Consider the following 57,671-nt stretch of genomic DNA (forward strand, 5'->3'; position numbering starts at 1 on the left):
TTCATAAACAGGCAAGCTTAAGGCACTGGCGTCTTGTAGTAATTGAGGGGAGACTTTGCCGCCGCCGACTGCCATAAACTTTAACGATGGCACAGCAGCATTGGCGCTGGATTTGGTTGCTCCCTTGTCTGCCATGTGCTCACAAATGGCTTTTAGCATTTGCGGTAATAAAATAACGCTGGCGATATGGTATGTTTGTACCGTTGTCATCAAGCGCTTGGCATCAAAAGCTTGATTGGATAACAAACCGAATTGATCAATGTGCCCTGTCATCAAAGTACGGCCCATGTATAGGCTCACGTAGACGCCTGCCACATTTTCTAATAAAGTGGCAAAAGGCAACACGCTCAAATGACTAAAATTGCTTGTGGTATCGGTCACTTCTAGCACGTTATTAGTGTTATCTGTCAAGGTGTCAGCGAGCGCGCCCGATAACGACTCGACAATACGCATCAATGTCTCTTGACCCAAACACACGCCTTTTGGCATACCCGTACTGCCTGAAGTGTAAGTCACTTTGCAAAAGTCGCTAGTGGTAGAGAAATTTTGAGCGGTGAAGGTATGGTCAGTGATGGTGCCAGCAAGTTGATAAAAACGGCCTGTGATATGAGTCGCCTGCTCAGACTTGATGGTTTTTGTCTCTGGTGTATCAGCAATTATCCAATTATCCGTCTTGTCTATGGTTGGCAGTTGTAAACCAGCGCCAACGTATACCATCTCTATCTGCGCATCTTGTAGTAAGTGCGCAATTTGCGCGGCACTAAAAAATAAGGGGATGGGCACAACGACCGCGCCGACGGTACTCAATGCCAAATCGAGTATGATCCAATCTATATCGTTATGCGCATATAAGGCGACACGCTTGCCTTGCCATGTTTCTAATGTTTGATGAAGCGCGGATAGCGTGCGTTGTAGCTGGCCATAGGTCAGACTGGTCGTGTTATAGTCAGCTATCGTTTGTATCGCCACCTGCTTGGGAGTTTGGCGGGCATGCTGACATATCGCCGTATAAATGGGGGGCATAGTATTCTCACTGTCTTGTGGTGGTGCAGTGTTATTGGTTGGCTAATGCATGCGTATTAAACGGCTATCTTATTTAGCGTCAAACGCGTGGTAGCATTCATCTCTAACGTTTCGGTATAGCGATAATGTGGGGCGCATACCCGCTTAGCATCGGCCACATTGATAGCAACTACTAAAGGATTGTGCTGATAGTAATGGCCCCATGATGATACTTGCTCAGGGTCTTCTAGCGCTTCTGCAGTGGCCTTGGCAATGACATGACTGCGAATGCCCATATGTGCCAGTATATGCCTTACCGCATCGGTGCCAGTACACACGACCCAGTCTGCTTTGGTTTGGTATTTATGAGTCGTAGGATTCAGGGTAGGGGTAGATAAATAAAACACCAAAAATGCTATCATCAGCCGCGCGCTACCAGCACAGCCTGATGCCAAATTGCCAATCTCAAAAATACGCTGACGACTGACAGGCTCGCCTGCCACTTTGCTGATTTCGTTTTGTATCGGAGCATTTAAATACTGCTCTAAAAATATCTTATCTTCACAGATGGGCTTTAGACCGATAGCAACGCTCGTACCTCTAAACGCAGGCAATGCATTACTATTATCAGCAGATAACCAATCACCATAAGACGGCATATCGGCAAAACCTGAAAACAAGATGGGCATAAAGTAGCTTAACCGTGCATGATGGATGTACTCATATATGCGTTTGATAAATGCTTGGGCATCTTGGTTTTGGGCATATGAAGTAGGCGATGTCGCTATTGGCATTTGCGTACTGGCACGAATATAGAGGGAGGAGGGTATGCCTTGCACTTCCAATATTGACATTGGCTTAACCGCTTCAATATAAAAGGTCGTATTTAGAACATTCTGTAAGGTATGAGTGCTATCAATAGATAATGACATCAGCTGTCTCCAAATGTTTAAAAGCTTTTAGCACGATTAACATCATGAAAGCATCATAAAGGAGCAACCTTAACTGAACCTTAAGATAGTATCGTCTTTAACAGGCGATATAGTTAGTTAGCAGTCGATATAGTTAGAAACGAGTATTTAGCCCAGTATTTAACCTCTAACATTCATGTGCAGTAATCACGGACATGATTCGCCCTAAAGCCGTAAACCGACTCAACTGCTGACTTATCATCCTCAAAAACTGCATGTATCAGTCCTTATACTATAGAAAATAGTCCAGTATAAATTCAAAAAAATGATATTTACAATAGGTGTCAATGGTTTTTAGCCAACAATAAGTTGCCATTATAATAACTTTGACTGTGATTATATTTTGAGTTTTTTGGTGTTTATTTATCAGTCAAACAAGAATTTAGGTGCTGCAAACGCCGTCAACATCGAGAGTGAAATCGGTGTGAATCTCATCGCGCCTAATAATATTTACCTACTCCCTAATAAAAACCATATCAGTGTGTTTGAGCCTACTGGTTCTTATTGATATGCTATTTAGTTTTTATTCAATTGTGGAAGACAACTATGACTTTACCGCGCCATCGATTGTATTCTTTTCGTCGCTGTCCTTATGCTATGCGCGCTCGTCTCGGTCTAATGTTCGCCGAGTTACCACTAGAGCTACGAGAAATAACGTTAAAGAATAAGCCAGATCAGATGCTAGCGATTAGTCCAAAAGGCACGGTGCCAGTTTTACAGTTAGCGGATGGGACCGTCATTGAAGAGAGTGCAGAGATCATGATGTGGGCGCTTGAGCAAAACGATCCTCAAGGACTGCTAGATGAAAAGATTTCATCTGAGGCTAATGCACTGATAGCACAAAACGACAATGAGTTTAAGCAGTGGCTCGATCGCTACAAATATGCCGATCGTCACCCTGAGATGACTCAAATAGAATATCGACAAAAAGGTGAAATTTTTCTGCAGTATTTAGAAGCGTTATTGACTAAGAATACATATCTACTAGACAATAGCGTGACCGTTGCTGACATCGGTATCATGCCGTTTGTTCGTCAATTTGCACATGTTGATCGTGAGGTGTTTTATGGTTTGCCATACCCTAAATTGCAGCAGTGGTTACAAGATTGGCTTGCGCATCCGTTATTTTTGCAAGTTATGACTAAGTTTGAACCATGGCAAGAAGGCGATGAGGTGGTGATTTTTCCTTGTTAATATCTGGTATTTGAAGTTATTTATATGATCACATGAGTGGTGAGTGGTGAGTGGTAGGTAAAGTATAGATTTGAAAGAACGTAGGAGAATACACATTTTATACTTGTAGTGGTCAAATATTTTTAGACAGTACTTAAGAGGTTTTTGTTGAAATAAAGTCTCTTTTTCTCGCTCGGTGTTAAATACTCATTAAAGCTGTGTGGTCTTACACTTTGATAATAGCCCCAAATATAATCATTTACTGCCTGCCGAGCCTCATCAATATTGTCATAGCCGTTTTTTGGCATCCACTCTGTCTTAAAGCTTCTAAAGAACCTCTCTGTAGGTGCATTGTCCCAACAGTTGCCTCGTCGGCTCATACTATGCGACATACCATTGCACTTGGCTACGCATTTAGCATACTCTTCACTGGTATAATGACTGCCTTGATCTGAATGAAACAGCACGCCTTTAGGCTCAAGTCTTATGTGATATGCCATTTTTAGTGCAGATGTGGTCAGCTGGGTATTCGGGCTATCTGACAAGGCAAAACCAACAATACGTCGAGCATATAAATCCATAACGATGGCTAAATAACACCATCCGGCTTTGATACGAATATAAGTAACATCACCTGTCCACACTTGGTTTGGTGCAGTGGGCGCAAACTGACGGTCTAGTATGTTTCCATAAGCTTTATGGAATTCTTCACAACGCCTGTACTTATGTGATTTTATCTGTCGACTAATCAACCCCATTTGTGCCATCAGTTTACCTGCTCTGTAGCGTGTGAGTTTAATGTCATGTTGATGCGTGACGATAGCAGATACCGTCCTTGCACCAGCCGAGCCATTTGACTGCTCAAATACTTCTCTGATTAAGGCTTTGAGCCTTATAAGTTCAATGTCTATAGACCTAGATTTAGTACTGTTGTAATAGCTGCTTCTAACAACCCCAATGCGTCATAGGAGCAACTACCAAACGGTTTTTGATGACGATGCCATTATTAAGGGTAAAAGGTTGAAATAAAGGGTGGTATTTTGATTTCATAAGAAAATTCTCCTAACAGTATATTGGGTAACTTGAGCTTATGTATCAGCTATCTTAAAATTTAATTAATTTGCCATTGGTTAAAATCTTCTAGCGTGGCTTGTAAAATTGCCTCTTTATCACAAATGGCTGTGCCTTCTGCTCGAATCAAGGTGCGTTTTTTAAAGCCCATTTTTGCAAACATCATATCCAAATAACGGTAAGCAAATTCCATTTGTTGGCATTCTTTATCCAATGAGAACATCGACCCACTAATTTGTAGAAACAACACGGCTCTATTATCGGTCAATAAGGGTTCAATTTTACCTGCCTCGCTGTACTGGAAAGTCTCTCGTGGCACCAACACCATATCCATATAATCTTTGAGTCGAGCAGGGATATTGTAGTTATACATCGGATAGATAATAACGATTTTTTGATGCGCTTTAAACTGCTGTAACATCGATTGCCGAGTGTCGGCGATAGCTTGCTCCGCCACACTCAAAGCCTCCCCTGCTTTTTGTTTATAAATGACCGTTAGGGTTGCCTCATCCAAGGTAGGTAAATCCATGTCATTTAATGGCAAATAGGTTGTGCTTTCAGCAAATTGCTGTTTGATTTGTTGTAGTAACTGAGCCGAAAATGACTCAGTATGGGCATTGATTGTGGTATCAATGACAAGCGTTTTCATGGTTTTATACCCCATTTTTATTGGTTTAATTTGGCTAACACATTTTCTGCTAAGTCTTGCAACGTTTCTTTGACAGGGCGTTTGGTAGGCTTTAAATTAATGGTGACATGAGATAAGCCTTGTTCTTTCTGCTCTTGCCAAAATTCCAGCAAACTATGTGACCCGCCTCGTAGATAAATATTGCGAGATAATTGAGCAGGCTCATTCGGATTCTCACTAAGTTCGACAAAATTGGCATAACCAAAAGGATGCCAAGCGTCATCTTGATTTAAATCCGCCAAGGTTTGCACGATATTTTTGGTATCTTTTGGGTTTACCCCATGCCAAATCCACGCATCGGCAGTATTAGCAAGCCAATCTAGTTCCTGTCTGGCACGACCAATAGCAACCATCGGTAAGCGTTGTTCAAGGGTAGGGATAAAGCCAATATTGCCTGTTAAATCCCCATAATGTTGCCCTTTAAACTGCGGAAATTTTTGGGTGGTTAAGGCACGAATCATGTCCCAACTTTCTCGAAAACGCTCGGCACGATTGTCAAAGTTTTGCTGAAACACAGGGTATTCCACAGGTCTATCGCCACTCGACATCCCCAAAATAAAGCGATTATTGCTTAATACTGCTGTACTTGCTGAGGCTTTGGCGATATGAATGGGACTCCGCAAAGGTGCAACGATGCCTGCTGAACCTATCGCAATTCGTTGGGTTTTCGCAGTCAAATAGCCCATGGCAACCATGGGGTCAAATGCTTGTCCAACATCGCCAAAACTTGGGTCATAAAATGGCACATCTCGCAACCATAGTGCAGAAAATCCAAGCTGTTTCCCCAAAGTCTTCTAAGCTCGGAATCGGACTATTGGGATAGCCTTTAAACGGGGCAATCAATCCCAAGGTGAGTTTATCCGCTTGAAACACCTCACTAAATGCAGGGTGATTGGCAAGATGAGGGGGTAGTTGTTTTTGTTGCGGGGTTATATTTTCATTCGTCTCAGCGGTGTGAAATAATTGGCTATTGTCTTGTCCAAGAACAGAGAGGTTTGGTACAGCAGTTTGTGAGCTTGTGGTCATGGGAGTCACTCCGTTAAATTAAGCATTAAAAAATATAGCCCTAGTATAATGCTTTTATTTTTAATGATAATTGGGGTAAAATTAGAAACAGTTTTGCTTTTTTTGCAAAAATATGTTTATTCAAAAATACACTTAACTGCTAACAAACCCATGACCATCAATTACTTCTATGCCCTCACTATTTTTCACCATGTGGCGAATACTAATAGCTTTACTGCCACGGCAAGTCAGCTTGGGCTGGCGGTGTCGTCTGTCACTCGGCAAATTGATAACTTAGAACAATCCTTGCAAGTTAAGCTATTGAATCGCTCAACCAGACATTTGGATTTGACCCATGCAGGGATGCGTTATTTACAACAGACCGAGCCGATATTAGCTGAATTACAACAGGTAAATGAAGCGATTAAAGAGGAGCAAATTGAGCCACAAGGGCGATTGTGCCTTACTTTTCCCAGTGCCTATGGGATTGAAAAAATCGCCCCATTGCTTGCCGAATTTGCCCATTTATACCCAAAAATTGAATTGGAGCTATTTGCCAGTGATGAATTTGTAGATTTATTTAATGAGAAATATGATGTAGGGGTGCGGTTAGGGCGTGTGGAGGATGACCGCTTGGTAGCAAAATTTATTGCCTCTCAGCAACGGCTGTTATGTGCCAGTCCCGATTATCTACGATTGCATGGAACACCACAAATACCGTCACAATTAGCCGAGCATAATTGTTTGCCGTTTATGTATCAAGGCTATGCGTCAAAGTGGTATTTCCATCAAACGGGTAAAACGCAAAGTTTGCGGGTGACAGGGAATTTGATGGGTAATAATATAGAAATGCTGAAACAAGCCACGCTTGATGGACAAGGGATTAGCCATTTACCTAATTGGCTGATTGAGAAAGCGTTGCAGTCTGGGGCGTTGGTACAGGTGTTGTCTGATTGGCAAGTGACCCCGTCTTTGGCGACAGATGACGGGATTTATTTGGTGTATCCGCCCACTAGCCGTAATGTGGTAAAAATTGGCGTGTTGGTGAATTTTTTAGCACAGCGTTTGATAGGTTAAACTGTAGATGGTGATATTGTGAAAAGCAGTAGAATATTATGCGTATCTAATTTAGGAAAGGCTTTCTTCATCATACTATTCTGATTTAAGTAACTGAACAAATTTAAATTATAAAAAACCGTTCGTGGTGAGCTTGTCGAACCATAACGGTTTTCCTACTCTTCAACAGGCTCAGGGTGAACGGAAAACCATATATAATTTTGTTTCATTACTTACTAGAATAATAGCTTAATACTTTTGTTTGTGCGGTGTGTAGTGGTCATATCTTCTCTCCAGTCTTGGTGATAGTATAACCTCTTATCTACTGTCCTATTTCATTATGCCACTACAATGACACCTGCTGAGTACAGGCAGGTGGCTTAATTATTCTACGATGATGTTGTGTTAAGAATGGGGTATTTACAATGAGGTAATTCCGCTTATGGAACATTTAGCAGGCCTAACAAGACCATAAGTTGACCTCCCTGCGCTACACTTCAGCCGGTAAATTATGGCAGCGTTGATATCACTACCACTTGTCAAGTTGAATACACTGATGACTATCTAACTTTTAAGCCATAATTACTTTAGTTTGAATTAAAGTGAGTTAATGCATAGACTGAAGCAAGTAATGTCTTCAGTCTATGTTCGTAGTTCGATTACACTTATTCTATCGGAGACGGCTTGCCATGTGGGCTTGAGCGCAGATATTGTTTAGGCGCTTTGACGGTTGCGCCAAGCTCGGCCGCCGCATGCCAAGGCCAGTGCGGGTCATAAAGCATACCGCGTGCTAATGCAACCGCATCCGCTTGCTGCTCAGCAATGATGCTTTGCGCTTGCTCGGCTTCGGTGATTAAGCCCACTGCGATGACGGGTATATTGACGGCTTCTTTTATCGCGGTTGCAAAAGGCACTTGAAAGTTCGCTTCCACAGGAATTTGCTGGTCTGGGCTAAGTCCTGCGGTACTCACATGGATATAATCACAGCCTAATGCCTCTAATGCTTTAGCCAGCTCGATCGTTTGGGCAAGGTCCCAGCCGCCTTGGGCCCAATCGGTTGCAGACACACGCACACCCACTGGCTTTTTACTTGAAAACTCAGCTCGAACCGCTGTAAACACGTCAAGTAACAAGCGCATTCTGTTTTCAAGACTGCCGCCGTATTGATCATCACGCTTGTTAGAAAGCGGCGATAAAAACTGATGCAATAGATAGCCGTGCGCACCATGAAGCTCAATCAGGTCAAGACCCAGCGCATCGGCACGTCTTGCCGCATCGACAAAATCGCTGATGAGCGAATCAATGTTTTTTTGGTCCATGGCTGTGGGTACAGTAGAGTTTTCGTCATACGCAAGCGCTGATGGTGCCACCGTTTGCCACCCATTTACCTCATCAGGGGCAATCGAACCGCCGCCGTCCCATGGCTTTTCGGTTGACGCTTTACGTCCAGCATGGGCCAGTTGTAGGCCTATTGGCATAGGACTGTACTGTCTGATTGCTGTTAGCGTTTTATCTAGTGCAGCTTGAGTCCTGTCATCCCATAAACCTAAATCAGCATAGCTGATACGTCCTTGTGGATTGACCGCTGTTGCTTCTAAAATAAGTAGTCCTGCGCCGCTCAAACTCATTTGGCCCAAATGGATCATATGCCAATCACTTGCCGCTCCATCGTTGGCAGAGTATTGGCACATGGGTGCGATGATAATACGGTTATCTAATGTGAGTTGCCCAAGTTTCAAAGGCGAAAAAAGCTGGCTCATGGTGAATCCTCAAAAAACGTCTAAAGGCACTGAAAATAAAAAGACACGTAACATAAAATGTCAAAACGATATGAGTGACTTATATGACTATCGCTTGAATAGTTGGTGGAGATGAATCGTTATTTTCATGGGGCACATTTAAGCGATGCTAGCTAATATATAGATTACTCTCGATCATGTTTTTCATATGCAGCAGGCGAGGGGCAATGTCTTCTTCTAGTTTGGTACGACTAAGGATAAAACTTGGTGCGCCGCAGTTAAAAGTGAGCAAGCCTTCCGTTGGGTGCATCAGCGCAATGGCTACCGCGTTGACATCCTTTTGCCATTCACTAATTGAAAAACAATAACCGTAGTCTTCATAGTCTTGAAAGGCTTTATCTAATCCTCGTCTAATCTTTAGCCAATCATCTTTATACTTACTACGAATCGCATTAAGAATAAACTCTTGCTCAGCAGGTGGCATACTTGCCAAGCAGGCTCTCCCCATCGAACTTAAATGAATAGGCAAATAAGAGCCGACATTGCGTTGCATGGTCGTGGTCCCTTGGCCTTGCACAACGTTGAGATACACCATCATCAGTCGATCACGAGTAGCCATGGCAACGGCGCTATTGGCATAGTCTGCCAGCTCTTCCATATAAGGAGTCGCAAGGTTATTGATAGAGATATTAGTCATCATGGTATAACCAAAGCTTAGTACCCCTGTCGAAAGCTGGTACTTACTACTATTGGTCGATTGTTTTAAATATCCCAATTTGACCAACGTATAGGTCAGACGAGTAATGGTGCCTTTAGGAAGGCCTGTCAGTTGACTTAGGTCTTGGTTGCCTAGATAAGGTCGCTGCGGGGTAAAACAACGCAGCAGCTCTAACCCTCGAGCCAACGCTGTGACAAACTGTCGGTCATTTTTATCTCTCATCTCTGCAATGGGTTCTAACAATTCAATATGCATCTCGTTGTTAGCGTCTTCATCGGTAAGGGTATCATTAGTCATATGTCGTCTATTATCCCCAATCAAATTCATACAAGCGTTATAAAATCACAAAACTTTATTATTCATAGCATTCTGTGAGCTAATATCAGCTCACAGTTACCCACTGTCTCTTTAATTATATTATATCAATTTACTTTCACATTCTCATTCTCATTCTCAGCATAGCATAACGAGAAACTATTGTTTCGCTATGCGGTATGAACGGTAGCAATAGTCGTTATAAGAGGTATGGTTAGGCTTGTTGTGGATCATATTGCTTTTCTTTAATAAACAAAGTAGGGATAAGACCACATAAGAAATATGCACCTGCCATAAGTAATAAACCTGCGCCGATAGAGTTATGCATGGCCATATAACCAATGGCAACAGGAGCAATTACAGAGCCAAGCCGTCCAATATTAAATGCACCACCGATAGCAGTACCTCGGATAGCAGTAGGGAAACTTTCGGTTAGATAGGTGGCATTAATGGCATAGGGGATACCATATAAGAAACCAAAGGTGATCATTAACCAACCGATATTTTCTGGAGTATGCATATACACTAGAATAGGAATAAACAATGCAGTGCCCATCGTACCAAAGGCAAATACTATCTTACGTCCGATTTTATCAGCCATAAATCCAGCCACAACTTTGGCAAACATCATAGTCAGGTACGTTCCCGCCATATACAGTGCCATTTCTTTGAACTTGATACCCAATTCAGTTTCTAGATAAGAAGGTAGCCAGTTACTGACACCAAAATAGCCGAATAACAAAAGTCCCGAGCTCATTGACCATAGGATAAACATGATACGGTGTTTTGGATTTTCCATTATCGCTTTGTATGGGTTCTCTGCTTTTTTGAGAGTATCTAGTGCGCCGCTCAGTTTTAATGCACGAGCGTCTTTCCAAGACTGGGGTTCAGGGACTAAAAAGTACATAGATACTGCCAAAAGTATCGGCAAAAACGTCAGTAGATATAGTGTGCGCCAACCATAGCTAGGGATAATCCAAGCGGATACACTGGTGATAACCAATGAGCCTAAAGTAAATCCAGTCATTAATGCAGCAAGGACGGTGGTTCGATGCTTGGTAGGTACCATCTCTGACATAAGTGTATTGGTAGCGATATAAAGACTACCAAGTCCCAAGCAGGCAATAACCCGTAGCGTGACAAACTGCTCATAGCTCTGCACCAATCCACTAAAACCAGACAATATAGAGAACATGCCAGTCGCAAGGACGATGACACGTACTCGGCCAAAGCGATCGCAAGCCCAACCACCAAAGAACCCACCGATTGCCATCCCAAATAACGACCAACTGCCTAGAGCGCCAGCTTGTACGTTGGTCAGTGCAAACTCTAGTTTTAGGCTGGATAAGGTAAAGGCAAGAATACCGATATCAGCCCCATCACATAGTAAAACTAAAAAACAAAAAACAAAGGCCAGTTTCCAAGGTTGTTTTTGGGTGGAGCTCATACTTGGATCTGCAGTTATAGCGACACTTTTCACAATTTATATCCTTAACGTTGTGAGAATGAAAAACTAATTTGATGCGTAGTGGTAAAAATAGAGGGGAACGGTATCAGCATCCTAGCAAATACCGCCGTGCATTCTGGTGGATAAAAAAGTGGTAGGGATTACTCGCTGGCTTCTTTAATCATATTGCGGGCAATGATGACTTGCTGAATTTGTGTGGTACCTTCATACAAACGATATAGACGTACATCACGATAAAAACGCTCAATACCGTAGTCTGCGATATAACCGGCACCGCCATGGATTTGTACCGCTCTATCAGCAACACGGCCACACATCTCAGTGGCAAACATTTTAGCGCATGAGGATTCAGTAACGACGTCTTTGCCTTCGTCACGCAGACGTGCAGCGTCTAGCACCATGGATTTGGCGGCATAGATTTCTGCTTTTGAGTCAGCGAGCATGCCTTGAATCAGCTGAAAACTGGCAATCGGTTGACCAAATTGCTTACGCTCGACAGCATAGTTCAGTGCATCGTTCAGCATGCGAGTGGCGGCTCCAGTACTGGCTGCTGCAATATGCAAGCGCCCTTTATCAAGAACTTTCATGGCCGTTTTAAAGCCAACACCCTCAACACCGCCGATGAGAGCGTCCGCTGGTACGACGCAATTATCAAAGATCACATCACAGGTATGCGCGCCTTTTTGACCCATTTTTTTATCAATTTTGCCCAGAGTAATACCAGGCGTGTCGCTTTCGACAATAAATGCTGAAATACCGCCAGAGCGTTTGTTTTGTGGGTCAGTACGTGCCATGACAGTGAATACACCAGCCTGCGGGGCGTTGGTGATATAGCGCTTGGTACCATTGATGATATAAGTATCACCATCCTTAATAGCCGTCGTTTTCAATGAGGCGGCATCTGATCCTGACTCCGGCTCGGTCAAACAGAATGAACCGATGATTTCACCACTGGCCAACCGAGGTAGGTACTTCTGCTTTTGTGCTTCAGTGCCATCAATCACTAGGCCAGATGAGCCAATACCATTATTTGTCCCTATTAATGAGCGAAACGCAGGGGAGGTACGTCCTAACTCAAATGCCAGCGTGACCTCTTCTTCCATAGTGACACCAAGTCCGCCGTACTCTTCAGGTATGGTCAATCCGAAGAGCCCTAATTCTCGCATTTGCTCAATGATCTCTTCTGGAAGGCGGTCATTTTCGGCAACCCAATGTTCCATAGGGATAAGTTGATCATTAACGAAGTTACGAATAGTCTGAGTGATGTGGTCGAGGGTCTCTTTATCTCTAATCATATGAATCTTCCTTGTTTGATTGATGCCTGATATCAATATCGGCACTGTGACAGTACTAAATAATGTGACGTCCTTGGATAAACAGCATAATCGATGAATTATTAAATTACAATAGTTTTGGTTTAAAAAACCGCATTGCGGTATTTATATAATTTAATACAACCTTTTATCCCGATTTTATTCTAAATTATCTATTTTTTCTACTTCACAAACCAAAATAAACAGTATATATTGATATTAAATACCGCATAGCGATATTTAATATTTAAAATAAATGCTTTGCTAGAGTGTTTGTACTTTATACAAAAATGATGTTTAAGGAGTCGATCATGGAAGAGCCGCTCATTATTTGTGAGAAAAAAGGAGAGGGCGTGAGTGTCGTTAGACTTAATCGCCCCAAAGTGCGCAATGCACTAAACAGTGAGCTACGCCAACAAATGGCAGACCTGTTCATTCAATTAAATGATGACTCACAAACCAAAGCGATCGTCCTTACTGGTGGTGACAAGGTGTTTGCCGCTGGTGCGGATATCAACGATTTTTTGACTACTAGCACAGTGGATATGTACTTGCGTCATAGTGAACGCTATTGGAATGCCATCACTAACTGCCGAAAGCCTATTATTGCTGCCGTCAATGGTTACGCTCTGGGCGGTGGCTGTGAGTTGGCCATGCATGCTGACATCATCATCGCAGGTAAGTCTGCCAAATTTGGTCAACCCGAAATCAAGATAGGACTCATGCCAGGTGCTGGCGGAACGCAGCGTTTGTTTCGCGCGATTGGCAAACATAAGGCCATGAAAATGGTACTAACGGGCGATATGATCAGCGCTGATGAGGCGGACACAATGGGGCTGGTATCTGAAGTCGTTGAAGATGAGGCTACTATCACACGCGCCATTGAGATTGCTGAGCAGCTATCACATTACTCTCCCATTGCCTTAGCGCAAATCAAAGAAGTGGCAAATCTAGGTGTTGATATGCCCTTAGAAGGTGCATTGGCTTTAGAGCGTAAGGCTTTCCAGATTTTGTTCAATACTCACGACCAAAAAGAAGGCGCTAAAGCCTTCTTAGAAAAGCGTCCTGCGGAGTACAAAGGGCATTAATCCCTAGCCGCGTTAATTCATAAGCACGTGAATTCATAGGCACGTGAATTCAGAGCCACATTGTGATTGCTTTTGAAGCAAGTTATCACCTTTGAACCAAAATTTCATAGCACACTATGTAGAGAGTTATTATGACTGTGAACACAATTGCCATTATCGGCACTGGTATTATGGGCATGGGTATTGCTCAAATTGCTGCTCAAGCTGGCATCCAAGTACTCTTGTATGACGCTAAGTCAGGCGCTGCTGAACAAGGACGACAATCCTTGCAAAGTACCCTAGAAAAACTAACTGCTAAAGGTAAGTTTACCGATGCGCAGTTACAGGATACTTTAAGTAATTTGACGGTACTACAGGAGCTTAACCAAATTGCGACTGCTGAGATAGTGGTTGAAGCCATTATCGAAAATCTAGACATCAAAAAACAGCTTTTTGCCCAGTTAGAAGGTGTGGTCACTGCCGATACTATTTTGGCGACCAATACCTCATCCTTATCAGTGACCGCAATTGCTGCTGACTGTGATCATCCGGAGCGCGTGGCAGGATTTCACTTCTTTAATCCAGTCCCCTTAATGAAAATTGTAGAGGTCATTCCAGGTCTGTCTACTCAGCAATCAGTGATTGACGTTCTCTCCGATTTGGCCAAACGTATGGGTCATCTAGGTGTGGTAGCAAAAGACACACCGGGTTTTATCGTCAATCATGGCGGTAGAGCGTACGGCACAGAAGCGTTAAAAATATTGGGTGAAGGGGTAACCACGTTTGAGAATATTGACCAAATTTTGCGTGAAGGCGCAGGATTTCGCATGGGGCCGTTTGAGCTATTAGACCTCACTGGTATCGATGTATCGCACCCCGTGATGGAGTCGATTTACAACCAGTTCTATCACGAAGCGCGTTATCGCCCGCATCCATTGACCCGTCAAATGCTAGTAGGTAAAAAGCTTGGTCGTAAGGTTGGTGCAGGGTTCTATCACTATGAAAACGGTCAGAAGTTGTCAGCAGCTACTGCTCAAGATCGGTCGTCCGAAGCACTCATATCTGATGCCGTTATTACCTCAGTTTGGGTTGGCGCTGATCTGGCAGAAGACAAAACTCAACTGGTCGATTACCTAAAGTCTCAGGGTGTCGCGATCGATGACAACGACAAGCCAAACCCTGATAGTTTGGTGCTGCTCGCACCCTATGGCGAAGATACGACCAATGCTGCCATTCGTTATCAAGTTAATCCTAAGCAAGCCGTTGCCATTGATATGCTCACTGGACTAGCAAAGCATCGTACTTTGATGCCAAGTCTCGTCACGCAGGAAACATTTATCGCACAAGCTTATGCATTATTCAGTAAGGGCTTGGATGACAGTGAAGCAACCACGCAATCCGCTGTCGGTGCCACGCTAATTACAGAAAGCATCGGCTTTGTGGCACAACGTGTGGTCGCTATGGTGATTAACCTTGGTTGTGACATTGCTATGCAAGGGATTGCTTCACCTGAGGACATCGATAATGCTGTCAAGCTTGGGTTAGGTTATCCATATGGTCCTATCTCTTGGGGCGACCATCTTGGGGCCTCGCGTGTGCTGCTTATTTTAGGGCGCATCTACGGGCTGACAGGTGACCCACGTTATCGTCCAAGCTCTTGGCTGCAACGCCGTGCCAAGCTTGACATGTCATTGTTTACTCAGCAAAACACTTACTAATTTGAACGACAAGATATGGTTATTAAACCATAAAACCATTATTTAGAGTTAAAAAATACGACAAGGAAACGTTATGTTAGATGCTTATATTTATGACGGATTAAGAAGTCCATTTGGTCGCTATGTTGGCGCATTAGCAACCGTACGTGCTGATGATTTGGTTGCTACCGTGATGAAAGCATTGGTCGAAAAACACCAACTATCTGCTGATATCTTTGATGAAGTGTTGCTAGGTAGTGCCAACCAAGCAGGCGAGGACTCTCGCAATATCGCGCGTAACGCGGCTCTATTAGCAGGGTTGGATGTAACAACTCCAGGTCAGACAGTAAACCGTCTATGTGCATCAGGTCTGTCTACTGTTGTCGATGCTGCTCGCAGTATTACGTGCAATGAAGGGGATATTATTTTAGCAGGTGGGGTCGAGTCGATGACGCGTGCGCCGTTTGTATTTGCCAAGACAGAACAGCCTTTTAGCCGTGACTTTAAAGTTTTTGATACCACCATTGGTAGCCGTTTTCCCAACCCAAAAATTATTGAGCAGTTCGGCAGTGATACCATGCCGCAGACGGGCGATAATGTCGCGCAGAAGTATGGTATTACGCGCGAGGAAGCCGATAAATTTGCAGCCGCATCGCAAGCCAAGTACCAAGCCGCCAAGCAAGCAGGGTTTTTTGACGATGAGATAACACCTATTACTGTATCCCAAGGTAAGAAATTGCCTGCAAAAGTAGTCATAGATGATGAGCATCCGCGTGCCAGCTCTAATATTGAAGCACTACAAAAACTCAAACCGTTGAATCAAGATGGAGTCGTCACCGCAGGTAATGCGTCTGGCATCAATGATGGTGCTGCCGCGCTCATCATTGGTTCAAAGCAAGCAGAGAAAAAGCTAGGCTTTAAACCGATTGCCAAGATCTTATCATCAGGTGCAATGGGTGTTGAACCCAATATCATGGGCGTGGGTCCTGTTGAAGCGATTAAGCTAGCACTAAAGCGTGCGGATCTGACCCTTGAGGACATGTCTGTCATTGAGATCAATGAAGCTTTTGCCTCACAGGTACTGGGTTGTCTAAAAGGGTTAGATATTGATTTTGATGATAAGCGTGTCAATCCCAATGGTGGGGCCATCGCTGTCGGTCATCCGCTTGGCGCATCAGGTGCCAGAATCGCCTTGAGTACTGCTCGAGAGCTACAGCGTACGGGCGGCAAATATGCCGTGGTCAGCTTGTGTATTGGTATTGGGCAAGGGCTTGCCATGGTGATAGAACGCGTTTGAGACTCAAAAGCATGCTCGCCCCATTATTGATTATAGTTGATTCAGTTTAGAAGAGAGACAAGGCAACCGATCGCAGATGTAACTGTGATACTTCAAGTGAGGGTAACGCTGTCACTCTTTTATAGAGAATTGACTATATCAAGGACAATTTATTATCAAGGAAGATACCATGACAACCATACTCAACGAACACGATAATTACCATCAAGCCGAAGACGCGTATGGTTTCCCATTAATTATCAAACAGCTACTAAACCGCGCCAAGATTGCTTCCACTAACCAAACCATTAGCTATGCCGACAAAGTCACTTATACCTATGCTGAGTTTTTTAAACGTATCAATCGCTTGGCCAATGTATTAAAAAATATGGGCTTGCAGGCAGGTGATGTGGTCGCGGTCATGGACTGGGATAGTCATCGTTACCTTGAGGCCTACTTTGCAGTACCAATGTCGGGCATGATTTTGCAAACCGTTAATGTGCGCCTGTCTGAAGAAAAAGTGCTATATACCGTCAATCATGCTGCGCCAAAAGCCTTATTGTTGAATGCTGAATTTGCGCCGATGATTAAAGATTATCGTGACGATGCGCCTTCTATCGAGCATGTAATGTGGGCTGATGATGAAGATGACAATAAAGCAGAAAGTGATAAAGCTGAGCTGCCAGACTATGTCGATGGCGAATATGAGGCGCTATTAGCAGCTGCTAGTGACGAGTTTGACTTCCCAGATTTTGATGAAAACACTATTGCTACGACATTCTACACCAGTGGCACGACAGGCGATCCAAAAGGGGTTTTCTTTACTCATCGCCAGATCGTACTACAGACGATGGCAAGCACTTTGGCGTCAGCCCTCAATGCCGAAGGTCAAGGTGCGCGCTACAACGATGTCTATATGCCAATGACGCCTTTGTTTCATGTACATGCGTGGTGCTGGCCATATGGCGCAACCATGATAGGGCTCAAGCAAGTATATCCCGGGAGATATCTGGCACCAAAATTGGTCGACTTGATCGAGCAGCATAAAGTCACGCTATCACATGGTGTCCCTGCAATACTACAGATGCTTCTCAAAGAAATGGCAGAACGTGGCCGAAAATTTGAGGATCTTAAACTGTTACTAGGTGGCTCAAAGCTCAATGAGGGCTTAGCCAAAGCGGCAATCGAATGTGGCATAGAATTTATGTCAGGGTTTGGTATGTCAGAATCATGCCCTGTACTGTCTCGAGCAGTATTCGATGACAAAACAGAGTCGATGACGCTAGAGGATAACCTTAACTATCGTTGTCTGTCAGGTTCACCCATTATGTTAGTGTCGATGGAAATTTGGGATGAAAATGGTAAACCACAACCCATGGATGGCAAATCGACAGGTGAGCTTGTGATACGCGCGCCGTGGTTGACCCAAAGCTATTTTAAAAATCCTGACGCAGGTAATGAGTTATGGAAAGGCGGCTGGATGCATACGCAAGACATCGCCTGTATGACTGCTGATGGCACGCTAAGCATTACAGACAGACTCAAAGATGTCATTAAATCCGGCGGCGAATGGGTATCCTCGCTTGAGGTCGAAACCATTTTGTCCTTTCATCCTAGCGTCGCTGATATCGCGGTGATTGGTGTGCCAGATGAGCGTTGGGGTGAGCGTCCCTTGGCGTTGATCGTGCTAAAACCAGACCATGTCGACACAAAAATGGAAGATATTTTGGCATTGGGTCATCAAGCAGTAGAGAGAGGCCATTTGCCAAAATACGGTGTACCAAGTGAAGTGAGGTTTTTGCCAGACATGCCAAAAACCAGCGTCGGTAAACTCGATAAAAAACGCATGCGTTCGATGTACTCAGAAAATCTCATCTAGTCAAACAATCCGGTCACCATCAAATCGACTCTGACAAAAGTGAAAACTTGCATAAACCCTAGTGCTTGACTAAATGCTAGGGATAGGGAGGTGTGTGAGTCACGAGCACCCTGAGTCACATTCATCCTCTATATAACAAAACCTGTCTAATAAAAAGAGAGAAACTATGGAAGCTGCGCCTACGTTCCCAGAAATACAAGAGATTGTCACAAGCGATGAAAATCACCCATTGCATGACTTTACAGTTATCTACCCTCAGCAAGTGGAATGGGGTGATATGGACTCCTTTGGTCATGTCAATAATGTGGTTTATTACGAATATGCTCAAAATGCTCGTATCTACTACAACAGGCGGCTTGGTTTATTTAACGAACAAACGTCTTCGGTGATGGCAGCCTCATCATGTCGTTACCTCAAATCGGTTGCCTATCCCGATGAGTTATGGATTGGCGTCAAGGTCAAAAAAATCGGTAATTCAAGTCTGATTCATGAATATACCTATTACAGTACGGTGCAGAAAACAGTCGTTGCAATCGGTGAGTCGGTGTTGGTATACCTCGATAAATTGAGTGGGCAAAAAAAGCCTATCAGTGAGTCGAAAAAAGAGGCGATTGCTGCGTTAGAGAATATTGACCAAGAAGCGTAACACCCAATATATCGGTCAAATTATGATTGGGGTTTTTAATTGAACAGTAGTTATTAAGTAGCAGTTGGTTTTCATCTAAAAGGATTATTTATTTTTATGGATTAAAGAAAACGTAGTAGCAATTGGGATTGATAAGGATATCAACATAAAACAGGGAAGAAATGAATGATGCTTTATATAAAAAGGCTATCTGTAGGTTTTGCTATGGTTGTAACATGCGTATCTGCACAAGCAATAGATCTTGTGACAACAGGTGACACGACTTTGAGTATCGGTGGTTACATCAAAGCAGAAGGTGCTTTTAACTTTCCTGATGAAGGCGAGTCGGAATTTAAGGGTAATTTACGCCAGTCTCGTATCAATGTGAAAACGACTAAGTCGGTAGATGATAAAAAACTCACGGGGTTTATCGAAGGTGATTTTTATGGCGATTACGCCAAGGGCGGCTCAAATCTGCGTTTGCGTCATGCTTATGTTCAGGTTGATGATTTGACAGTGGGTAAGACTTGGAACGGTCAATTTTTGGCAGTGGCACCTCTGTCTACGGAGCAGCTTGATTTTTGGGGCACTGGTTTGGGCACGGCCTCTGGTGGTGGTTCTTATATTCGTCCAGATTTGACGTTGCACTATACTTATAAGGGGCTACGTTTTACGGCGCAAGACCCTGTTTACGATAATGCGAGCTTACCTGATATGGTGGTAAGCTACAAAGATAAGATATCTAACTTTGACTATAACGTGGCTGTCACGGCTCGTGATGCTGAGAACGGAGATGGTTCAGATGTGGGTATCGGTGTTTCTTTAGCTGGCAAGCTAACATTGGGTAAAGATTCGCTCCATGCCAGTATATATAATGGTAAAGGCATGGGTGCCTATTCTGCCATCTGTGTTGGAGGACCGCTAATTATGAATGGCGGCGTAGACTGTGATGCCGAGGATGGGAAGCTGATCTCGCAAACTGGCTATAGCGTAGGATATAAGCATCAGTTTACCCAAAAGCTGCGTGGCAACTTGCGTTATGGTGAAGTAAATGTAAACGATGCGGCAGACACTTCTGCTAATGTAAAAAGCGCAAACCTTATCTATGAGTATCTACCAGATCTAGATTTGGGTATTGAGTGGAGAAATCAGGACGTAACGACATTCCCATGGATGCCAGCAGGTCAGCAAATTGAAATAATGGCAAAATATGATTTTTGAGTTGAAGTGTTGAGAGGAGTAAGCGATACGATGGCGCATCTTCATAGTTATAGTGGGGATGTATTATCTTGATTAATGATTTTTTATTGATACTTATCATGTTATTCAGGTATTAGAATATATACTAGGAGCTTTTTTATAAATATAACTGACGTTGCAATTGTAAGAATCGAAACGCCAGTTATATTAGTTTATAAAAAGATAAGGTACTATGTGTTTTCTACGGTAACAGAAATACGATTTTTAAAGTCAATATTACTTTTACGCTGCTGAAGTATCTAATCTTGTTGGTTGCAGTTTGCTTTCTTTGCTGTCGACCGCTGCGCTCAGATTTACTAAGAAGATAGCGATGGCTGCGATAATACCTGGTATAGCGATAAATAAGAAGTTCATCTGATGGGTCAGCTCTAAGGTGAGAAGCGCACCAGTTAGGATTGGACCTACGATAGCACCAATACGTCCAATCCCTGACGCCCAACCCATAGCAGTCGTACGTACAGCGGTAGGATAATATTGAGCCACAAAAGTATAGAGCAGAATTTGTGAGCCGATGGTTGTAGCACCTGCAATCGCAATGAGCGTATATAGTACAATCTGAGGACTGTTGTAGCCAAGCAAAATTAATGCTATTGCCCCAGCGACAAACATAATAGTTAGTACAGGTTTTAAATGGAATTTATCAGCTAGGACACCACCGCCAATAGCCCCAATCATCCCACCAATATTAAGTGCAAATAGAAATAACATACTAGCACCTAATGAGTAACCGGCTTGAATCATTAGCTTTGGTAACCAGCTTGCTAAAGCGTAAACCATCAGCAAACACATAAAAAATGCTACCCAAAACATAATAGTAGTGAATCCACGTCTGTTCAGAAATAACGCTTTAATTGGTGCATCATCACCTTTGGTGGGTTCGTCTAGTACTAACGTAGTAGAGGGTGTAACTTTTTCTTGAGGAGCCAATTTTTGAACGATATTTTTAGCTTCGTCTTCTCGCTTTTCTTTGACCAAATACATCAAGGATTCAGGTAGCATCTTCCAGATAATTGGCAATAGCAAAGTAGGGATGCCCGCAATATAAAACATAATTTCCCAGCCAAAATCTAGCACCAAAAAAGATCCTAATAATGCTGACGTCATACCACCAATTGCATAACCGCTGAACATAATAGCGACTAAAGTACTGCGCATACGTTTCGGTGCGTATTCAGATGTTAGTGCCACGCAGATTGGCATCACGCCGCCAATACCTAGACCTGCAATGAAGCGCAAAGCCGCAAACTGCATAGGCCCGCTAGCGAAAGCACCAAAAAAAGTAAAGCTACTGAATAGAGCGACACAAATCATAATTGTTTTTTTACGACCGATTTTGTCAGATAAAGTGCCAAAAATCATGGCACCAAACATCATACCGAATAGTGCTGCGCTAGCAAGAAAACCTGCTTGTACCGAAGTCAATGACCACTCCTCCATAAGTAATGGCAGGGCCACGCCGTAAATAATGAGGTCGTAGCCGTCAAAGATAATAATCAGTAAGCACCAAAACAGGACTTTCCAATGAAAAGGTGAAAATTTGGCTTCATCAATAACTTTATTGATGTTTAAGGTTTGAGATTCCATTCATATTCTCCGTTGATGATATCCTTATACGTGCTTTACAAGTTAGGGTTTTACAGGTGCTAAGTCAAAAACCATCTAAGTATAAATTTATACCTAAAAGGTATATTTTTCTATATAACATTCTATTGAAACAATGTTGACTTTTATCTTTATTAGAGTATTCGGTACTCTTATAAAGTATTAGATACGAAGAATGATGCTTGCAGTGAGTGTGTGTAAGACAACTAACGCCAAGAAGTTTCATTAATTTCTATTATGAAAATACTGAATACGCAGAAAATCATCCATATACTAAAAAAATATATAGATGATTAAAAATATAAGATAAATAGATAAAATTAGCCTAATTAATCAACGCTAATGAATGTGTTTTTTAAAAGCATTTATTGGCGTTATTGCAGGTAATATTTAATATACTCATTAAGTGCTTCAGGTTGTTCAATATTTGAGATATGCGAGGCATTGATAGTGGCGAGCTTAGCACTAGGAATATGATCGACTATATATTGACCATCGGCAACCGTTGTCACTGGATCCTCGATACCTGCAACTACTGTGACTGGTACACGAATATTTTGTAACTGCTCGCGAGTATCAGCGACAGATAGTGCATCGCAGCAGCTGGCATAACCCTCGCTACTGCCAGCTGCGAGAGCGTCAGATAGTGCTTTAACTACATCAGGATGATTATCGATAAAACTTGCTGTGAACCAACGCGGAGCGGCTGTAGCGGCAATAGGATCTAGACCTTGCTCACGTACCAAGTGCGCGCGATCTACCCATGCTGCCTCATTGCCAATCTTCGCGGCGGTATTGCATAGCATTAAATGATCAAAGCGCTCAGGATGATGAATAGCTAACCATTGACCAGTCATACCACCCATAGAAATGCCACAAAAAAATGCTTTATCTATGTTCAGATAATCAAGCAAATCAATGACGTCTTGCCCAAGCTGATCGAAACTATAAGGACCTCTTGGTGCAGAAGAATTACCATGGCCACGAGTGTCATAGCAGATGATAAAATAATCGTTTTGCAAAGCATCGATTTGTGGCTGCCACATATGATAGCTGGTACCTAAAGAGTTAGAGAATATCAGAGCAGGGTTACTGCTATCACCAAAAGTGGCATAGTTTAGCGTTATATCTTTATTGTCAAATTCAGGCATGATGAACGTCCTTGTTTGTGATTGTCATGTGAGTAAGGTATTGGTTTTTGCCTATCAATGAGTGCATCTATTTTTTGAGCTATCTATATATTCTCAACACGCTTAACTCTCAACACGCTCAATAATCATCGCGATACCTTGTCCAACTCCGATACACATTGAGCAGATAGCATAACGCTTACCTGTTTTTTCCAGTTGATTAAGGGCGGTTAAGATCAAACGTCCACCTGAGGCGCCGAGTGGATGACCAAGGGCAATCGCACCGCCGTTAGGATTGACGCGCTCGCTATCATCAGCTAACCCTAAGTCACGTGTGCAAGCTAGAGCTTGCGCGGCAAAGGCTTCGTTTAATTCAATGACATCCATCTCATCGAGAGACAGGCCGGTTTGCTTAAGCAGCTTTTTCATTGCGGGTGCTGGGGCGAAACCCATAATACGTGGCTCAACGCCTACCGTAGTTGAGGCCACAATACGTGCCCGTGGCTTTAGATTAAATTCTCTAACCGCTTGCTCTGACGCTACTAGGAAGGCTGCTGCACCATCATTAATTCCAGAGGCATTACCAGCAGTCACCGTACCATCTGCGGTGACGATAGGACGCAGTTTAGTCAACTTCTCAAGGGTGGTGTCAGCACGAGGATGCTCATCAGTATCGACGGTGACAGGCTCGCCTTTACGCTGCGGAATGACGACAGGGGTCATCTCATCTTTAAAAAATCCTGACTTTTGCGCCGCTGCGGTACGTTGTTGGCTACGTAGCGCAAATGCATCTTGGTCAGCTCGATTGACATTGAATTGCTCTGCGACATTTTCAGCGGTTTGCGGCATAGTCTCTGTGCCATATAGCTCATCAAGCTTTGGATTGATAAAGCGCCAGCCCATAGTAGTATCTTCCAGCTTTTGACTACGACCAAATGCCTGACCTGATTTGCCCATCACAAATGGCGCACGGCTCATGCTCTCAACACCACCTGCGATAATTAAATTGGCTTCACCAGCTTTAATCGCACGCGCCGCTATCGCTAACGCATCCATCGACGAGCCGCACAAGCGGTTAACAGTTGTCGCAGGCACTTGATAAGGTAGGCCGGCTAGCAATGACGACATACGTCCGACGTTGCGATTGTCTTCGCCGCTTTGGTTGGCACAGCCATAGATGACGTCATCTACTTGTACCCAGTCGACATTAGCATTACGTTCTATTAACGCATTGATAGGGATAGCGCCTAGGTCGTCTGCACGTACGGGTGCTAGACCGCCGCCGTAGCGTCCAAAAGGGGTGCGAATGGCGTCAATGATATAAGCGTTTGTTAAGTTATCCATTGTAGATATTATCCTTTTTATTATTTTACTGTAGTAGCGTCAGTCAGTGTGGCACCCGTCAAGGCCTGTAAGTCTTCGAAGCTAATGCCATCGACCATTTCGGTGACTACTAAGCCTTTATCGGTGACATTAATGACACATAAATCAGTATAAATGCGATCAACGCAGTTTTTGCCAGTCACAGGATAAGTAAGCTCGCTGACGATTTTAGGGTCGCCCGTCTTGGTGGTATGATTGGTCATGACAAAGACTTTTTTGGCACCGACGGCTAAGTCCATTGCGCCGCCAACGGCAGGTATTGCATCCTCTGCACCGGTACTCCAGTTGGCTAAGTCGCCATTGGCTGCCACTTGAAACGCGCCCAATACGCAAATGTCGATATGACCACCACGCATCATCGCAAAAGAGTCGCCATGATGGAAGAAGCTACCGCCATCGAGCATGGTGACGTATTCTTTGCCGGCATTAATCAGCTCGGGATCCTCTTCACCTTTAGCAGGTGGTGGCCCAAAAGCTAGTAAGCCATTTTCTGAATGTAAAAATACATCTTTATCATCCGGTAGGTATTGGGCAATTTTGGTCGGTAGTCCGATGCCTAAATTGACATAAGCACCATCTGGAATATCTTGTGCAGCGCGCTCGGCAATTTGATCGCGGGTCAAAACGGTGTAGGAAGTATGGCTCATGATGACGATCCTTATAATTGGCAGTATTAAGCGGTGGCTGTCGTTGCTGTGCTAGCATATTCATCACTAGCAGGTTCAGTACTAGTAGGCTGGATTTGCACCACATGCTGCACAAAGATACCCGGTGTAATAACATACTCAGGATCAAGTTCACCAAGATCCACCGTTTCAGAGACTTGGGCGATAGTTACTTCAGCTGCCATTGCCATGATTGGACCAAAGTTGCGTGCAGACTTGCGGTACACCAAGTTGCCCCAGCGATCGCCTTTATTGGCTTTAATTAAGGCAAAATCAGCCTTTATCGGATATTCAAGAACATAGTCTTTACCATCGATATGACGAGTCTCTTTACCTTCTGCGAGTAAAGTGCCAAAGCCTGTTGGCGTATATACTGCGCCGAGTCCCATACCTGCTGCTTGAATACGACAAGCCAAATTACCTTGTGGTACTAGCTCCAGTTCAATCTTGCCAGCATGATAAAGCTCATCAAATACCCAAGAGTCTGATTGACGGGGAAAAGAGCAAATTATCTTACGTACAGCACCTGTTTGTAAGAGTTTGGCAAGGCCATGGTCGCCGTTACCGGCATTATTATTAATGATGACCAAATCTTTTACGCCCAAATTAATAAGCCCGTCAATGAGTTCAGCGGGTTGACCTGCCGTGCCAAAGCCACCAATCATAATGGTGGCGCCATCTTTGATTTGACTAAGTACGTCAGTGATACCTTTATCAGCTTTGTTAATCATGTTTATATCCTATAAAAAGTCATATGAGGTAGTGTCTTTAAAATTAATAAGTGGTACATGGGTTAGACTCATTGCTCTGACACTACTTAAATTTTTTGTAAGAGACTTGCTTTTAATTGGCTTCATTATTAGAGGTCGTTAATGAGATAGATGATGTTGGTAGTAGGCGTTTTTTGGTCAGAATATAGTGAGCAATCATGCCAATAAGAATGCCCCAAAACACAGAGCTTAATCCCAAAAAGCTCATACCCGATGCTGTCGCCAAAAAGGTAATTAACGCTGCATCTCTTTGCTCATCATTTTTCATAGCAATGGTGATATTGGCAGAAATGGCACCGATTAACGCAAGGCCGGCCAGTGCCGCGACAAGCTCTTTTGGAAGCAAGCTAAATACCATCACGATACTGCCAGCAAATAAACCGCCAAATAAATAGAAGATGCCATTAGCGACACCTGCGATATAGCGCTTTTCCTTAAGTTCATGCGCATCTTTGCCAGTACAAAGCGCGGCTGTGATAGCGGCAAGTACGATAGTGATACCACCAACACATGCAACTGCTAAAGAGGCGAGGCTTGTAACACTCACAATAGGCTTGGCTGGCGTGTCATAGCCACTTAGATTTAAAATAGCCATGCCGGGTAAGAATTGACCAGTTAAGCTCACAAGGATGAGTGGTATAGCGAGGTTAAACGTTGAGTTCCACGACCATTCAGGTGCAATAAAATTAGGTATGGTAACGGCTAAATCGAAATGGACAGGGTTCATTTTGCCAAGTAAGACGCTTAAGATAACACCGCATATCAACACCCAGATCATCGTATAGCGCGGCGAAAAGCGTTTGGCTAATAAATAGCAACCGAGCATGCTAAAGACGATAAATGGCATGCTATCAGTGGCTTTAAATAATTCTAAGCCGAACTGAAATAGGATGCCTGCCATCATGCCAGCGGCAATACCGTTAGGAATCCATTTTAATATTTTGTCGAAGTAACCTGTCGCTCCAATAATAAATATGACAATCGCTGAGATGATATAACCGGCAACAGCTTCATTAATACTCATCTGTGGAAATAGGGTAACCAGTAAAGCGGTACCAGGTGCGGACCATGCTGTAATAACCGGTGTTTTATATTTAATAGATAAATAAATACCAGGAATGGCAGCACCAATGGAGACACCCCAAATCCAAGACGCCATCATGGCATCCGATACTTGTGCGGCTTGTGCGGCCTGAAAAAAAATAATCAAAGGACCTGCATAGGAAATAAGAACCGCTAAGAACCCTGCAACCGATGCAGAGAGCGACCAGTCGTTTTTTAAGGTTTGGATTACAGAGGCCATATTGCTTCCTTGCAAATTAGCATTCGTTACGGGGTTGCAAATTAAGATGCATGCTACTGATTGACAGATTTATTATTAGCCTTCGTCGCCACCGCCTACAGGAATGGTACTACCAGTAATATAAGAAGACTCATCGGATGCTAAAAACAAGATGGCATTGACTTGCTCATCTATCGTGCCGTAGCGTTTCATAAAGGTGCGATCAATGGTCTGATCAACCACCGCATTCATCCATGATTTTTCATCATCAGTTAATGGTTTGGCGTTACGTGGAATCTTTCTGGGCGGCGCTTCAGTACCGCCAGTTGCCACGGCATTCACACGGATGCCATCGTTTGCATACTCAAAAGCGAGCGATGCGGTCATGGCGTTCACGCCGCCTTTCGCTGTCGAGTAGGGTATGCGGTTGATACCACGAGTAGCGATAGAGGACACATTAACAATAATGCCTGACTGCTGTTTGACCATGGTTGGTAATACCGCATGACAACACCATAATGTTGGAAATAATGAGCGACTGATTTCCTTTTGGATTTCTGCTTCAGAGAAGCAGGTAAAAGGTTTCATCCATATTGCGCCGCCGACATTGTTGACTAATATATCGATACGCCCATAGCTATCAAGTGCCTTATCAATAGCCTCTTTAGCACCTTGACGGGTTTCAAGGTCAGCTTGAATGGTAACGGCTTGTCCACCATTAGCAATGATTTCAGCCAGCACCTCTTCTACTAATGGAGAAAAGTCTGCCATGACGATTTTTCCGCCCTCACTTGCTAAGCGTAATGCGACTCCGCGCCCGATGCCTTGGGCGGCACCAGTAACGATACATACTTTATTATCAAATCTTTTACTCATGACAGTCTCCTAAAAATCTTGCTCATGCTTTGCTAGTAGAGTAATACGGCTAAGCTATGTTATTGTTCACTGGGCGTGAATTTTTCATAGTAAAAATTGCACGGTTTTAGATTACTGCTGTCTAACCAATTACTCACCGCATCCACCATCCCTAACGGACCACACAAGTACACATCGACGTCACCATCGTTCAGCCACTCATTATCAACATGACCGGTAACATAACCTTTACGCTCATGACTACTATCTTCTGTGGCGACACAGGTGCGGTAGTCAAACCAAGGGTGGTTTTGTTTTACTTCTTCTAGTTTCTCGACTTCTATCAGATCAAAATCGTTGGTGACGCCGTAGACCATCCTGACAGGATGATGAGCACCAGACACTTCTAAACTTTTTAGCATCGATAAAAAAGGCGCGATACCGGTACCGCCTGCTAGAAATAGGGTCGGGCGGATTAGAGGGCGCAGGTAAAAGCTACCAAATGGACCCTCAAAATTAATCTCTTGGCCTATAGTTGCAGTATCAGATAAAAAGGTGCTCATTTTGCCGTTAGGAATATTGCGGACGACAAATTCGGCCTGATTGGCACTAGGTATAGAGCTAAATGAATAGGAGCGTGTCTCGTTAGAATCAGGAATACTGACATTGACATACTGGCCTGGCAAAAATACTAGCGCATCTGGATTATCGACTTCGACGCCAAAGTGAATGGTAGACTCAGACAGTACATTCAGCTGCTGTAGTTTGCCTTTGAATACAGACTTGCCAACTTTGCAAGCTTCAGAGGAGGTTGGTACTTTGATCACGCAGTCGCTTTCAGGAATCATCTGACAGGTGAGTACATAACCTTCTTCAGCTTCAGCTTCTGTGAGTGCATCTTCGATATACATATCAGGGTGCATGTCATAGCTGCCAGATTCACAATGGCAACGGCAAGTACCGCAAGCACCATCTAGGCAGTCCACAGGGATATTAAATTTTTGACGATACGCTGCTTCGGCAACTGTTTCGTCGGCTTCACATTTGATGAAGCCCGTGACGCCGTCTTCGAACTGTAGAGCAATATTATATTCCATGAGAAATATCCCTTTTCAACACGTATTAATTAAAAGCTAGTGATTAAGTAATGAGTGAATAATGATTAGACGTGATAGACATCCATGATTTGATGCACATAGTCGTCTTTTAAGACCACATACTTATCCAAAATTTTTGGTTGGTCTTGAGTCATGTCTATTTTGTACTGAGAGTAACCCCAATAGGTATTGGTCTCGTGATAGCGAAAGGACTTGTTGATCCAGTTGAAACGTACCGTCACAATACCGTCATTGTTTTCGAGTAATTCAATATTTGATAAATTGTGCGTGGTACGTGTATCAGGTATGGTCGCTGATGAGCGCTCAGTCTCGATGCGGAAGATACGATCTTCAAGACCACGGCGGTCCGGATAATAAATCAGCGAAATTTCTCGTTGTGGGTCGCTGATGAGCTGACCATCATCATCCCAACTTGGCATCCAGAAAGGGCAGTCTTCATCGTAATAAGTGAGCCATTCTTCCCATTTTTTCTCATCCAATAAACGCGCTTCACGGTATAGAAACTGTCTAATGTCTTCAATGTTAACAGTTGTGTTTTTCATGATTGATATCCTTATTTTTTGTCAGTTCTACAATAAATAGCAGAGTAATAATAAAAATGTATTAGTCGCTATTAGCACCGTGTAGCTGCTGCTCTTGCTCTAGAGCTTTTTTCATCTCTTCATGCCAGTAGCGATGTTGGACGGTATATAGCCCTTCATCTTCAGTCTTAACACCGCTCATTAAAGGTTTTAAGTCAATAGCGGCAGCGCCTTCATCTGCTCCTTGAATCCAGTGCTCGGAGCCTCGGCACATATCATTCCATTCAAGTTTGATACCGTTATAACCTTCTTGGCATGAGCGGAACTCTTCTAAGTCATCAGGTGTTGCCATACCAGTAACGTTAAAGAAATCTTCATACTGACGGATACGGCGTGCACGTGACTCATCGCTTTCGCCTTTTGGTGCGATACACCATATGCTGACTTCAGTTTTGTCAACCGCGATAGGGCGGAGCATACGAATTTGTGAGCTGAACTGATCCATAATGTAGACGTTTGGATATAGGCATAAGTTACGTGAACGTCCAATCATCCAGTCCGCCATTGCTTCACCGTATTTAGCGACATAATCATCGCGATAGGCATAGTTTGGACGGTCCTGTGGGTTTTCCCACTGTGTCCATAACAGCATGTGTCCGTTTTCAAAAGAGTAGAAACCGCCACCTTGACGTCCCCATTTTCCAGCGTTCATGGCTTTGATGTTGTCTTCTTTGACTGCTTCTTGTTCTTTACGACGTGCAGTGGTAGCCGCATAATTCCAATGCACAGCTGATACGTGATAGCCATCAGCACCGTTTTCAGCTTGCAGTTTCCAGTTACCATCAAAAGTATAGGTTGATGTGCCGCGTAGAACTTCTAGACCTTCTGGCGACTGATTGACAATCATGTCAAGAATTTTGGTAGAACCACCAAGCCAGTCTTCAATTGACTGAACATCATCATTTAAGCTAGCAAAGATAAAGCCTTTATAATTGGCCATTTTCACTTGTTTTAGGTCGTGTGAACCTTCTTTATTGAAACATTCTGGGTAGCCGGCGTGTCTTGGGTCTTTAACTTTAAGCAGCTTACCTGAGTTGTTAAAAGTCCAACCGTGAAAAGGGCAAGTGTAAGTGGCTTTATTGCCTTTCTTATGACGGCAGAGCTGTGCACCACGATGTGAGCATGAGTTAATCATGCAATGCAGCTCGCCTTCTTTATTGCGGGCAAGAATCACGGGCTGACGACCGATGTATGAGGTGTAGTAGTCATTGTTATCAGGAACTTGAGACTCATGAGCCAAATAGACCCAGTTGCTCTCAAAGATGTACTTCATCTCAAGCTCGAACAGCTCTTCGTTAGTGAAGGCGCTACGATGCAGACGATAAATCCCTTTTTCACTGTTCTCTTCTAAAAAATCATCAATAGTGATGTCTGATCCTTCAGGTACTAAATTGATACGCTCGCTCATGGCTGCCTTCCTTGTATAATGACGGTATAAAATGAGATTAGAATTTTACGTTTGATACGGCAACTGAGGGCATATCAAACGTAAGTCGCTAGTAGTGATCAATTAATTAATGCTATTTAATATGAGTGCTCATTAACCTTGAGCACGGCGGCGTTCTACTTCGCTGCCTTGTACAGCTTGGTCAATGTCTTTTACTAAATGAAAGTCAAAGTCGATACTTGCGTAAGGCTTATCCAGCGCTTTTTCTTTTAGCTTGTCCGCATCTTCGACCATCGTTACCTCTGGTACCAAACCTTCGCGGCTTGCAAAAGCAAAGTCATCCCATAGGTACTCATCGCCATCGATGTTAATCTGCGTGGTCAGTTTGCGATGACCGTCAGCACTGGCGAAGAAATGAATGTGAGCTGGGCGATGACCATGACGTCCTAGCGCGCCCAATACTTTTTGCGTCATTCCTTCTGGTGGTACCGAGTAACCTAGCGGAACGATGCTGCGGAATGCATAATTGCCGTTCTCATCTGTAATGATGCTACGACGCAAGTTGAAGTGAGACTGTGATTCATCAAAGAAAGAGTAGTTACCTAAGCTGTTGGCATGCCATACTTCTACCTTTGCGTTTGGAAGAGGTTTTCCATTTTCACCATAAACAGTGCCTTGCATAAATAGCACCGTGCCATTATCAATATCTGTACCGTCATCAAGACGTGCAAACCCTTTTTCTTCTGGTGCGCCAGCGACATAGAGAGGGCCTTCAATAGTACGTACAGTCCCGCCATCCAATCCTGCTTCTTTTAAATCTTCTTCAATCATTAAATCCATGAAGTGATCAAAACCAAGACCTGGTGATAACAAACCGGCTTCTTTGCCTAAATCACCAATGAACTCAACCCCAGACCAATACTCATCGGCGGTTATTTTTAAGTCATTAATGGTTTGCATAAGGTCGGTCACAATACGTAATACAATCTCTTGTACACGTGGATTTACTTGTTCAGGGAAGTCGATTTTGCCTTTGATGAACTGAGTGGCTAATGCTTCAATTTGGCTGCGTTCCATGTCTCTCTCCTTGTTGAGGACTGTTTTATTAAGGGGTAACTACAGTGAGTATTCTTACCCACCTTTTATAGATTCTGATTACAGATTTAATGCCTTGATTTAACTGTCATCACTACGAACAGATGATGGGTGACGCAATAACGGTGTCACTTCAACCTTCATGTATGGATAAAGTGGTAATGACATCATAATATCGTGTAGCTCTTCATTACTCTCAACATCAAAGATACTGAAGTTAGAATACTGACCTGCTATACGCCAAATATGACGCCATTTACCTTGCTCTTGCAGCTTCTGTGACAGTGCTTTCTCAGTTGCCTTAAGCTCGTTGACTTTATCGGTATCCATATCTGTTGGGATTAAGACATCCATTCTGACGTGGTATAACATAATTATTTCCTTATACGTGATGAAAGATAATTTGGCTGACTTTTACAGCGTTTCAGTTTGAGCGTTGGTAGAGAATTATGGATTTGATGGTTTAGGTAACGTAGGGACTGCTTGTTTGGCGTAGTGATAGACTTTATCGCTATCTACTTCGATACCAAGGCCTGCGCCCGTAGGTACACTCAATCCAAAATTTTGATAATCAAGAGGCTGTGCTAAAACGTCGTCAGTTAATAACAAAGGACCAAAGAGTTCAGTGTCGAAGTTGAGACTTGGATATGTCGAGAACACATGGGCGGATGCTGCCGTACCGATAGGTCCTTCAAGCATCGTCCCGCCATAAAGCTCGATACCTGCTAGATGTGCCATTTGTCCGATTAAGCATGCAGCTTTTAATCCACCAGCTTGATTGATTTTTACAGCAAAGACATCGGCACAATGATCCGTTGCCAATTGGAACGCATTATGTGGATCTTGCACGACTTCGTCAGCCATAATAGCCACGTCAAAGTGTTCAGTTAAACGCTTTAGCGCTGATTTATTACGCATCGATACTGGTTGCTCGATTAAATCAACACCGCCATTTTGCAACAGACTAATACCTTTCATAGCTTCAAGCTCTGTCCATGCTTGATTAACATCAACGGTGATGCGGCAATCAGGTAAAGCTTGTTTAATAGCTAACACATGGGCGACATCATCAAGGATAGGGTTGCTACCTATTTTTAATTTAAAAATCCGATGCTTTCTCTGTTCAATCATCTGATGAGCTTCAGCGATATCGGTATCAGTATTTCCGCTAGCAAGCGTCCATGCCACTTCGATACGATCACGGACGCGACCACCGATGAGCTCGCTGATAGGTAGATTGAGTCTTTTGCCTTCGATGTCGAGTAGAGCAGTTTCAATCGCGCATTTTGCAAAACGATTGCCGCTGATGTGGGTATTCAATAGCTGCATTGCTTTTGCTGTGCTTGTAGGCTTTTCTTTCATCAAGAGAGGGGTAAAGTAAGTATCGATATTAGTTTTGATACTATGAGGACTTTCTTCAGCATAACTTAAGCCGCCAATCGTCGTTGCTTCGCCCCAACCTTCGTAGCCATCTTCGGTTTGGATATGCACCAGAACCAATACTTGTTCATTCATCACGGTACAAGCCAGTTTATGCGCTCGAATAGTAGGTATTGGTACTAGTAAAGTATTAATTGAACGAATCATATCTATCCTTAGTATAAAATTTTGGCTTCCTTATGCTTAATAAGAACTATAAGTGTTAAATATCGACATGTCTAAGACCTATTTAGTCTTTTTTTAATACTTTTTAGGTATTTTGTCGAAAGGTAGGTGGTATGTTATGTTCTTTAGGTATGGATGTTTTGTATATGAAGTAGGTGATGGATAAAAGGGAAGAAATTAGAACGACTTAGGATAGAAACAATAGGAAGTCAATCAAGGAAGAATAATGGAACTCAGGCATTTACGCTATTTCATAGCCGTGGCAGAAGAAAAAAGCTTCAATAAAGCAGCTGCTCGTTTATACATCTCGCAGCCACCACTTAGCCGGCAGATAAAACAGTTGGAAGAAGAGATTGGCGTTACGCTTATCGATAGGGAGAATCGTCCCTTGAAACTCACTGAGGCTGGCGAATTTTTTTATGATCATGCTATTCAAATTTTAAAAAAATCAGACGATCTGCGTACTATGACTATTCGTAAGGGAAATTTTGATAATTCGCTCTCAATAGGCTTTGTATCATCTATATTGTATGGCATATTGCCGAGAGTAATATCCCGTTTCAGAGAAGTTCATCCGAATATCGAAGTTAAATTGTATGAGCTAAACTCTTGGCAACAAATGCAAGCATTGACAGAAGGTAAGATAGATGTAGGTTTTGGCAGGTTATTATTTGAAGATGCTTCTATTAGGCGAATGGTGCTTAGAGAGGAAGATTTAGTAGTTGCTGTTCCTATCGAACACCCATTATCAAAAGAAAAACGCGACAGTTTAAGCTTGATCGATTTAACAAATGAAAACCTCTTACTTTATCCAACAGCACCGAGGCCCAGTTTCATTGATTACGTATTAGAACTATTTGAAAATCGTAATTTGAAGGCGAATTATTTCATGGAAGTACGTGAATTGCATATTGCCCTAGGGTTAGTAGCAGCAGGAGAAGGGTTGACTATCGTACCAAAGACACTTGAGCATTTACGTCATCAAGAGATAACCTATATCCCATTTGAAGAGGGGATATTAACTTCGCCAATCGTGATGAGTGTTAGACATTTTGATAAGTCTGGATTACTGGAAACGTTATTAGATGTTACTTATCAAATTTATGACGAAGAAGGCTTCATATATAAGCGTGAAAAAATTTGATCAAGTATAAGTTTTAAGGGCTTTACTTATTTAAGGCAAAAGCAATAGGCATACTAACATCGTCAATTTTTCTATAAAAATCGCTAATAATGCTAAAGTAGCAATAAAAAGTTCACATTAACTAAGGTTGCTATGTCTAATATAGAGTCCAATACAGAAAAACCAATATTCAAACAGAGTATCGCGCTGTCAAAGAATAGCGAATATATATCTAATGACATAAATACAGCGCAATCTGCTTTCTTAACACTACCAGTCGTTATACAGACTGCACTAGAGCAAGCTAAACGAGTTGTTCTAATTGCAAATAATCCTGCTGTAACCACGACGCAGCTTGAGATGTTGTTACAGCCCGATGATGTCTTAGTGTTATTTAATCACTTTATTCACGCTGATTTTTTTGCTAGCCATCAGCTAGCTAGTTTACTGCCTAAGCTGTTGTTTTTTCGTCAGATTGGTGACAGTAAACTGCATTTTGGCCTACCGCCTAGAAGCAATCATATATCAGTGGTGGAGCAAATGGCAGAGACCGCGCCATTAGGGATATTGACGAGCAACCAGCCTTATCAGTTTCCAACATTAGCTGATGATCCAAGCCCTAATGACGATCCTACCACTGCTCATCGCATCTTAGATATTCCCTCGAACATGCAAAAACTATTATCAAGCCCTACCTATCACAGTGTGCTATCAGAGCATCATAAAGTCGTTGCTGACTATCCATGCTTTACCGAGATTCATTCGTCAGCACCCTCATCAGGTTTTCTGTTATATCGGCTGATGCTGGTAGCTCGAGCATACTTACACCATATTCAAAAGACAAAACTACCATTAGAGATATTAATGATCGGCTTCAATGACAATGATAAAACTGCTCACTTTTGGCATGGTCATAATTGGGATTTTGAACGTCAGGAAATGAGTCGACTACCTAAAGGAGTGACTATTCATCGGTACTAGAATATTGATTAGCTAAGTTTTCGTTAGCTAAAAATTGCTAGAAATAGTTAAACATAAGGAGCGTCTGGGCAATGAGCGCGCTTTATCTCGTTATCGTCAGGCTCTCGTCGGACGGCTATCAATGATGACTGTTCTTCTTTCCAATCAATCAGATCCATATCGGAAAATTGGGACAGCCATCCTGTCATGGGCCAACAGTGCCATTTTTGATAGAAGCGATTGGCATTGACAATGATACTGTCCAGATGATTAAGAGGTGGCCGGTAGACACTGTGCTGCTGATGATAAGCGATATCAGCAGTAAGGTAAAAATTGATACCTAATCGACGTGCTGTAAAGGCAAAATCGGTATCTTCTGCACCATAACCTGTATATTGGGTGTCAAAACCGCCAATTTTATCAAAAGTCTGCCGCTTGATAGCGAAGCATAGGCTCCAAAATGCACCGTAATCATCAGTTTGTTTGATGGCTGTTTGCTCTGTTTCAGTAGGATATGAGTCAGCTTCATCAAAATTATAACGATAAGGGTTATAGACAGACAGCTCGTCTAAAAGAGACAAAGGCAGATGATTGATTTTTAATTGTGCATTTTCTTCTACTGATAATGGTCGCGTTAGATAGCGCGGTTGACCCATCAAAAGCGCACTAGGATATTGTAGAAGCTTCTTATACATTTGCTCAATAAACGTAGGCGCTACGATACAATCAACATCCAAAAAAATCAGCATATCGTGAGTTGCCTGCAACGCTCCAAGATTGCGATTATGTCCGATATCAAACTCTGTAGTTGTAGTATCACCACCATCATTTACAGCTGATTTAACCGTAGTTGGTAATTTCACGATATTTAGTGAAAATTCAGCTAACCGATTGGGATCGGCATCGTCATTGACGATAATGACTTCGGCTGGCTTTACACTACTATTTTCTAGACTGCTCAGTAGGTTGTAGAGATGACGATTACGACCATAGCAAGTCGTAATGACGGTCATCGATACAGTATCAGAAGTTGTGCTAGCGTTATTCGTTGGCTGAATGGTCATCGCTTGTCTTTACCTCGCTATCAGGTTGCCTGTTATTTTTAATAAGTCAGTATTTAATTGTTGATTCGGGCATTAAGTTGAGTCGAGGAAGCAACCAGTTTTCAAACCAAAGATTAGTAGTAGGATAATCAGTGGTGCTATGCATAAACGCTTGAGCAGCTATTGGCGTAACTGCGTTGATTTCCTCAATGCTATCTTCCTCACTGTTATTTTTTTCAATGCTATCAACCGAGGTAGTGGGGTGTTGTTTGCTTCGGTAATGAATTGTTTGGGCAATAGATTCAGATTGACCATCATTGACGCTCATTAAGGTTTTAAACTGCTGCCAATTTAGCGCTTTATTTTGAGCGACTAACGCTTCAGCCATGACCGCTTGTTCATTATGAGGTCTGTCATCAGGCACTACTATGAGCGGCGTATCGTAATGATACGCTTGCGCGACAGCATTTAGGCCACAGGCCATCATTAGATAATCGCTATGGCAAATAAATGGTGTGACGTCATCTACCTCAGCTGAGATATCGACATAACATCGTTTGTCATCGTCTATAGGCCCGAGAGAGACAATTAATGCATTGGGTAGCAGTGAGCGCAACTCCGGTAGTTTTTCGTCAATCGCTTTATGTCCACCATAGCCTTTAATAACGGTGATAATAGGTGTTGTAGTTTCGGACTTGTATGCTAATTGAGCTTCGATAGATGGTAGGTTTGTAGATTTAAGATCAGAAGTTTCATTGTTCACGCTTAATTTTGCCAAAATATCTATAAAGCTCTCATAAGTATATGGCTCAGCTTTTTGAGAGTAGATAAAGTCAAGATAGAGCGTTTTATCACAGACCCACTCAGATGTCTGGGTAGACTCTAATGCTTTAGGATAAGGTGCTAGTAAGGCAAGCGCACCAGCAAATGCACCCAAATGTGGCGCATCATCGCGAATACCAGGAAGCCTAACGTAAAGGTAAGGAATACTTGCCGCACGGCAGAGCATTGCCACCTCGACGCTGACATCGATAATCATCAGATCAATCTTACATTGAAAGATAGTGTCTAGTATTTGGTGACTGCGTTTTTGAATGTCGCCATTGCCTACGGGCGAGTAATGTAGGCTGGCTGGTTGCCAATATTCTCCTGCACGACCTGCTAGTATGTCATCTGGGCGTTCATCTTCTGCATTTAAACGTACGATTTGTTGTTCATCAATAGCGGTAAAACGATAGCTATCTATATCTAAGCTCGTAAATACCGTTAATTGCGCTCTTGCGTCATTAGGTAGCAATGCAGCCAGTTTGTCTGCCTGTCGGCAATGTCCTGAGCCGTGATGATGAGCATAATATCCAATACGCATCATTACGATCCCTCAGAAAAGCTAACAAGATCATTATCAGTTTCAATTGGTGCTTGAATGGCCTGATTGAAAAACTGCAGGGAGTCTTTTGTTAAATCAGAGAGCTCATAGCTGTTGATATTGTTGATATAACTTACTGAATTGTCTTCTATTAACGCAGTTCTATTTTTTAACGCTGCTCGGTAAAGTTCCAGATAGCCGTCTACCATGGCTGACACTGAACAAAACTCTAAAGCACGGTCACGGCAGGCTTGGCGTGATATGTTTTTAATCGTAGCAAAGCCATTGATAAAGGCGGCTTTGTCTTTTTTAGGTACGATGACTCCTGTCTCTGGAGTAATAATTTCTGCACTGGCTCCAGCATCGAAACCAATCACTGGTGTGCCACATGCCAAACTTTCAGCCAAGGTCAATCCATATGGCTCGTCCCAAGTACTGGTGAATAGCATGGCAGTTGCTTGGCATAAGTAATTGTTAATCTCGTCCTTGGTGACATGACCTACGTAACTGAATAGTTTGTCATCGCCACTCTTACTGTCTTTAAATAATAAAGGGGCTACTTTTTGATTAAAGTAGTCTTCGTTGCTTTTAGGTCCTGCTATGATAAGTTTCTTCCCAGCTTCCATACAGTACCGCATGGCTAAATGAGTGCCTTTTTCAGGGCAGATGCGTCCATACCACAAATACACCTCGTCATCGCTACCATTAGTATTGCCAAGCGATTCTGTATTGGCAGTAAAGGATTCGACATCGATGCCGTTATACACCACTTGTGAGGGAACAAACTCAGCGAATAACTGCTGTTGATGTTTACTAATCGCTGTAAACTGAGTGGTTGTACCAGAGCGTAGCGTCAAAAGTGCCAAACGTAACTGTGGAAAAATAGGCGTATGAAAAGTGGTAAAAAACCTTTCGCCAAATGCTTGGCCTGTCATCATCGGAATATGATGCAGACTGTGGTTATGTACGATATCAATCTCACCGCGCTCATCACGTTCGATAATATCTCGTAGGGCTATCTGATAGGTGAGATATTGGTACATCTCTTCACGGCCCATGGCGACCGTTTCATGCTCATTATCATAGACCATCTTGTTAAACTCATGACGAGTCAATAATGGCACCAGCGTTGCTTTCGTCTCGCTATCTTTATGAGCGTAAAGCAATACCTCATGACCTTGCGCCACTAGCTCATCACAAATCAATTGGGTAATCATTTCTAGACCACCCGCGTAAGGCTGGGCAATGGGATACAGTGAATGCGCAATAATGGCAATACGTAGCGGTGAATTCGAAGACCTAATCATGTTTTTAAGACCTTTATAGTTATAAGCATCATGGCTATAAGCGTTTTGGTTAGTAGAGTGGCGTATAGGGAACTTAGTATAGAAACAATAAAAGACAATAGAATGACCTTGTTTCAAAATTGGCTTATATAAACCGCTATCTTTATAAGTACTGATTCTTACGAGTCGATGGTCTTTTTATCTTTAAATAAAGACGTCGCATAAGATGTCGTGATAGTCGTCTTCTTTTCATGGGCTACTTTTAGAGTCTGTCTCAGAACCTTACTCATACTTAATATATCTGCTCGAGCATCAGAGAAATTATCCATTGCGACCTTGGCGGCGCTTAGTTTAAGAATACAAACTGCCGCTGCACATATAAATAGTACTGGCGAATAGAGCGGTGAAAATGGCGCTACAACTATGGCTGTAATGATATTTAGCACCAACAGCAGTTTTGGTAACGCCGCTATATTCTTAAGGAATAAGGAATGACGATTTTGGATATAGTTTTGTTTTGGCGTACAGACAAAAGGTTTTTCTCGTCCCCACAGCACAGGAAGCCATGACAACGCGCCAATTTCCCAAAAATTCAAATGCATCAACCATGCACGTATCTTTCTGCTAAAACGCGGCTGATGGTTGTCATCTATTTGTTGATTGAGAGGCGATTGATCACGGCAGTAAGCCCATAGACGTCTAAGGATAAAAAATGTGTAGCCTGCATAAACCAGATATAAAGGTGCAAGCATCGACACGTCAGCGTTATTTATTAAAAGCATATCAACCATTACCAATAATGAGCAGATATGCAAAAGGATAAAGAACCCCGTGAAGTTTGCCCAAGCACTTAATTGAGACAGATGAGCGCGTATATATGCTAAACGTTCATCCATACTTTTAGATTGCGAGACATGTTGAAATGGAGAGTTGTACGGGACTGACAAGTAATCCGTGAGCACTTGCATATTGCCGTAGATCCAGCGTCGGCGTTGACATATTAGGTCATCTAGCGTGTTAGGTAGTAAGCCTGTGGCAATAACTTCTGGCACAAACTGACTGCGAAAACCTTGTCGATGCATAAGCACGCCCATCTGAGCATCTTCAGTGATAGAAGCGCCTGACCAGCCTCCTATGCTCAAAAGGTCTGAGCGTCGAATGACTGCATAAGTACCCGTTGATAAGGCGCGATTGCGATTAAAAGGACGATACAAATGATGATTGAAATAGTGATTCAACTCGCTATGCGCATCGAGCTGTCCTTCATTACGATAAAACTGCGGAAACTGCAGTAGGGTATACTCAGGATATTGAGCGATAGCCTGCGTAATAGAGGCTCTAGCATGTGGTAATGCTTGGTAATCACTATCGACCACCACAATGTGACTACAGTCTGGACACATTAACCCAAGTGCCAAGTTTAAAGCACCCGCTTTGAATCCTTCGACACGATCAATATGATAAAAATGGACGTTCAATTTAACGTCTAAGCTTTGGCAAAATGCTGCTAATGGCTTATATAACGACGTCTCCCTATTATTATTATCGATAATCAATATCTCATCGCGCGCTTCTTTTACTGCTAATAACGACTTTATCGTGGCAATAACCAACTCTGGAGGCTCAGCTCGCGTCATCAACTGAAAACTGAGTGCTGCGCTAGTCAAAGCTTCTTGTGTGTTAGCAGTCATGTCTGGTCCTTAAGCATGTACAACAAGTGAAATTTATATAAAGAATAGTATGCTTATGGGTAATGTAAGTACTTGTATCTTCAGTCATTTAATGAATACCAATGCATACTAATACAGAATTAAGTAATGATTTAGCCGATAATTGTTTGTGATAAATTAACTGTGTAAGTTGTACGTAATGTGACATAAAAACTTAGTATTTTAATCGCGTAAAAATAGGGCGTTTTTTGATTGAGAAGGGGGTAGGTAACTGTGTTTTATTTTTGAGTTAGGGTAGTTAGTAAAAGGATAAAACGAGGAAAAAAGACGAGGAGAGAAAAGCAGAGAGGTCTGAATCAATATATTGAAGCACGACTGTGATTGGATAGAAAAGCACGACTGAAATCGTAGTTAGCCTCAGAAGCTAATTACGTTAATAAGTTTGAGATTAGATTATTTATATTGACGCTTAACTAGCTAGGTCTGACTAAATAAAATCAGTGCTAAGCCAGTGTTAAGCCAGTGCTAAATGAGTGACACACCAGTTCCAGACAGCGTCGACAGTTGATGATGATGACGAACTCTTTTTGCGAACGAGATAATAATCTGGATCGACTGTTAGCGTTGACTCGCTCACCTGAACCAACCTTCCTGCATTCAAATCCGCTTGTACAAAAGCCTGACAAGCAATCGCAACGCCTTGACCCGCTAGCGCTGCATCTAAAGCTAATGCCGTTTGGTTAAATACAGCGCCGGGCAACTTACCTGTAGTACCAAAAAATCTTGGCCAATGATGATGTGAGTCATGGAGCAATGGCATCTCTTGTAGCGCTTCAAGTGATATGGGTAGTTCTCTATTGACCATTAGGTGAGGGCTGGCTACAGCTACGAGCGTTTGTTTGAACAGCAGCTGAGTATCAAATGCTGCAGGGAATGGTGGGCGCGTCAGGCGTACCGCGATATCTACCTGATCACGGTCAAAGTCTGCAACGGATTCAGTCGCTACAGTACGCAACTCGACATCAGGAGCCGCCGCAGTCAAAGCCGATAATCGCGGCAATAATAGCTTAGTGGCAAAAGTCGGCGTCACGCTGATAGTGACAGTCTTAGGTTCTCTGAGTAGCTGAGCTGTTGCTTTGTCTAAAATCTTAAAAGCGCGTGTGACTTCTGCAAAGTAAACAGAACCTTGGCTGGTGAGCGCTACGCCTCTTGGTAGTCTTTGAAACAAAGGAAAGCCGATATGCTCCTCTAGCATTCTTACCTGCTGAGCGACCGCGCCTTGTGTTACAAACAGCTCATCCGCCGCCGCCCGAAAATTAAGATGACGCCCAGCAGCCTCAAATGCACGTAAGGCATTGAGCGGTGGCAATGTACGATGGCTGTTTGACACTTTGTTTTCCTAGACTGTAGATTTTCTATAGTCTAGCATCTTTTATTACGATGTTAGGAATCTGATTTTATTGGTTATGATAAATGAAACGATAACTAATGGAGAAAGACAGATGAATAATATTACAACGACAAAAAAAGTGGCGCTTATCACCGCAGGCAGGTCAGGCATGGGTGCTGCCGCTGCTCGCAAACTTGCAGCAGATGGTTATCATGTCGCTATTCTATCTTCCTCTGGGAAAGGTGAGGCTTTAGCAAAAGAGTTGGGCGGCATTGGTGTTACTGGCTCCAACCTTATTAATGAAGATGTGCAGCGCTTGGTCGATTCGGCGATGCAACAGTGGGGACGTATTGATGCGCTTGTAAACTCTGCTGGTCACGGCCCGCGCGCACCTATTTTAGACATCACTGATGAGGATTGGCATAAAGGGCTAGAGGTTTACTTTCTTAGTGCGGTACGTGCAATTCGTTTGGTCACGCCAATCATGGTCGCACAGGGTAGCGGTGCTATCGTCAATATATCTAACTCTTGGGTAACGCAGCCGACTGCGCTTTTTCCTACGTCAACGGCTTTTCGTGCCAGCCTTGGCGCTTTTACCAAGATTTTCTCAGATGACTATGCAGCAAAAGGTGTGCGTATTAATAATGTCTTGCCTGGCTGGATTGATAGCTTGCCTGAAGTCGATGAGCGACGTGAGAGTGTGCCGATGGGACGTTATGGCAAATCTGAAGAGGTCGCCTCAACGATTGCCTTTTTATTATCTGAAGCTGCCGGATACATCACTGGTCAGAATATACGGGTTGATGGTGGCGTCATTCGCTCTGTGTAACGAATCAATCAATACAAGCCTATTGATACAAGATAGTTAATACCAGACTGTTAGTACAAGCAATAAAACACTATCGACGCTAGCTGCTTGAAAAAAGCAGCTCATCTATTTGTTAAGGCCAATGTTATGTTTCGAGCATACGCTGCACTGGTGCTCCTCGGTATCACCTGGGGGTCGAATTTTATTTTTATGAAATGGGCGACGGCTCTAATCAGCCCCTCACAAACCGTATTTTTACGCCTGCTATTTGGGTTTTTGCCGTTGGTTGCAGTTGCTTGGCACAGCAAAGTAATTACTCGGGCGCAGTTACAGCATTTGCCACACTTTATAGTGATGTCAGTGCTCGCAACGTCTTTTTACTATTATGGATTTGTCGCAGGTACGGCGCTATTGCCCAGTAGCATTGCAGGTCTATTAAGTGGCTCAATCCCTATATTTACCTTTTTGGGCGCGGCGCTGTTCTTACCTGATGAGCGTCCGACCAAGCAAATGGCGATTGGACTTGCGCTAGGATTTGCTGGTATCGCATTAAGTGCGCGACCATGGCAAGGCGCTACTGGTGTCTCTCTCGTTGGCGTTTTGTGGATGTTGGCAGGATCTTTGAGTGTGGGTGCGTCTTTTGTATATGCGCGGCGCTATCTGTCTCCTTTGAGGTTGCCGCCACTGGCGTTAGCCACTTGGCAAGTGGGGTTGGCTGTCATAACGCTTTCGATACTCATCGATTTCGATGGTATAACCCAGCTGTCGACAGATACTAGGGCAATGTGGGGAACGATACTTGGTCTGGGTGCTTTGGGTACTGGCGCTGCTTTTTTGATTTATTATTTTATTATCGAGACGTTGGGTTCGGTGCGGGCTGCTGGTGCTACTTATATTGCTCCAGTCGTTGCTGTCATCATTGGCGCTGTAATTGGAGAGGACATCACCAGCTTAGAAATTATAGCGTTGGTACTGATTTTAAGTGGTGTCCTACTGATACAAACGGGTAGAAAGACTTCAGGGTAGCGGTAGGAATGGTAGGCTGTTAAAAATACAATACGCATATTTATGACAAGCTAGTCAATGATTTCATTCAAGCCTGTAGCTGCTACTGAATTTTTCGATACGTTTACAGCATAGCTCCATGACCAGCAACATGCCGACCATTAAATAACATTCGATGGTCGTCAGCATGATGAACTCAACGATCTAATTATCTTACATTTTCTATGTTCAGATCAGCCTATGTCTAGGCAGTAGCAGTGAAATGTTGGCTTAATTCCTGAATATGCTCAGGGCCAATACCGCAGCAGCCACCGATTAATGAAGCACCCTGTGCTTGCCACTTTTGTGCCCAGAGCAGATAGGCAGGCGGGGTCAAATCATCACGTACTTCATTAAGCGTATCATTTGCCGCAGCATTTTTTGGTTGCGGCGGGAAAGCATTGGCATAAGCGCCAAGTTTGATATGCTGCGCTTGTTTTGCTTGCAGTACAGTTTGTGCGACATCTAGTGCTTGCTCGATGACATCAGGTTGGCAGCAGTTAAAGAGTATCGCCTCGACATCGAGAGCAGCCATCGTTGCCACAGCTTCCTCGACGGTTTCTCCTGAACGCAGACGTGGTACATCGATATCCATACTGTCTTCTAAAGTAAAAGCTACCCATAGCGGTTTATTGTCTGTATCTAGCGTACTAAGTAGCTCACGAACAGCGATAGACTCGGCGATTAGACTCTGAGTCTCAGCGAGCCAAAAATCGACATACGGATTTAGACCTTTGATTAGTGGGGTGGCGATATCTTCTACGTGGTCAGCATCAAACAAGTCTGCACGGTAGGAGCCAAATAGTGGCGGGATAGAGCCAGCTACTTTGGTTGCTGCGCCTTCTAGCGTCACTGCTGCACGTGCCATTTCGCCTGATGCTGCTGCCAAATCTTGTGCTTGCGCCACAAAACGCTCCTCGCCGATATGAAAGGGTACTAGGGCGTAACTGTTGGTCGTAATGACTGCCGCGCCGCTCTTTATATAAGCACGGTGTACATCACGAACGATCTCTGGCGCTTCTATCATTGCCAGTGCTGACCATTCAGGTTGACGAAACGGTGCACCACGTTTCGCCAATTCTCGTCCCATGCCACCATCAATAATTGTGGTTGTATTTATTGGCATAACGAATCCTTCTTTATTGTGAGTAGACAAACCTATGGAGGTGCTATTGTTAAAAATAGAGTTATTTAAAGGAGCGAAATACTAGGCGTAATAAGCGTCAGATGCAACTATAGGTTTGTTAGTGATGTTAATTCATGGCTCTTGGTATTTGGTTGTCCAATTTTGACACCGCTATCGCAAGATTTTTTTGATAACGTTTATATAAATTGCGAGTAAATACGATGGGTTGAATGGTAACGGGTTTTGTGCAAATCTGGTGGGTAATGGTTTTATAATATATCTTAGTTATAACCCTCCACGTTTTATTGAATATAAATAGAATGATATTAGAGAATAACCAGTAATACTAATTTCTTATAGTTTAATATTAAGATTGATAATGCCGGAATTATATTGGTTATAACTAACTGTTAGTATTGAGCAAGTGCTTTTTTCGATCATTAAACTGATATTTGTGAGCTTATCTTTACAAATCCTCATCAACGTTGTATCGCGCTGAATTTCTACTTTTCCTATAAAGGATTGAAAGTGATGAATATCGAACAAGAAAAAGTAATCGCTAACCTGTTAAAGGAGATGGAGCAGGTTGCTACAAAAATACGTATTTTAATAAATGGGATCCCACCAGAAGAACTGCTTGGGTACATTTATGGCCAACTTATGATGATGAACAGTAATACCACTTCGCCAGAACTAAGCTCCGATACTCAAAATAAAGAAAAAAATGAAATTCAATTCTTATTAGAGTACGTGCATGCGGTTCTTGCTTCTGATGTAGCCCAAGAATATGTGGTGTTTGATGAAAGAAAATGCGGTGAATTATTTGCACTTAGTCGAAATTTACGAGAAAAATCCATGTGTTTTGCGATGGTTTCTTCTATAAATACTCAGAATAAAGACTTCGGTTCTAATACGGCGGATATTGAATTTCAGGCCAAATCATCTTGGCTTATGCTCAGAGGAAATCGCTATCAGGTGTTAGAAGGTGAGTTTTATCAATATGTTCTTGCACCACATGATGATGTTTTAAAAGATATTTATGGTATTGGAGCTATTGAAATTGCTGAGGGGTTTCAACAGTTAGCCAATGCAACGCGTGTAGGCCAGGCTAATGCTATTGAAGAAATGATGAAGCAGTTTCAAGCTGCTCAAGATTTCGCTGAAAAGCAGAATAAACCGCTCGAAGATGCTATGGAAGAATGGGTCGAAGCAAACGCTCAACAAACGAAAAGTGCGGGCTTAGCTGTGGATGATATGCTAAGAGGTGGTATATCCAATGTCAGTAGACATACAAAACTACCTTCAGAACTTTTAGCAGATTTGGCGTACTCACGTGGTGAGGAGCTTGATTTCTTCAGTGAAGGTGATTTTTCCGGCACACCTTACAGGACATTACCTGCTCGTAAAAAACCTTTAATCAAACTTGGTGAAGACTATTATGCTGTAGATCCTTGTTTTATCCGGGACGCAGGGTACCGTTCGCTTCTTTTTAATTTGTTGCAAAAGAAGCCTGATTACAAAGAAGCTTTTAAAGAACGACAGAAAGTAATGAGTGAAGCTGCGTTCCCCGAAATACTTGCTGAACAACTGAGTGGAGCAGTAATCTATCAAGAAGTCTATTATAAAGACCCCAAAACTAAACAATGGGCTGAAAACGATACCCTAGTTTTAATTGATGATGTACTTTACCTCGTTGAAGCTAAAGCTGGCGCAGCTGCGAGCATAGCTTCACCTGAACTTGATTTTAAGCGCCATTCACAATCTATAAAAGATTTGATAATAAAGGCTTACAAGCAGTGTGAACGTTTCTTTGAATATTTAAAATCTGCTGACGAAGTCCCACTATTCAACCTAATAAATGGAAAATATGAGGAAGTAGGAAAACTCCGTCATTCAGACTATCGTGTAATGATCCCCATTGGGCTAACAGTTGAGTCATTCTCTCCATTTTCATCATTTTCTAAAAACTTACCCCAAGTAAAACCACTGGTTGGGCAATATAGTTTTGTTTCGATTTCCATTGATGACCTTTTTGTTCTAAGACGTATGTTGCCTACTCCTGGAGTATTTGCACATTATATGGAAGTGCGACAAGCAATTGCAGGCATTAAACAAGGACTTCTTTTCGATGAATTCGATCATCTAGGAGCTTACCTAACTAAAAATCGCTTTGATCAGGATATCATTGACCAGTCTAAGGACGAAAATGCTAGTTTAGTAATATATAATGGGATGAGTGACGTTGTAGACAGCGCTTTCGCAAGTGAACAATGGGAAACAAGCTCAAAACCTACTCAAGAATTTCCTGAAGTGGTTTTAAAGGTACTTTCAGCACTTGATATTTCTCGTGAACCAGGATGGCTCTCTGTCGATAGCCTAATTCGAGATTTTGGTGAGGAAGCACGTAATAACTTTGCAAAATACCTTACTGATCTAGACAAAACTATCGAACAGCATCCAGCTCGCTATTTCGCATTTGGTGGGGAAGCTAATCCAATTCTTGTCTGGATGCAAAACTCAAAATATGAAGTTGAATGGGAGAAGGTAAACCATAAAGCAAGTGTTGTTGCTATATCGATTAAAGTAGAAAACCTAATAGGGGTACTACTTAAAGTTGGTAAACGAGGTGTTTATGAAGCGGCACAACCTCTAAAAATTAATGTTCCAGTGGAGCAGACTAAAGAAAATATGCTCATATTTGAAGATGCGAAACGGATGAATCAGCAAATAAAATCTAGAGCCGATCATGCCGTTAAGGGAAAGTTAGAGCCAAAGCAAAAACGAAAAGTCGGCCGTAATGCTTCATGTCCTTGCGGAAGTGGAAAAAAGTATAAAAGATGTCATGGCCTTTAGGTATTAACAATTTTCTGATTAGAAATTTACGCTAAAAAATATTTCATAATAGAAACTTAAAGAAGAATTATTACAATGAATAAATATTATTCGACTCTAAAATAAACGTTGCTATAGCAATCAAGCACAAAAAAGCAGACATCCTAGAATATCTGCTTTTTTTATTTCTATATTATGCTTCAAACAATTATTAAGCTTGAGGTTTGATCAAGTACTTCTCACCAGTCGCCTGTTTGCCATAAGCGGCGATTGATTTCAATTGTAGTGCTTCCTCTAGCGTCACTTCATGCGTATAGCTGCTCGCAAAGGTGGTGGTGATTTCTTCTGCCACGCGTTTGCGCATGGACTGAACCGTTTCACTACCAAGTTTGCCAAGTGCATTGAATAATAAGAAACCATTCACACCCCACGCAAAACCAAAGTTACGGTTTAAGGTGATTGGACCACGGTCTAAGGCGCCATAAATATAAGCTTGTTTAAAGGTATTTGAGCCATAGACGCTGTATTCTTCTACGTCACGAGTGATAGCGGCTTCCATACAGTTTAGAATATCGCTGGTGAGCTTACCGCCACCGATAGGGTCAAACGAAATCGTAGCGCCTGTTTCAGTAATCGCGGCGGTCAAATCAGCAAGGAACGTCTCGCTGCTTGAGTTCACCACATACTTTGCGCCCATATCGCGCAATAGCTTTTCTTGCGAGTCTTTACGTACGATATTCACCAAATCAACACCGTCTGCCATACAGATACGGTTTAGCATTTGACCAAGGCTAGAAGCGGCTGCTGCATGTACGATGGCTTTGTGGCCTTCAGCGCGCATGGTTTCGACCATTGCCAGTGAAGTGAGCGGGTTTACAAAAGACGATGCAGCCTCGGTAGCTGTCGTGCCGTCTTGCATTTCTATGCAGCTCCTTACATTGACACAGTGGTATTGACGATATGTACCGCCACCAATCACCGCAACCATTTTGCCCATGAGTGCTTGTGCGGCTTCTGATGAGCCTGCGGCGACGACTGTACCAGCGCCTTCATTGCCGACAGGCGTGTCTTTATTTACCCGAGTTTTGAGTGATGGCATGAATTTCGCAGGCACATCAGCAGTAATGATCGGGTTGTCATCAGTGCCTGATTGTACAGCGGTTGACATATCAGCGGCGCTGAACATCACACCAAAGTCAGAAGGGTTCAATGGCATGGCTTCCATGCGAACGACAATTTCGTCAGCACCGGGTTGCGGCATCTCGATATCTTTTAAAGACAGGGTTAATTTGTTGTCATCACTGATGGTTGAAACCAGTTGTTTATTTTTATCGGTCATAAGATTTGCTCCTGCAAATAGTTAGATTTTTAGACCAATCCCTTTACGGCATTGGTCGTTCTTTAGGTTATTGAATTTTAGTAATTTTCTTAATGTGGCTCATTTTTAGTAGCCACATTGCCACAAGTTATTTAGCGTTTGCGGCTTGGATTAGAGCCTTAACGTGTTGCATAAACTCAGGCATGTTTGCTTGACTATCTGCCTGAACACTTTTTGCAATCTCGGTTTCACTCATGGCTTTGTTCCATTCTTTCATGCCGTCCACTTCTGCCAGTACATCCCACTCAAGCTGAGTCGCGCCAAAAGCGTTGACAATAGTATTGACGTAATGCACGTAAATATCAGCCATGGTGAATTGCTCGCCTGCAATCCAAGGCGAAAATTGACATAAGCGATTCATAGCAATAATGCCGCGGCCCAATACTTGACGAACTTCCTCTTTGATTGCGTTAGGTGCTTGAGTACCAGAAAATACATATGGAATTAGACGACGACTTGGTAGCTCAAAATATAGCTCTGCTATTTTCATAATCTGACGTACAGACGCGCGTTTTGCTGCATCGGCAGGATATAGTGGCTTTTCAGGATACGTTTCTTCAAGGAAGTCACAAATCACGTTAGATTCCGACAGATTAAAACCGTCCGGCATGGTGATCGCAGGTACTTTACCCACTGGACTGACGGTGAGTAGATCATCACTACCAGCGTACAAAAGGTCCTCTTGGAATGGGATGCCTTTATATAAAAGAGCGTGTTTTACGATGTTGTAATAGTTGCTTGCAGCAAAGCCGTGCAAAGTAATCATAAGTCATTCTTCCATTGTTGACGTAAAAGTTATTTTTAATCGTGTTTTCATTGCAACGTTTAGGGCGTGTTTGATATTCACAAATAGGCACTGCTGATTGCTAAAACGGTTCCAGACAAGGCGTAAAACGACGGTAATGCTCGTGCCTTAACTAGATTTACAACACAGTATGGGGCAGTTTTAGCATCAGCTCCAATATAAACAGAAGGAGACAGGACTATTTTTTAGACAGTTCGACGTTAAAAATAGTAAGTTTAGTCATTCTAAGCGTCTATGTTTTAACAATGAAGTGGCAAAAAATAGTCTCTGTCAGTGCCATGGTCGAATATCAAGCACGCCCTAAGTTAAACACATTATTACTGGTTTTAATGTGGTTATATATAAGGAATAACGTGAATCACTATTGCTTTTAAGACAATAATAAAGCGAAAATGCTCACATATTCATCTAAATGGAGAGGTCAGTTGGATCAATTACGTGCCATTAAGTATTTTAGCAAAGTCGTAGAAACGGGCAGTTTTACTAAAGCAGCAAATGCATTCAAAGTGCCACCATCCTCACTGTCAAGACGAGTATCTGATTTAGAAAAGAGCTTGGGCGCGACACTGTTAAAGCGCTCGACTCGAATCGTTAAATTGACCGAAGTAGGGCAGGTTTATTATGACGATATGCAGCAAATATTGGATCGGCTCGAGCAAAGCAAAGAAACAGTACGCAGTTATCAAACGACGCCGATGGGACGGTTACGCGTCAGCTCTATGGTGGGTTTTGGTGAAAAAATACTGCTACCACTGTTGGATGAGTTTGGTGAGTTGTATCCAGAGATTGTGCTAGATGTCAGTCTCAGTGATGAATTATCCGCATTGGGACGTGACGATGTCGATATTGCGATTCGCGGTGGTTATGCGCCAAATGAGCACGTGATTGCTATTAGGCTCATGGACAATGGCTTTATACCGGTTGCGTCGCCCAGTTATTTAAAGATGCATGGCGAACCTAGTCATGTGATGGCATTAAAGGAACATAAAGGCCTGTATTTCAAAGCACCAAACGGGCCAACGCCTTGGCTCTGCTATGTGGACGATCAGTGGCATGATGTCTCAGGGCCAGCAGTGGCAATTTCAAACAATGGACCATGGCTAGCCAAAAAGGCTTGTGATGGTGAAGGGATTTTGATGTCAACAAGGTGGGCACTATCCTCATATCTTGAGTCAGGGGCATTGCAAGAGATTAAATTTGAGCATCCATTAGCAATCACGCAGCATGCTGATATGGCCGTATATCTGCTGTATCAAAAGCAGCGCTATCTAGTGCCTAAGGTAAAAGCCGCCGTCGATTTCTTGGTTGAGAGGATAAAAGTAGGAAGTATAAAATAATAGCCTAAGCAGAAATTTTATAATCAATTCATACTAGTTAGATTTTCTGCTAGTCTAATCCGCATAGGCGCGGGCTAAAATTCTCGAAATACTATACGTACGTGATAGTAAAGAATCGAATAATGGGCTAGCAAGAAAGTTGAGATCTCCTGATAATAAGCGTAGTGGATTATCTGAAGACTTACGACCAGTTTTGCCATTAATCATTAATTGGTAGGCATCAAAATATGACAAGTAACTGCTATGGGCTGCAACACGAATTGCGCTCTGCAACCCAAGAATTAAGCCCTAGGTGAATTAAAATGGAGTTGATATATGCTGGAAATTAGACCTAATTGTGAATGTTGTGATAAAGACTTAGTACCAGATTCTACCGAAGCAATGATTTGCACATACGAATGCACTTTTTGCGTCACATGTGTAAATGAAATACTAGAAAATGTATGCCCAAATTGTGGCGGTGGTTTTGTTCCTCGACCTATTCGACCTAAAATGGCTAGACGTATAGGTTTAAGTATCAACCATCAGCCTCCTTCAATTGAAAGAGTACATACCAAATATAGCATTGAAGAACTTAAAGAGTTCTCAGCAAAAGTTAAACACACAAAACCTGAAGATCGATGATTAATACATTTATATAACAAGCAGTTTAAACGGAAATAAAAAAGTTGGTTCGGCTTCGCTCAAAATGCTAACACACGTTTTTTGCAGTTTAACCCGGCGTTATGTTTCTAGGAGTTCTCTTTCATGAATTTGCGACCTACATCACAAGAAGAAGTTTTTTTAAGCCTTGCTTACAATAGGTTTTATGATCTTGCCGATGAAATAATTGAAGACTCATTTTGGGAACAAGAAGACTGGTATCGTTTTAGCAAAGTGATTAACCTATTTTCAGTTTATGCAGAGTTACTAGCTTATGAGCCCTTTAAGTATGTTCTTGAGGCAATTAAGAAACAAAGACCTCCAATGGAATCTGAAATTGGTGGCCCATTGTTTAAATTTATTAGAAATACTTTTGCTCACTTTCCCTTGTTTGAGAGTTGGAATGAGGTTTGGTTAACAAAAGGCTTAGTAAATTGGCAAAAAGAAGGGTTAACCATTGATCGCTTTCTCCAAAAGTACGCTGGTCATACCGAAATAAAGTATAGATTCTGGGAAGCTGAGAAGAAAAAAATGACATATATAAGTATCAATTTTCCAGAACAATATGATGATAAAAAAATATATTTAAGCGAGATTCTTTCCGAAAAAGATGGCGTAAAGTTCTCGCTTATAATGATGCGGAATATATTAAACACACAAGTAGAGTCTATTAAAAACGGGATATAACAAGCATTTGAAGCGGAACTGCTAACAGTTTTCTCGGTTCTGCTCCACTACACATTTGAGCCAGATAATACTCACAACTTATGACTGTGTTACCACCGACTACTATGGGCACTAAGCTGACCGTCAATACTTGAACAGTATGAATATTTACTTTTATTTTAGTTGTGCAAAACAGCATGACCTGACATTTTAACGCCTTCTACATTAGGAGATGCTCGTTAAGAGCTCTATTTAGCTTGCCCAAGATCATCCAGAATAGCGCAGTCTGCATTATCATCGCCTGCACAATGATCAAAAGAGTTCTGTAGCGAATTGACCATCTCTTGCAATTGGGCAATTTTTTGGTTTAGCGTTTCAATATGCTCTTGTGTCAGTTGCTTAACATCTGCACTCTGACGGTTGGCATTTTTGCGCAAATACAGTAACTCTTTCATTTGCTTGGATGAGAATCCCAAGTCACGAGAATGTCTTAAAAAGCATAAGTCGTCTATATCGTCTTTAGAATACAAGCGATAACCTGAGTTCGACCGATTGACTGTTTCTAGCAAGCCAATCTGTTCATAGTAGCGAATCATTTTGGTAGAGATGCCGGATTTTTTGGATGCTTGACCAATATTCATATTTTTCCTCCTAACCTAGAAAGGGCTTAAGCATTAATGTTTAAACCCTATATGGATATCCTTTACGATTCTATATTTACTCTGTAGCGGTTTAGTAGTTCGCTGACTATACTTTAAAGTACTTGAGGCGTAACGCATTACCCAATACGAAAATAGAAGACAGTGCCATGGCGCCTGCCGCAAAAATGGGTGAGAGCAGGATACCAAATGCGGGATACAAGACACCTGCGGCAATCGGAATCAAGGCAATATTATAAATAAATGCCCAAGCCAGATTTTGTTTGATATTACTGATGGTAGCTTTACTCAAGGCAATCGCAGTAGGAACGCCTTGCAGACTACCTGACATTAGCACCACTTCAGCCGCCTCAATCGCCACGTCTGTGCCTGTACCAATGGCCAATCCAACATCAGATTGAGCCAATGCAGGGGCATCATTGATACCGTCACCAACAAATGCCACTCGGCCATATTGCTCTTGCAACTGGCGTATTGCATCCACTTTTCCTTCAGGTAATACTTCTGCTACTACCTGATCGATATTCAATTTTGTGGCAATCGCTTGGGCGGTATGGCGATTATCACCTGTAATCATGGCCACTTTTAAGCCCAACTGATGTAGTGCGGCGATGGCGGCATGAGTCGTCTCTTTAATAGGGTCGGCAACGGCGATGATAGCAGCCAATTGCTGGTCAATCGATACATAGAGTGGGGTTTTACCTTCTTGTCCCAAACGTAGCGCATCTTGTGCAAAAGGCGCAACATCAAGCCCCAATTGTTGCATATAACGATCCGCGCCAATATGAATCACTTGGCCTGCCACGTTTGCTTGGATACCCAAACCTGTCATCGCCTCAAAGTCAGTGATAGGCAGCAGTTGAATATTCTGTTGTTCTGCGGCTTGTACAATGGCTAAGGCAATTGGATGCTCAGATTTTGCTTCAACCGATGCCACCACACGTAGGACTTGTTCTTTCTCAAACCCTTTTTGGACTTGGAAATCCGTTAACGTAGGTTTGCCTTCAGTCAATGTGCCTGTTTTATCAACGGCAACCACGCTCACGTCCTGAAGCATTTGTAGCGCTTCACCTTTACGGAATAGCACACCCAATTCGGCGCCACGACCCGTACCGACCATAATAGAGGTGGGAGTGGCCAATCCCATTGCACAAGGGCAGGCCACAATGAGCACGGCAACCGCATTGATTAAGCCAAAGGTCAAGGCAGGGTCAGGGCCAAAAATCAACCAAACTATAAAGGTCAATGCTGATAAAAACATCACCGCTGGTACAAACCACAGGGTGACTTTATCCACCAATGCTTGAATTGGTAATTTAGAGCCTTGGGCTTGTTCTACCATACGAATGATTTGCGCCAATACCGAATCTTCACCAATGGCCGTTGCTCGAATATTCACGGTACCGTTTTGATTGATAGTACCGCCGACCACTTGATCGCCTGCTTGTTTTTTCACAGGAACAGGTTCACCAGTAATCATAGATTCATCAATATAACTGTGACCGTCAACCACCTCGCCATCGATAGGCACACGCTCTCCTGGGCGAATCTCAACGATCATTTGTGCGGTGACATCTTCTACAGGGACCTCAATGACTTTGCCATCTTGATGTACACGGGCCGTTTTTGCCTGCATGCCCACTAAATGCTGAATGGCCCCAGAAGTACGACCTTTAGCCTTTGCTTCAAAATAGCGTCCTAATAAAATCAAGCTCACAATCATAGCAGCGGCTTCGTAATAGACGTGCACCGTGCCTTCAGGTAACGCTTGCGGGATAAAGGTCGCTATGAGAGAAAAGCCATATGCTGCGACGGTACCAATCGCCACTAGCGAATTCATATCTGGCGCAAAACGCAATAAGGCTGGCACGCCTTTTTGATAAAAGCGTTGACCTGGAAAGAGTAGTACCAGTGTGGTCAAGACAAACTGTATCAGCCAACTTTGCTGAGTGCCGAGGTTATTCACTACCCACATATGAAAGGCTGGAATCATATGCGAGCCCATTGCTAGAATGAATACGGGCAGTGACAACAGCGCAGAAAGCCCTAAATCTCGTTTAAGCTGATTTTGCTCTGAGGCTTTTTTATCTTGTCGATCACTTTGATCTTGTTCTACCAGTTTGGCCTCGTAGCCCGCTTTTTTAACGGCCTCAATTAAGTCGCTCGTTTGTATTTGAGCATCGCCTTTAATCCAAGCGCGTTCAGTCGCAAGGTTTACAGTAGCTTGTTGCACGCCAGCGACTTTGGCCAAGGATTTTTCTACTCGTCCAACGCAAGAGGCACAGCTCATGCCTTCTATAGATAGCTCGATAGGCTTGGTTTCAGTCACCTTATAACCTGCGCGCTCTACCGCTTTGTTTAACTGGGCTACATCTAAAGGCTGAGATGAGTAAACAGTCGCCTGTTCAGTGGCAAGGTTTACCTCGGCATTTTCAACATGCTCAATATTTTTTAATTGTTTTTCGATACGCCCAACACAAGACGCGCAACTCATGCCTTCAATGCTCAGTATTTCTTGATAAATAGGGGCTTTAGTATTTTTTGTTTTCATAACAACCTCTGTCGTTTTTAACTATATTTTTAATCTTATTTTCAAATCTATAGTGACAGCATATAGGTTGACATCATGGTAAGGTCAAGCAGATTTCTTTAAATACTTTTAAACCCGTTTATAGTAGCGTCTTATATTTATCGTTGAATACAAAATAGCTCGATTATGGTTTATTGTTGAAGGTATGGCGGCATTAATTCTAAAATAGGGCAGGATAAATGACTGATAATAAGATAAACTGCCCAGCGAGCGCTGATAGGGTTCGATAACTCTCGATAGCTCTAGATCAATTCACTGTATTTGACTGCTAGCGAAGAAAATACCAATAATAAGAAATGCTGCTAGCAATGACAGAGTACAACGTCAATAGCAGGTGATATCAGCACCGTTAACATAAAACATTTATACAAGACCATTGATATTAAGGCACATCACTATGGAAGAAGTACCAAATACGATAGAACAAAGACCTGTATTCATGCCCAAAGTCAACAGTGACAATTTGGTAAAAACGGATATGGTTATGTTTGAGCGGCATGTGGGATTTGCGACCAGACAAAAGAAAAAATCCATCAATGACTTACAACAAGTCATTCGTAAAAAGTATGGGTTTAAGCATGTGTTAGAGCTGTCTAGCAAATCTGGTAATAAGCTGAGTTTTCCATTAAGCCCGTTTAGCTTAAAAATTACTGATGAGCATGATGACAATCCATATAGTGTCGAAAATGCTTTTCAAGCCAGTATGGTTTTTGAAGATGGTGGTCCTTACACGGATTTGCTGACTGCGCCGCCAAGACAAGCCCGAAAGGATGAGCGATTGATGACTTCGGGCGAGCTCATTGGCTACAATTACTTTGGAATGGAATGGGGCGTAGAGCCCTTAACGACATTTTATGATTGGCTGTACGTGAATGCGCTCAAGCAAAATCCTCAGCTGCATGAAGAAGTGATTCAATATCAGGGCTTCACTGATATTACCTTTAATCCTAAAAAATCTATTCATAGCGCGGCGTATGCGTTAGCGTTATTTGTGGCGCTGCATAAACGAGAATTGCTCGATAATGTTGAAGACCCAATGGCATTCTATGACTTATGCAATAATTTTAAAATCAGCAATACTGAGCACCTATTAGAAGAAGGTTGGATCTAATCGTCAAATTAGATCGCTTAAGTTTGCTTGAACCGAAAG

50 protein-coding genes (1 of these 50 cut by a window edge) are annotated in these 57,671 nt (G+C 42.7%); 17 read left to right on the forward strand and 33 right to left on the reverse strand.

Translation table 11 applies throughout. The features are described from left to right. Both CXF69_RS04090 and CXF69_RS04095 read right to left on the reverse strand, forming a co-directional pair. Window positions 1–1,023: the 5' portion of an AMP-binding protein gene (locus CXF69_RS04090; protein ID WP_101204493.1), read on the reverse strand. Its footprint begins 603 nt before the window's first position; only the first 1,023 of its 1,626 coding nucleotides appear in the window; it begins with the start codon at window positions 1,021–1,023; its stop codon lies off the left edge, out of view. A 56-nt stretch (window positions 1,024–1,079) separates the two neighbouring features. Then, the gene (locus CXF69_RS04095) at window positions 1,080–1,934 is read right to left on the reverse strand and encodes a thermostable hemolysin (RefSeq protein WP_058025426.1); all 855 of its coding nucleotides are present in this window, start codon (window positions 1,932–1,934) and stop codon (window positions 1,080–1,082) included. Window positions 1,935–2,519: 585 nt separating this feature from the next. Between CXF69_RS04095 and CXF69_RS04100 the strand changes: the two genes are divergently transcribed. Beyond that, complete coding sequence (locus tag CXF69_RS04100) at window positions 2,520–3,167, forward strand: glutathione S-transferase (RefSeq protein WP_102078447.1); 648 nt, start codon at window positions 2,520–2,522, stop codon at window positions 3,165–3,167. Window positions 3,168–3,289: 122 nt separating this feature from the next. Here CXF69_RS04100 and CXF69_RS04105 read toward each other — a convergent pair whose 3' ends face one another. The 4 genes from CXF69_RS04105 to CXF69_RS14475 form a co-directional block, all read right to left on the reverse strand. After that, complete coding sequence (locus CXF69_RS04105; RefSeq protein WP_134292201.1) at window positions 3,290–4,105, reverse strand: IS3 family transposase; 816 nt, start codon at window positions 4,103–4,105, stop codon at window positions 3,290–3,292. Between the two features lie 152 nt (window positions 4,106–4,257). Continuing rightward, window positions 4,258–4,866: an FMN-dependent NADH-azoreductase gene (locus CXF69_RS04110; RefSeq protein ID WP_166739206.1), complete on the reverse strand. Its 609-nt coding sequence runs from the start codon at window positions 4,864–4,866 to the stop codon at window positions 4,258–4,260. A gap of 17 nt (window positions 4,867–4,883) precedes the next feature. Beyond that, a complete protein-coding gene (locus CXF69_RS04115) occupies window positions 4,884–5,651 on the reverse strand; it encodes an LLM class flavin-dependent oxidoreductase (RefSeq protein ID WP_264757022.1) in 768 nt (255 codons plus the stop codon). Then, window positions 5,638–5,931 (reverse strand): hypothetical protein, encoded by a 294-nt coding sequence (locus CXF69_RS14475; RefSeq protein ID WP_228706738.1) that lies wholly within the window; start codon window positions 5,929–5,931, stop codon window positions 5,638–5,640. The genes CXF69_RS04115 and CXF69_RS14475 overlap by 14 nt, the downstream gene beginning before the upstream one ends. Window positions 5,932–6,081: 150 nt before the next feature. Here CXF69_RS14475 and CXF69_RS04120 point away from each other — a divergent pair, with 150 nt between their 5' ends. Next, window positions 6,082–6,987, forward strand: coding sequence for a LysR family transcriptional regulator (locus CXF69_RS04120; protein WP_197707684.1), 906 nt, complete (start codon window positions 6,082–6,084; stop codon window positions 6,985–6,987). Window positions 6,988–7,631: 644 nt separating this feature from the next. Here the strand turns inward: CXF69_RS04120 and CXF69_RS04125 are convergent. From CXF69_RS04125 to CXF69_RS04140, 4 genes are all read right to left on the reverse strand, one after another. Beyond that, a complete protein-coding gene (locus tag CXF69_RS04125) occupies window positions 7,632–8,726 on the reverse strand; it encodes an NADH:flavin oxidoreductase/NADH oxidase (RefSeq protein ID WP_101204499.1) in 1,095 nt (364 codons plus the stop codon). Window positions 8,727–8,874: 148 nt separating this feature from the next. Beyond that, window positions 8,875–9,720, reverse strand: coding sequence for an IclR family transcriptional regulator (locus CXF69_RS04130; protein WP_101204500.1), 846 nt, complete (start codon window positions 9,718–9,720; stop codon window positions 8,875–8,877). A 232-nt stretch (window positions 9,721–9,952) separates the two neighbouring features. Continuing rightward, window positions 9,953–11,185, reverse strand: coding sequence for an MFS transporter (locus tag CXF69_RS04135; RefSeq protein WP_220455972.1), 1,233 nt, complete (start codon window positions 11,183–11,185; stop codon window positions 9,953–9,955). A 161-nt stretch (window positions 11,186–11,346) separates the two neighbouring features. Further along, on the reverse strand, window positions 11,347–12,501 hold the full coding sequence (locus tag CXF69_RS04140) for an acyl-CoA dehydrogenase family protein (RefSeq protein ID WP_101204502.1): 1,155 nt from the start codon (window positions 12,499–12,501) through the stop codon (window positions 11,347–11,349). A 329-nt stretch (window positions 12,502–12,830) separates the two neighbouring features. Here CXF69_RS04140 and CXF69_RS04145 point away from each other — a divergent pair, with 329 nt between their 5' ends. The 6 genes from CXF69_RS04145 to CXF69_RS04170 all read left to right on the forward strand — a co-directional run bounded on the left by CXF69_RS04145 (window position 12,831) and on the right by CXF69_RS04170 (window position 20,284). Further along, the gene (locus CXF69_RS04145; RefSeq protein WP_057759956.1) at window positions 12,831–13,607 is read left to right on the forward strand and encodes an enoyl-CoA hydratase; all 777 of its coding nucleotides are present in this window, start codon (window positions 12,831–12,833) and stop codon (window positions 13,605–13,607) included. 131 nt (window positions 13,608–13,738) lie between these two features. Continuing rightward, a complete protein-coding gene (locus tag CXF69_RS04150) occupies window positions 13,739–15,304 on the forward strand; it encodes a 3-hydroxyacyl-CoA dehydrogenase (RefSeq protein ID WP_101204503.1) in 1,566 nt (521 codons plus the stop codon). A 73-nt stretch (window positions 15,305–15,377) separates the two neighbouring features. Then, window positions 15,378–16,580 carry a 3-oxoadipyl-CoA thiolase gene (locus tag CXF69_RS04155; protein WP_101204504.1) on the forward strand — a complete coding sequence of 401 codons (1,203 nt, stop codon included), beginning with the start codon at window positions 15,378–15,380 and terminating at the stop codon, window positions 16,578–16,580. 169 nt (window positions 16,581–16,749) lie between these two features. Continuing rightward, on the forward strand, window positions 16,750–18,438 hold the full coding sequence (locus CXF69_RS04160) for a fatty acid--CoA ligase (protein WP_101204505.1): 1,689 nt from the start codon (window positions 16,750–16,752) through the stop codon (window positions 18,436–18,438). A 166-nt stretch (window positions 18,439–18,604) separates the two neighbouring features. After that, complete coding sequence (locus CXF69_RS04165; protein ID WP_101204506.1) at window positions 18,605–19,084, forward strand: acyl-CoA thioesterase; 480 nt, start codon at window positions 18,605–18,607, stop codon at window positions 19,082–19,084. A gap of 204 nt (window positions 19,085–19,288) precedes the next feature. Continuing rightward, the gene (locus CXF69_RS04170) at window positions 19,289–20,284 is read left to right on the forward strand and encodes a hypothetical protein (protein WP_227522873.1); all 996 of its coding nucleotides are present in this window, start codon (window positions 19,289–19,291) and stop codon (window positions 20,282–20,284) included. Between the two features lie 261 nt (window positions 20,285–20,545). On the opposite strand, the gene CXF69_RS04175 is transcribed toward CXF69_RS04170, so the two are convergent. The 13 genes from CXF69_RS04175 to CXF69_RS04235 all read right to left on the reverse strand — a co-directional run bounded on the left by CXF69_RS04175 (window position 20,546) and on the right by CXF69_RS04235 (window position 33,778). Next, on the reverse strand, window positions 20,546–21,907 hold the full coding sequence (locus CXF69_RS04175) for an MFS transporter (RefSeq protein ID WP_101204507.1): 1,362 nt from the start codon (window positions 21,905–21,907) through the stop codon (window positions 20,546–20,548). Between the two features lie 392 nt (window positions 21,908–22,299). Then, window positions 22,300–23,076: a 3-oxoadipate enol-lactonase gene (pcaD, locus tag CXF69_RS04180; RefSeq protein WP_101204508.1), complete on the reverse strand. Its 777-nt coding sequence runs from the start codon at window positions 23,074–23,076 to the stop codon at window positions 22,300–22,302. Window positions 23,077–23,178: 102 nt separating this feature from the next. Continuing rightward, window positions 23,179–24,399: a 3-oxoadipyl-CoA thiolase gene (gene pcaF / locus CXF69_RS04185; protein WP_101204509.1), complete on the reverse strand. Its 1,221-nt coding sequence runs from the start codon at window positions 24,397–24,399 to the stop codon at window positions 23,179–23,181. Between the two features lie 20 nt (window positions 24,400–24,419). Beyond that, a complete protein-coding gene (locus CXF69_RS04190) occupies window positions 24,420–25,085 on the reverse strand; it encodes a 3-oxoacid CoA-transferase subunit B (protein ID WP_101204510.1) in 666 nt (221 codons plus the stop codon). A 26-nt stretch (window positions 25,086–25,111) separates the two neighbouring features. Next, window positions 25,112–25,834 carry a 3-oxoacid CoA-transferase subunit A gene (locus CXF69_RS04195; protein WP_101204511.1) on the reverse strand — a complete coding sequence of 241 codons (723 nt, stop codon included), beginning with the start codon at window positions 25,832–25,834 and terminating at the stop codon, window positions 25,112–25,114. Between the two features lie 112 nt (window positions 25,835–25,946). Continuing rightward, a complete protein-coding gene (benE, locus tag CXF69_RS04200) occupies window positions 25,947–27,176 on the reverse strand; it encodes a benzoate/H(+) symporter BenE (RefSeq protein ID WP_101204512.1) in 1,230 nt (409 codons plus the stop codon). Between the two features lie 75 nt (window positions 27,177–27,251). After that, the gene (locus CXF69_RS04205) at window positions 27,252–28,031 is read right to left on the reverse strand and encodes a 1,6-dihydroxycyclohexa-2,4-diene-1-carboxylate dehydrogenase (protein ID WP_101204513.1); all 780 of its coding nucleotides are present in this window, start codon (window positions 28,029–28,031) and stop codon (window positions 27,252–27,254) included. Window positions 28,032–28,090: 59 nt separating this feature from the next. Beyond that, a complete protein-coding gene (benC, locus tag CXF69_RS04210) occupies window positions 28,091–29,107 on the reverse strand; it encodes a benzoate 1,2-dioxygenase electron transfer component BenC (RefSeq protein WP_025643602.1) in 1,017 nt (338 codons plus the stop codon). A gap of 65 nt (window positions 29,108–29,172) precedes the next feature. After that, entirely contained in the window at window positions 29,173–29,670 is a 498-nt protein-coding gene (benB, locus tag CXF69_RS04215) for a benzoate 1,2-dioxygenase small subunit (RefSeq protein ID WP_025643600.1), read from the reverse strand. Between the two features lie 61 nt (window positions 29,671–29,731). Beyond that, complete coding sequence (benA, locus tag CXF69_RS04220; RefSeq protein WP_025643599.1) at window positions 29,732–31,117, reverse strand: benzoate 1,2-dioxygenase large subunit; 1,386 nt, start codon at window positions 31,115–31,117, stop codon at window positions 29,732–29,734. 132 nt (window positions 31,118–31,249) lie between these two features. Further along, window positions 31,250–32,173: a catechol 1,2-dioxygenase gene (gene catA, locus CXF69_RS04225; RefSeq protein ID WP_025643597.1), complete on the reverse strand. Its 924-nt coding sequence runs from the start codon at window positions 32,171–32,173 to the stop codon at window positions 31,250–31,252. Window positions 32,174–32,272: 99 nt separating this feature from the next. Beyond that, window positions 32,273–32,563, reverse strand: a complete 291-nt coding sequence (catC, locus tag CXF69_RS04230; protein WP_101204514.1) for a muconolactone Delta-isomerase — start codon at window positions 32,561–32,563, stop codon at window positions 32,273–32,275. Window positions 32,564–32,638: 75 nt separating this feature from the next. Further along, complete coding sequence (locus CXF69_RS04235) at window positions 32,639–33,778, reverse strand: muconate/chloromuconate family cycloisomerase (protein WP_101204515.1); 1,140 nt, start codon at window positions 33,776–33,778, stop codon at window positions 32,639–32,641. A gap of 244 nt (window positions 33,779–34,022) precedes the next feature. On the opposite strand from CXF69_RS04235, the gene CXF69_RS04240 reads away from it, so the two are divergent. Both CXF69_RS04240 and CXF69_RS04245 read left to right on the forward strand, forming a co-directional pair. Continuing rightward, on the forward strand, window positions 34,023–34,940 hold the full coding sequence (locus tag CXF69_RS04240) for a LysR family transcriptional regulator (protein ID WP_101204516.1): 918 nt from the start codon (window positions 34,023–34,025) through the stop codon (window positions 34,938–34,940). Window positions 34,941–35,072: 132 nt separating this feature from the next. Further along, on the forward strand, window positions 35,073–35,900 hold the full coding sequence (locus tag CXF69_RS04245) for a hypothetical protein (protein WP_101204517.1): 828 nt from the start codon (window positions 35,073–35,075) through the stop codon (window positions 35,898–35,900). A 47-nt stretch (window positions 35,901–35,947) separates the two neighbouring features. Here the strand turns inward: CXF69_RS04245 and CXF69_RS04250 are convergent, their stop codons facing one another. The 5 genes from CXF69_RS04250 to CXF69_RS04270 form a co-directional block, all read right to left on the reverse strand. Continuing rightward, entirely contained in the window at window positions 35,948–36,943 is a 996-nt protein-coding gene (locus CXF69_RS04250; RefSeq protein WP_101204518.1) for a glycosyltransferase family 2 protein, read from the reverse strand. Between the two features lie 46 nt (window positions 36,944–36,989). After that, entirely contained in the window at window positions 36,990–38,291 is a 1,302-nt protein-coding gene (locus tag CXF69_RS04255; RefSeq protein WP_134292202.1) for a hypothetical protein, read from the reverse strand. After that, window positions 38,291–39,595: a glycosyltransferase gene (locus CXF69_RS04260; protein WP_101204520.1), complete on the reverse strand. Its 1,305-nt coding sequence runs from the start codon at window positions 39,593–39,595 to the stop codon at window positions 38,291–38,293. Before CXF69_RS04260 ends, CXF69_RS04255 begins: the two co-directional genes overlap by 1 nt. Before the next feature lie 158 nt (window positions 39,596–39,753). After that, on the reverse strand, window positions 39,754–41,265 hold the full coding sequence (locus tag CXF69_RS04265) for a glycosyltransferase family 2 protein (RefSeq protein WP_101204521.1): 1,512 nt from the start codon (window positions 41,263–41,265) through the stop codon (window positions 39,754–39,756). Between the two features lie 493 nt (window positions 41,266–41,758). Then, complete coding sequence (locus tag CXF69_RS04270) at window positions 41,759–42,634, reverse strand: LysR substrate-binding domain-containing protein (RefSeq protein ID WP_101204522.1); 876 nt, start codon at window positions 42,632–42,634, stop codon at window positions 41,759–41,761. Between the two features lie 112 nt (window positions 42,635–42,746). On the opposite strand from CXF69_RS04270, the gene CXF69_RS04275 reads away from it, so the two are divergent. Further along, window positions 42,747–43,463, forward strand: a complete 717-nt coding sequence (locus CXF69_RS04275) for an SDR family oxidoreductase (protein WP_101204523.1) — start codon at window positions 42,747–42,749, stop codon at window positions 43,461–43,463. Between the two features lie 126 nt (window positions 43,464–43,589). After that, entirely contained in the window at window positions 43,590–44,468 is an 879-nt protein-coding gene (locus tag CXF69_RS04280; RefSeq protein ID WP_101204524.1) for a DMT family transporter, read from the forward strand. Window positions 44,469–44,691: 223 nt separating this feature from the next. On the opposite strand, the gene CXF69_RS04285 is transcribed toward CXF69_RS04280, so the two are convergent. Next, a complete protein-coding gene (locus CXF69_RS04285; RefSeq protein ID WP_185156580.1) occupies window positions 44,692–45,612 on the reverse strand; it encodes a homocysteine S-methyltransferase family protein in 921 nt (306 codons plus the stop codon). Between the two features lie 531 nt (window positions 45,613–46,143). Here CXF69_RS04285 and CXF69_RS04290 point away from each other — a divergent pair. After that, entirely contained in the window at window positions 46,144–48,465 is a 2,322-nt protein-coding gene (locus CXF69_RS04290) for a YecA family protein (RefSeq protein WP_101204525.1), read from the forward strand. Between the two features lie 190 nt (window positions 48,466–48,655). On the opposite strand, the gene CXF69_RS04295 is transcribed toward CXF69_RS04290, so the two are convergent. Then, window positions 48,656–49,783 carry a zinc-binding dehydrogenase gene (locus CXF69_RS04295; RefSeq protein ID WP_101204526.1) on the reverse strand — a complete coding sequence of 376 codons (1,128 nt, stop codon included), beginning with the start codon at window positions 49,781–49,783 and terminating at the stop codon, window positions 48,656–48,658. Window positions 49,784–49,910: 127 nt separating this feature from the next. Beyond that, window positions 49,911–50,588 (reverse strand): glutathione S-transferase family protein, encoded by a 678-nt coding sequence (locus tag CXF69_RS04300; protein ID WP_101204527.1) that lies wholly within the window; start codon window positions 50,586–50,588, stop codon window positions 49,911–49,913. A 464-nt stretch (window positions 50,589–51,052) separates the two neighbouring features. Here CXF69_RS04300 and CXF69_RS04305 point away from each other — a divergent pair, with 464 nt between their 5' ends. The 3 genes from CXF69_RS04305 (at window position 51,053) to CXF69_RS04315 (ending at window position 53,293) form a co-directional block, all read left to right on the forward strand. Further along, window positions 51,053–51,964, forward strand: a complete 912-nt coding sequence (locus CXF69_RS04305) for a LysR family transcriptional regulator (protein WP_101204528.1) — start codon at window positions 51,053–51,055, stop codon at window positions 51,962–51,964. Window positions 51,965–52,279: 315 nt separating this feature from the next. After that, window positions 52,280–52,588 carry a DUF1272 domain-containing protein gene (locus CXF69_RS04310; RefSeq protein ID WP_101204529.1) on the forward strand — a complete coding sequence of 103 codons (309 nt, stop codon included), beginning with the start codon at window positions 52,280–52,282 and terminating at the stop codon, window positions 52,586–52,588. 123 nt (window positions 52,589–52,711) lie between these two features. After that, a complete protein-coding gene (locus CXF69_RS04315) occupies window positions 52,712–53,293 on the forward strand; it encodes a hypothetical protein (RefSeq protein ID WP_101204530.1) in 582 nt (193 codons plus the stop codon). Between the two features lie 227 nt (window positions 53,294–53,520). Here the strand turns inward: CXF69_RS04315 and cueR are convergent, their stop codons facing one another. Beyond that, window positions 53,521–53,913: a Cu(I)-responsive transcriptional regulator gene (cueR, locus tag CXF69_RS04320; RefSeq protein ID WP_101204531.1), complete on the reverse strand. Its 393-nt coding sequence runs from the start codon at window positions 53,911–53,913 to the stop codon at window positions 53,521–53,523. A 106-nt stretch (window positions 53,914–54,019) separates the two neighbouring features. Next, window positions 54,020–56,482 (reverse strand): heavy metal translocating P-type ATPase, encoded by a 2,463-nt coding sequence (locus CXF69_RS04325; protein ID WP_101204532.1) that lies wholly within the window; start codon window positions 56,480–56,482, stop codon window positions 54,020–54,022. A 436-nt stretch (window positions 56,483–56,918) separates the two neighbouring features. On the opposite strand from CXF69_RS04325, the gene CXF69_RS04330 reads away from it, so the two are divergent. Continuing rightward, on the forward strand, window positions 56,919–57,632 hold the full coding sequence (locus CXF69_RS04330; protein WP_101204533.1) for a DarT1-associated NADAR antitoxin family protein: 714 nt from the start codon (window positions 56,919–56,921) through the stop codon (window positions 57,630–57,632). Window positions 57,633–57,671 lie beyond the last annotated feature (39 nt).

Source organism: Psychrobacter sp. Choline-02u-9, from assembly GCF_002836505.1.
In the GTDB taxonomy this organism is placed as follows: domain Bacteria; phylum Pseudomonadota; class Gammaproteobacteria; order Pseudomonadales; family Moraxellaceae; genus Psychrobacter.

Excerpts from the sequence above, each read along its gene's own strand:
- CXF69_RS04260 (WP_101204520.1), bottom strand. The coding sequence starts at position 39,595 with ATGATTAGGTCTTCGAATTCACCGCTACGTATTGCCATTATTGCGCAT.
- CXF69_RS04125 (WP_101204499.1), bottom strand. The coding sequence starts at position 8,726 with ATGAGCCAGCTTTTTTCGCCTTTGAAACTTGGGCAACTCACATTAGAT.
- benE (WP_101204512.1), bottom strand. The coding sequence starts at position 27,176 with ATGGCCTCTGTAATCCAAACCTTAAAAAACGACTGGTCGCTCTCTGCA.
- CXF69_RS04145 (WP_057759956.1), top strand. The coding sequence starts at position 12,831 with ATGGAAGAGCCGCTCATTATTTGTGAGAAAAAAGGAGAGGGCGTGAGT.
- CXF69_RS04155 (WP_101204504.1), top strand. The coding sequence starts at position 15,378 with ATGTTAGATGCTTATATTTATGACGGATTAAGAAGTCCATTTGGTCGC.
- CXF69_RS04255 (WP_134292202.1), bottom strand. The coding sequence starts at position 38,291 with ATGATGCGTATTGGATATTATGCTCATCATCACGGCTCAGGACATTGC.
- CXF69_RS04095 (WP_058025426.1), bottom strand. The coding sequence starts at position 1,934 with ATGTCATTATCTATTGATAGCACTCATACCTTACAGAATGTTCTAAAT.
- CXF69_RS04315 (WP_101204530.1), top strand. The coding sequence starts at position 52,712 with ATGAATTTGCGACCTACATCACAAGAAGAAGTTTTTTTAAGCCTTGCT.
- CXF69_RS04120 (WP_197707684.1), top strand. The coding sequence starts at position 6,082 with ATGACCATCAATTACTTCTATGCCCTCACTATTTTTCACCATGTGGCG.
- CXF69_RS04300 (WP_101204527.1), bottom strand. The coding sequence starts at position 50,588 with ATGATTACTTTGCACGGCTTTGCTGCAAGCAACTATTACAACATCGTA.
- CXF69_RS04165 (WP_101204506.1), top strand. The coding sequence starts at position 18,605 with ATGGAAGCTGCGCCTACGTTCCCAGAAATACAAGAGATTGTCACAAGC.
- CXF69_RS04100 (WP_102078447.1), top strand. The coding sequence starts at position 2,520 with ATGACTTTACCGCGCCATCGATTGTATTCTTTTCGTCGCTGTCCTTAT.
- pcaF (WP_101204509.1), bottom strand. The coding sequence starts at position 24,399 with ATGGATAACTTAACAAACGCTTATATCATTGACGCCATTCGCACCCCT.
- CXF69_RS04280 (WP_101204524.1), top strand. The coding sequence starts at position 43,590 with ATGTTTCGAGCATACGCTGCACTGGTGCTCCTCGGTATCACCTGGGGG.
- CXF69_RS04265 (WP_101204521.1), bottom strand. The coding sequence starts at position 41,265 with ATGACTGCTAACACACAAGAAGCTTTGACTAGCGCAGCACTCAGTTTT.
- CXF69_RS04140 (WP_101204502.1), bottom strand. The coding sequence starts at position 12,501 with ATGATTAGAGATAAAGAGACCCTCGACCACATCACTCAGACTATTCGT.
- CXF69_RS04150 (WP_101204503.1), top strand. The coding sequence starts at position 13,739 with ATGACTGTGAACACAATTGCCATTATCGGCACTGGTATTATGGGCATG.
- CXF69_RS04235 (WP_101204515.1), bottom strand. The coding sequence starts at position 33,778 with ATGATTCGTTCAATTAATACTTTACTAGTACCAATACCTACTATTCGA.
- cueR (WP_101204531.1), bottom strand. The coding sequence starts at position 53,913 with ATGAATATTGGTCAAGCATCCAAAAAATCCGGCATCTCTACCAAAATG.
- CXF69_RS04250 (WP_101204518.1), bottom strand. The coding sequence starts at position 36,943 with ATGACCATTCAGCCAACGAATAACGCTAGCACAACTTCTGATACTGTA.
- CXF69_RS04325 (WP_101204532.1), bottom strand. The coding sequence starts at position 56,482 with ATGAAAACAAAAAATACTAAAGCCCCTATTTATCAAGAAATACTGAGC.
- CXF69_RS04135 (WP_220455972.1), bottom strand. The coding sequence starts at position 11,185 with ATGAGCTCCACCCAAAAACAACCTTGGAAACTGGCCTTTGTTTTTTGT.
- catA (WP_025643597.1), bottom strand. The coding sequence starts at position 32,173 with ATGGAACGCAGCCAAATTGAAGCATTAGCCACTCAGTTCATCAAAGGC.
- CXF69_RS04290 (WP_101204525.1), top strand. The coding sequence starts at position 46,144 with ATGAATATCGAACAAGAAAAAGTAATCGCTAACCTGTTAAAGGAGATG.
- CXF69_RS04205 (WP_101204513.1), bottom strand. The coding sequence starts at position 28,031 with ATGAGTAAAAGATTTGATAATAAAGTATGTATCGTTACTGGTGCCGCC.
- CXF69_RS04175 (WP_101204507.1), bottom strand. The coding sequence starts at position 21,907 with ATGGAATCTCAAACCTTAAACATCAATAAAGTTATTGATGAAGCCAAA.
- CXF69_RS04160 (WP_101204505.1), top strand. The coding sequence starts at position 16,750 with ATGACAACCATACTCAACGAACACGATAATTACCATCAAGCCGAAGAC.
- catC (WP_101204514.1), bottom strand. The coding sequence starts at position 32,563 with ATGTTATACCACGTCAGAATGGATGTCTTAATCCCAACAGATATGGAT.
- CXF69_RS04195 (WP_101204511.1), bottom strand. The coding sequence starts at position 25,834 with ATGATTAACAAAGCTGATAAAGGTATCACTGACGTACTTAGTCAAATC.
- pcaD (WP_101204508.1), bottom strand. The coding sequence starts at position 23,076 with ATGCCTGAATTTGACAATAAAGATATAACGCTAAACTATGCCACTTTT.
- CXF69_RS04295 (WP_101204526.1), bottom strand. The coding sequence starts at position 49,783 with ATGACCGATAAAAATAAACAACTGGTTTCAACCATCAGTGATGACAAC.
- CXF69_RS04190 (WP_101204510.1), bottom strand. The coding sequence starts at position 25,085 with ATGAGCCATACTTCCTACACCGTTTTGACCCGCGATCAAATTGCCGAG.
- CXF69_RS04310 (WP_101204529.1), top strand. The coding sequence starts at position 52,280 with ATGCTGGAAATTAGACCTAATTGTGAATGTTGTGATAAAGACTTAGTA.
- CXF69_RS04245 (WP_101204517.1), top strand. The coding sequence starts at position 35,073 with ATGTCTAATATAGAGTCCAATACAGAAAAACCAATATTCAAACAGAGT.
- benC (WP_025643602.1), bottom strand. The coding sequence starts at position 29,107 with ATGGAATATAATATTGCTCTACAGTTCGAAGACGGCGTCACGGGCTTC.
- CXF69_RS04110 (WP_166739206.1), bottom strand. The coding sequence starts at position 4,866 with ATGAAAACGCTTGTCATTGATACCACAATCAATGCCCATACTGAGTCA.
- CXF69_RS04275 (WP_101204523.1), top strand. The coding sequence starts at position 42,747 with ATGAATAATATTACAACGACAAAAAAAGTGGCGCTTATCACCGCAGGC.
- benB (WP_025643600.1), bottom strand. The coding sequence starts at position 29,670 with ATGAAAAACACAACTGTTAACATTGAAGACATTAGACAGTTTCTATAC.
- CXF69_RS14475 (WP_228706738.1), bottom strand. The coding sequence starts at position 5,931 with ATGACCACAAGCTCACAAACTGCTGTACCAAACCTCTCTGTTCTTGGA.
- CXF69_RS04285 (WP_185156580.1), bottom strand. The coding sequence starts at position 45,612 with ATGCCAATAAATACAACCACAATTATTGATGGTGGCATGGGACGAGAA.
- CXF69_RS04240 (WP_101204516.1), top strand. The coding sequence starts at position 34,023 with ATGGAACTCAGGCATTTACGCTATTTCATAGCCGTGGCAGAAGAAAAA.
- CXF69_RS04130 (WP_101204500.1), bottom strand. The coding sequence starts at position 9,720 with ATGACTAATGATACCCTTACCGATGAAGACGCTAACAACGAGATGCAT.
- CXF69_RS04170 (WP_227522873.1), top strand. The coding sequence starts at position 19,289 with ATGGTTGTAACATGCGTATCTGCACAAGCAATAGATCTTGTGACAACA.
- CXF69_RS04330 (WP_101204533.1), top strand. The coding sequence starts at position 56,919 with ATGGAAGAAGTACCAAATACGATAGAACAAAGACCTGTATTCATGCCC.
- benA (WP_025643599.1), bottom strand. The coding sequence starts at position 31,117 with ATGAGCGAGCGTATCAATTTAGTACCTGAAGGATCAGACATCACTATT.